At 66.0% G+C, this 54,443-nt stretch carries 55 protein-coding genes and 1 pseudogene; 25 read left to right on the forward strand and 31 right to left on the reverse strand.

Translation table 11 applies throughout. The features are described from left to right. A pseudogene (locus B1A78_RS22510) lies at window positions 1-514 on the forward strand (hypothetical protein); the annotation flags it as partial. A gap of 101 nt (window positions 515-615) precedes the next feature. Here the strand turns inward: B1A78_RS22510 and rplL are convergent. The 3 genes from rplL to B1A78_RS02835 all read right to left on the reverse strand — a co-directional run bounded on the left by rplL (window position 616) and on the right by B1A78_RS02835 (window position 2,168). Beyond that, a complete protein-coding gene (rplL, locus tag B1A78_RS02825; protein ID WP_077145543.1) occupies window positions 616-987 on the reverse strand; it encodes a 50S ribosomal protein L7/L12 in 372 nt (123 codons plus the stop codon). Between the two features lie 58 nt (window positions 988-1,045). Further along, window positions 1,046-1,561 (reverse strand): 50S ribosomal protein L10, encoded by a 516-nt coding sequence (gene rplJ, locus B1A78_RS02830; RefSeq protein WP_077145499.1) that lies wholly within the window; start codon window positions 1,559-1,561, stop codon window positions 1,046-1,048. Between the two features lie 292 nt (window positions 1,562-1,853). Continuing rightward, a complete protein-coding gene (locus tag B1A78_RS02835; RefSeq protein WP_077145500.1) occupies window positions 1,854-2,168 on the reverse strand; it encodes a hypothetical protein in 315 nt (104 codons plus the stop codon). A gap of 135 nt (window positions 2,169-2,303) precedes the next feature. On the opposite strand from B1A78_RS02835, the gene B1A78_RS02840 reads away from it, so the two are divergent. The 5 genes from B1A78_RS02840 to B1A78_RS02860 all read left to right on the forward strand — a co-directional run bounded on the left by B1A78_RS02840 (window position 2,304) and on the right by B1A78_RS02860 (window position 4,529). Further along, window positions 2,304-2,894 (forward strand): PadR family transcriptional regulator, encoded by a 591-nt coding sequence (locus B1A78_RS02840; RefSeq protein WP_372236862.1) that lies wholly within the window; start codon window positions 2,304-2,306, stop codon window positions 2,892-2,894. 14 nt (window positions 2,895-2,908) lie between these two features. Beyond that, complete coding sequence (locus tag B1A78_RS02845; protein WP_077145501.1) at window positions 2,909-3,229, forward strand: DUF2218 domain-containing protein; 321 nt, start codon at window positions 2,909-2,911, stop codon at window positions 3,227-3,229. A gap of 92 nt (window positions 3,230-3,321) precedes the next feature. Further along, window positions 3,322-3,846: a DUF2975 domain-containing protein gene (locus tag B1A78_RS02850; RefSeq protein ID WP_077145502.1), complete on the forward strand. Its 525-nt coding sequence runs from the start codon at window positions 3,322-3,324 to the stop codon at window positions 3,844-3,846. Next, window positions 3,846-4,052, forward strand: a complete 207-nt coding sequence (locus B1A78_RS02855) for a helix-turn-helix transcriptional regulator (RefSeq protein ID WP_077145503.1) — start codon at window positions 3,846-3,848, stop codon at window positions 4,050-4,052. Before B1A78_RS02850 ends, B1A78_RS02855 begins: the two co-directional genes overlap by 1 nt. Before the next feature lie 138 nt (window positions 4,053-4,190). After that, entirely contained in the window at window positions 4,191-4,529 is a 339-nt protein-coding gene (locus B1A78_RS02860) for a zf-TFIIB domain-containing protein (protein ID WP_077145504.1), read from the forward strand. Between the two features lie 3 nt (window positions 4,530-4,532). Here the strand turns inward: B1A78_RS02860 and B1A78_RS02865 are convergent, their stop codons facing one another. The 3 genes from B1A78_RS02865 to B1A78_RS02875 form a co-directional block, all read right to left on the reverse strand. After that, window positions 4,533-5,930, reverse strand: a complete 1,398-nt coding sequence (locus B1A78_RS02865) for an amino acid permease (protein WP_077145505.1) — start codon at window positions 5,928-5,930, stop codon at window positions 4,533-4,535. 61 nt (window positions 5,931-5,991) lie between these two features. Next, window positions 5,992-6,630: a YoaK family protein gene (locus B1A78_RS02870; RefSeq protein ID WP_077145506.1), complete on the reverse strand. Its 639-nt coding sequence runs from the start codon at window positions 6,628-6,630 to the stop codon at window positions 5,992-5,994. Window positions 6,631-6,634: 4 nt separating this feature from the next. Then, window positions 6,635-6,922: a 4a-hydroxytetrahydrobiopterin dehydratase gene (locus B1A78_RS02875; RefSeq protein WP_077145507.1), complete on the reverse strand. Its 288-nt coding sequence runs from the start codon at window positions 6,920-6,922 to the stop codon at window positions 6,635-6,637. A gap of 53 nt (window positions 6,923-6,975) precedes the next feature. Between B1A78_RS02875 and B1A78_RS02880 the strand changes: the two genes are divergently transcribed. The 6 genes from B1A78_RS02880 (at window position 6,976) to B1A78_RS02900 (ending at window position 9,583) form a co-directional block, all read left to right on the forward strand. Beyond that, entirely contained in the window at window positions 6,976-7,404 is a 429-nt protein-coding gene (locus B1A78_RS02880) for a metallopeptidase family protein (RefSeq protein ID WP_077145508.1), read from the forward strand. Beyond that, window positions 7,401-7,985 (forward strand): heme ABC exporter ATP-binding protein CcmA, encoded by a 585-nt coding sequence (gene ccmA / locus B1A78_RS02885; RefSeq protein ID WP_077145509.1) that lies wholly within the window; start codon window positions 7,401-7,403, stop codon window positions 7,983-7,985. Before B1A78_RS02880 ends, ccmA begins: the two co-directional genes overlap by 4 nt. After that, window positions 7,982-8,629 (forward strand): heme exporter protein CcmB, encoded by a 648-nt coding sequence (locus B1A78_RS02890; protein WP_077145510.1) that lies wholly within the window; start codon window positions 7,982-7,984, stop codon window positions 8,627-8,629. The genes ccmA and B1A78_RS02890 overlap by 4 nt, the downstream gene beginning before the upstream one ends. After that, a complete protein-coding gene (locus tag B1A78_RS02895) occupies window positions 8,626-9,036 on the forward strand; it encodes a VOC family protein (RefSeq protein ID WP_077145511.1) in 411 nt (136 codons plus the stop codon). The genes B1A78_RS02890 and B1A78_RS02895 overlap by 4 nt, the downstream gene beginning before the upstream one ends. Window positions 9,037-9,124: 88 nt before the next feature. Next, the gene (locus B1A78_RS22515) at window positions 9,125-9,283 is read left to right on the forward strand and encodes a hypothetical protein (RefSeq protein ID WP_179101959.1); all 159 of its coding nucleotides are present in this window, start codon (window positions 9,125-9,127) and stop codon (window positions 9,281-9,283) included. 9 nt (window positions 9,284-9,292) lie between these two features. Next, window positions 9,293-9,583: a hypothetical protein gene (locus B1A78_RS02900; protein WP_077145512.1), complete on the forward strand. Its 291-nt coding sequence runs from the start codon at window positions 9,293-9,295 to the stop codon at window positions 9,581-9,583. Between the two features lie 71 nt (window positions 9,584-9,654). On the opposite strand, the gene rplA is transcribed toward B1A78_RS02900, so the two are convergent. From rplA to B1A78_RS02930, 6 genes are all read right to left on the reverse strand, one after another. Further along, window positions 9,655-10,353, reverse strand: coding sequence for a 50S ribosomal protein L1 (gene rplA, locus B1A78_RS02905; protein ID WP_077145513.1), 699 nt, complete (start codon window positions 10,351-10,353; stop codon window positions 9,655-9,657). 4 nt (window positions 10,354-10,357) lie between these two features. Continuing rightward, window positions 10,358-10,789, reverse strand: coding sequence for a 50S ribosomal protein L11 (gene rplK, locus B1A78_RS02910; protein ID WP_058808269.1), 432 nt, complete (start codon window positions 10,787-10,789; stop codon window positions 10,358-10,360). Window positions 10,790-10,944: 155 nt separating this feature from the next. Continuing rightward, a complete protein-coding gene (locus tag B1A78_RS02915; RefSeq protein ID WP_083733768.1) occupies window positions 10,945-11,871 on the reverse strand; it encodes an acyl-CoA thioesterase II in 927 nt (308 codons plus the stop codon). A 40-nt stretch (window positions 11,872-11,911) separates the two neighbouring features. Continuing rightward, window positions 11,912-12,448 carry a transcription termination/antitermination protein NusG gene (nusG, locus tag B1A78_RS02920; RefSeq protein WP_077028837.1) on the reverse strand — a complete coding sequence of 179 codons (537 nt, stop codon included), beginning with the start codon at window positions 12,446-12,448 and terminating at the stop codon, window positions 11,912-11,914. Between the two features lie 30 nt (window positions 12,449-12,478). After that, complete coding sequence (gene secE / locus B1A78_RS02925) at window positions 12,479-12,676, reverse strand: preprotein translocase subunit SecE (RefSeq protein WP_077145514.1); 198 nt, start codon at window positions 12,674-12,676, stop codon at window positions 12,479-12,481. Window positions 12,677-12,858: 182 nt separating this feature from the next. Then, window positions 12,859-14,196 carry an MFS transporter gene (locus B1A78_RS02930; protein ID WP_077145515.1) on the reverse strand — a complete coding sequence of 446 codons (1,338 nt, stop codon included), beginning with the start codon at window positions 14,194-14,196 and terminating at the stop codon, window positions 12,859-12,861. Window positions 14,197-14,368: 172 nt separating this feature from the next. Between B1A78_RS02930 and B1A78_RS02935 the strand changes: the two genes are divergently transcribed. The 3 genes from B1A78_RS02935 to B1A78_RS02945 all read left to right on the forward strand — a co-directional run bounded on the left by B1A78_RS02935 (window position 14,369) and on the right by B1A78_RS02945 (window position 16,257). Continuing rightward, complete coding sequence (locus tag B1A78_RS02935; protein WP_077145516.1) at window positions 14,369-14,962, forward strand: hypothetical protein; 594 nt, start codon at window positions 14,369-14,371, stop codon at window positions 14,960-14,962. 137 nt (window positions 14,963-15,099) lie between these two features. Further along, a complete protein-coding gene (locus B1A78_RS02940; RefSeq protein WP_077145517.1) occupies window positions 15,100-15,714 on the forward strand; it encodes a hypothetical protein in 615 nt (204 codons plus the stop codon). 42 nt (window positions 15,715-15,756) lie between these two features. After that, entirely contained in the window at window positions 15,757-16,257 is a 501-nt protein-coding gene (locus tag B1A78_RS02945) for a hypothetical protein (protein WP_077145518.1), read from the forward strand. 16 nt (window positions 16,258-16,273) lie between these two features. Here B1A78_RS02945 and B1A78_RS02950 read toward each other — a convergent pair whose 3' ends face one another. The 8 genes from B1A78_RS02950 to B1A78_RS02985 form a co-directional block, all read right to left on the reverse strand. Further along, the gene (locus B1A78_RS02950; protein WP_077145519.1) at window positions 16,274-16,594 is read right to left on the reverse strand and encodes a multidrug efflux SMR transporter; all 321 of its coding nucleotides are present in this window, start codon (window positions 16,592-16,594) and stop codon (window positions 16,274-16,276) included. Between the two features lie 114 nt (window positions 16,595-16,708). After that, entirely contained in the window at window positions 16,709-18,133 is a 1,425-nt protein-coding gene (locus B1A78_RS02955; protein WP_077145520.1) for an aldehyde dehydrogenase family protein, read from the reverse strand. A gap of 105 nt (window positions 18,134-18,238) precedes the next feature. Beyond that, window positions 18,239-19,351: an NAD(P)-dependent alcohol dehydrogenase gene (locus tag B1A78_RS02960; RefSeq protein ID WP_077145521.1), complete on the reverse strand. Its 1,113-nt coding sequence runs from the start codon at window positions 19,349-19,351 to the stop codon at window positions 18,239-18,241. Between the two features lie 12 nt (window positions 19,352-19,363). After that, window positions 19,364-20,248, reverse strand: coding sequence for a helix-turn-helix domain-containing protein (locus B1A78_RS02965; RefSeq protein ID WP_077145522.1), 885 nt, complete (start codon window positions 20,246-20,248; stop codon window positions 19,364-19,366). Further along, window positions 20,245-21,456 carry a cytochrome P450 gene (locus B1A78_RS02970; protein ID WP_077145523.1) on the reverse strand — a complete coding sequence of 404 codons (1,212 nt, stop codon included), beginning with the start codon at window positions 21,454-21,456 and terminating at the stop codon, window positions 20,245-20,247. The genes B1A78_RS02965 and B1A78_RS02970 overlap by 4 nt, the downstream gene beginning before the upstream one ends. Window positions 21,457-21,458: 2 nt before the next feature. Next, on the reverse strand, window positions 21,459-23,681 hold the full coding sequence (locus B1A78_RS02975) for a TonB-dependent receptor (RefSeq protein WP_179101960.1): 2,223 nt from the start codon (window positions 23,679-23,681) through the stop codon (window positions 21,459-21,461). A 155-nt stretch (window positions 23,682-23,836) separates the two neighbouring features. Beyond that, complete coding sequence (locus B1A78_RS02980) at window positions 23,837-25,177, reverse strand: amidohydrolase family protein (RefSeq protein WP_083733770.1); 1,341 nt, start codon at window positions 25,175-25,177, stop codon at window positions 23,837-23,839. Window positions 25,178-25,256: 79 nt separating this feature from the next. Then, entirely contained in the window at window positions 25,257-25,721 is a 465-nt protein-coding gene (locus B1A78_RS02985; RefSeq protein WP_077145525.1) for a hypothetical protein, read from the reverse strand. A gap of 226 nt (window positions 25,722-25,947) precedes the next feature. Between B1A78_RS02985 and B1A78_RS22180 the strand changes: the two genes are divergently transcribed. Beyond that, window positions 25,948-26,430 carry a cupin domain-containing protein gene (locus B1A78_RS22180; protein WP_077145526.1) on the forward strand — a complete coding sequence of 161 codons (483 nt, stop codon included), beginning with the start codon at window positions 25,948-25,950 and terminating at the stop codon, window positions 26,428-26,430. On the opposite strand, the gene B1A78_RS02995 is transcribed toward B1A78_RS22180, so the two are convergent. The 6 genes from B1A78_RS02995 to B1A78_RS03020 form a co-directional block, all read right to left on the reverse strand. Then, window positions 26,427-28,625: a M20/M25/M40 family metallo-hydrolase gene (locus B1A78_RS02995; RefSeq protein WP_077145527.1), complete on the reverse strand. Its 2,199-nt coding sequence runs from the start codon at window positions 28,623-28,625 to the stop codon at window positions 26,427-26,429. The two genes, B1A78_RS22180 and B1A78_RS02995, sit on opposite strands and share 4 nt — an antisense overlap. 33 nt (window positions 28,626-28,658) lie before the next feature. Beyond that, window positions 28,659-29,972, reverse strand: a complete 1,314-nt coding sequence (locus B1A78_RS03000) for an MFS transporter (RefSeq protein ID WP_077145528.1) — start codon at window positions 29,970-29,972, stop codon at window positions 28,659-28,661. 67 nt (window positions 29,973-30,039) lie between these two features. Continuing rightward, window positions 30,040-30,765, reverse strand: coding sequence for an IclR family transcriptional regulator (locus B1A78_RS03005; RefSeq protein ID WP_077145529.1), 726 nt, complete (start codon window positions 30,763-30,765; stop codon window positions 30,040-30,042). Window positions 30,766-30,858: 93 nt separating this feature from the next. Beyond that, complete coding sequence (locus B1A78_RS03010) at window positions 30,859-31,623, reverse strand: SDR family NAD(P)-dependent oxidoreductase (RefSeq protein ID WP_077145530.1); 765 nt, start codon at window positions 31,621-31,623, stop codon at window positions 30,859-30,861. Window positions 31,624-31,635: 12 nt separating this feature from the next. After that, window positions 31,636-33,114: an aldehyde dehydrogenase gene (locus B1A78_RS03015; protein ID WP_077145531.1), complete on the reverse strand. Its 1,479-nt coding sequence runs from the start codon at window positions 33,112-33,114 to the stop codon at window positions 31,636-31,638. Window positions 33,115-33,241: 127 nt separating this feature from the next. Further along, window positions 33,242-35,923, reverse strand: coding sequence for a LuxR C-terminal-related transcriptional regulator (locus tag B1A78_RS03020; protein WP_077145532.1), 2,682 nt, complete (start codon window positions 35,921-35,923; stop codon window positions 33,242-33,244). 203 nt (window positions 35,924-36,126) lie between these two features. On the opposite strand from B1A78_RS03020, the gene B1A78_RS03025 reads away from it, so the two are divergent. The 4 genes from B1A78_RS03025 to B1A78_RS03040 are packed head-to-tail and all read left to right on the forward strand — an operon-like array spanning window position 36,127 to window position 40,952. Next, window positions 36,127-37,725, forward strand: coding sequence for a hydantoinase/oxoprolinase N-terminal domain-containing protein (locus B1A78_RS03025; RefSeq protein WP_077145533.1), 1,599 nt, complete (start codon window positions 36,127-36,129; stop codon window positions 37,723-37,725). After that, on the forward strand, window positions 37,715-38,821 hold the full coding sequence (locus B1A78_RS03030) for a DUF917 domain-containing protein (RefSeq protein WP_077145534.1): 1,107 nt from the start codon (window positions 37,715-37,717) through the stop codon (window positions 38,819-38,821). The genes B1A78_RS03025 and B1A78_RS03030 overlap by 11 nt, the downstream gene beginning before the upstream one ends. Then, on the forward strand, window positions 38,818-40,086 hold the full coding sequence (locus B1A78_RS03035) for a cytosine permease (RefSeq protein WP_077145535.1): 1,269 nt from the start codon (window positions 38,818-38,820) through the stop codon (window positions 40,084-40,086). The genes B1A78_RS03030 and B1A78_RS03035 overlap by 4 nt, the downstream gene beginning before the upstream one ends. Further along, window positions 40,083-40,952, forward strand: coding sequence for an alpha/beta hydrolase (locus tag B1A78_RS03040; RefSeq protein WP_083733773.1), 870 nt, complete (start codon window positions 40,083-40,085; stop codon window positions 40,950-40,952). Before B1A78_RS03035 ends, B1A78_RS03040 begins: the two co-directional genes overlap by 4 nt. Here the strand turns inward: B1A78_RS03040 and B1A78_RS03045 are convergent, their stop codons facing one another. Continuing rightward, entirely contained in the window at window positions 40,953-42,677 is a 1,725-nt protein-coding gene (locus tag B1A78_RS03045) for an amidohydrolase (protein ID WP_179101961.1), read from the reverse strand. A 253-nt stretch (window positions 42,678-42,930) separates the two neighbouring features. Here B1A78_RS03045 and B1A78_RS03050 point away from each other — a divergent pair, with 253 nt between their 5' ends. From B1A78_RS03050 to B1A78_RS03065, 4 genes are all read left to right on the forward strand, one after another. Further along, window positions 42,931-43,347 carry a GntR family transcriptional regulator gene (locus B1A78_RS03050; protein WP_077145536.1) on the forward strand — a complete coding sequence of 139 codons (417 nt, stop codon included), beginning with the start codon at window positions 42,931-42,933 and terminating at the stop codon, window positions 43,345-43,347. Then, window positions 43,344-44,438, forward strand: a complete 1,095-nt coding sequence (locus B1A78_RS03055; protein WP_077145537.1) for a PepSY domain-containing protein — start codon at window positions 43,344-43,346, stop codon at window positions 44,436-44,438. Before B1A78_RS03050 ends, B1A78_RS03055 begins: the two co-directional genes overlap by 4 nt. 127 nt (window positions 44,439-44,565) lie before the next feature. Further along, complete coding sequence (locus tag B1A78_RS03060) at window positions 44,566-45,192, forward strand: hypothetical protein (protein WP_144037657.1); 627 nt, start codon at window positions 44,566-44,568, stop codon at window positions 45,190-45,192. 9 nt (window positions 45,193-45,201) lie between these two features. Next, window positions 45,202-45,873 carry a Fe2+-dependent dioxygenase gene (locus B1A78_RS03065; RefSeq protein WP_077145539.1) on the forward strand — a complete coding sequence of 224 codons (672 nt, stop codon included), beginning with the start codon at window positions 45,202-45,204 and terminating at the stop codon, window positions 45,871-45,873. 6 nt (window positions 45,874-45,879) lie between these two features. Here B1A78_RS03065 and B1A78_RS03070 read toward each other — a convergent pair whose 3' ends face one another. Beyond that, window positions 45,880-47,817 carry an NAD(P)-binding protein gene (locus tag B1A78_RS03070; RefSeq protein WP_144037658.1) on the reverse strand — a complete coding sequence of 646 codons (1,938 nt, stop codon included), beginning with the start codon at window positions 47,815-47,817 and terminating at the stop codon, window positions 45,880-45,882. 84 nt (window positions 47,818-47,901) lie between these two features. Beyond that, window positions 47,902-49,980: a TonB-dependent siderophore receptor gene (locus B1A78_RS03075; RefSeq protein ID WP_179101962.1), complete on the reverse strand. Its 2,079-nt coding sequence runs from the start codon at window positions 49,978-49,980 to the stop codon at window positions 47,902-47,904. A gap of 294 nt (window positions 49,981-50,274) precedes the next feature. Here B1A78_RS03075 and B1A78_RS03080 point away from each other — a divergent pair, with 294 nt between their 5' ends. Then, complete coding sequence (locus tag B1A78_RS03080; protein WP_077145541.1) at window positions 50,275-51,465, forward strand: CaiB/BaiF CoA-transferase family protein; 1,191 nt, start codon at window positions 50,275-50,277, stop codon at window positions 51,463-51,465. On the opposite strand, the gene B1A78_RS03085 is transcribed toward B1A78_RS03080, so the two are convergent. Further along, the gene (locus B1A78_RS03085; RefSeq protein WP_077145542.1) at window positions 51,462-52,424 is read right to left on the reverse strand and encodes an alpha/beta hydrolase; all 963 of its coding nucleotides are present in this window, start codon (window positions 52,422-52,424) and stop codon (window positions 51,462-51,464) included. The two genes, B1A78_RS03080 and B1A78_RS03085, sit on opposite strands and share 4 nt — an antisense overlap. Next, window positions 52,406-54,443, reverse strand: a 2,038-nt coding sequence (locus B1A78_RS03090; RefSeq protein WP_144037659.1) for an amidohydrolase family protein, incomplete at its 5' end; no start/stop codon positions are given. The genes B1A78_RS03085 and B1A78_RS03090, both read right to left, overlap by 19 nt.

Consider the following 54,443-nt stretch of genomic DNA (forward strand, 5'->3'; position numbering starts at 1 on the left):
CGTTGGCGGCGCGGCGCTGGCCTTTACCCGCCGTCGCAAGGCTCGCGACGAATGGGCCGAAACGACGGTCGAATATAACGATGTTCCGGTCGCCGCGCCCGTCGCTCCGCACATCGTTCGCGAACCGCAGCCTGCCCCTGCCCAGCCCGCTTACGCACTCAGCGAAGAGCAGGTCATCGCAACGCCCGCGCCCGCGCAGCGCTCGACCCCGGCCTTTGCCGCCGCGCCGAGCGGCAGCATGGGCCGCCATGAGGCGATGGCGCTCGTCGGTCCGACCGCGGACAATCCCTTCCTGACGCTCAAGAAGCGGCTCAAGCGCGCACGTTTCTATGACCGCAAGGAGCGCCACGAATATGAGGGCCTGCTCGACCAGCCGCAGGTCGCTCGCCAGCCGGTCAGCGCATGGGAGATCGCGAACCGTCCCGAACCCGCGCCCGCCAAGCAGACGACGCGCCGCCCCGACCAGGCGCCGCTCTTTCCCGGCCGGCTTCGTCCCGGATATGCCGGCAGCTGATCAGCCGCCAGCGATATCCGGAAACAGAAAAGGGCGGCGCCTCGCGGCACCGCCCTTTTCCTATTGCCTTGCCCCGGCCCGCAATCGGACCGGGAAAAACATTACTTGAGTTCGACGGTCGCGCCGGCAGCTTCGAGCTTCTTCTTCAGCTCTTCGGCTTCCGCCTTGCTCACGCCTTCCTTGATCGCCTTGGGAGCGCTTTCGACGAGCGCCTTGGCTTCGCCGAGGCCCAGGCCGGTGATCGCACGGACTTCCTTGATCGCGTTGATCTTGTTGCCGCCGTCACCGGTCAGGATGACGTCGAATTCGGTCTGCTCTTCAGCAGCCGGGCCAGCAGCGGCAGCGGCCGGAGCGGCAGCAACGGCAGCGGCAGCCGAAACGCCCCACTTTTCTTCGAGCATCTTCGACAGGTCAGCCGCTTCGAGGACGGTCAGGGTCGACAGTTCTTCAACGATCTTTGCAAGATCAGCCATGTTCATTCTCCATCAGAACCGGGAAATCCCGGTGGTAGTTTCAAGGGTTAATTCAAAATCACGCTGCGTCTTTGGCGGCATATGCGCCAAAAACCCGCGCCAACTGGCCGGCCGGGGCTGCGGCAATCTGCGCAACCTTGGTGGCCGGAGCCTGCACCAGACCGATGATCTTGGCACGCAGCTCGTCGAGCGAGGGAAGCGAAGCCAGCGCGGTAACGCCAGCCACGTCGAGCACCACGTCACCCATGCCACCACCAACGATTTCCAGCTTGGGGTTGGTCTTGGCAAATTCCACCGCGATCTTCGCAGCCGCGACCGCATCGGTCGAGGTTGCCAGCGCGGTGGGGCCGGTCAGCAGTTCGCCGATGCCGGTGTAGGACGTGCCGTCGAGCGCGATTTTGGCAAGACGGTTCTTCGTGACGCGAAAGTCGGCCCCGGCATCACGCATCTGCTGACGCAGCACCGTCGACTGAGCGACGGTCAGACCCAGGTTGCGGACGACCACAACCGAGGCAGCTGACGACAGGGTAGCGTTCAGCGAGGATACGGCTTCGGCCTTTTCCGTACGATCCATGCCTATACTCCACTCTGTGCCCGGTATCGCACGCGCAAGCGCACGCTGCCGGGCGGCTAAACCACGCAAAGGCCGGACCAGCCGAGGCTCGCCTGTCCTTTGCGCAACGATGTCCGATGGGGTCGGTCAAGCCGCGTCACCTGTTGCACAGGCGGGCGACCGATAAAGACTGTTCCCCGTCTCGGCTGGAAATTAAGAAGGGCATATTCCCTTCACCAACTGTCTCGGACGGAATCGCCGCTGCCGGAGCAGCGACAATGTGCGGTGGCCAATAGCGTCGCGGCGAACGAAGTCAAGGCGCGATGGCGCGACCGAGCGACGCGACTGTCCTGCAATTGACCCAAAAGGCCGCCAACTGAGCCATGACAGGGGCCCCGAAATCTGATAAGCCATTGAAACTTGATGCACCCCCCTTGCGCATCTCCGGCTTCGACAGGAGGGACCATTGGGTATTCTGGACATGTTTGGCGGTCGCCGCGCTGCCCGCAGGTTGGCGGACGATCTCGACGCGCTGCAGCAGATGCGTTTGAAGCATGGGGACAATACCCGCGCCGAACTCCAACGGCGCGCCGCCGATCGCGGGCTCAACGGCCGAGATCGCCGGCATTGGCAGCGCCTACTCGCCCTCGCCCTCGAAGACAATATCTGACCAAAATCTGAGGATTTTTGCACGAAGCCCCTTGCACGACCAATTATAAGATATATCTTAGAGCTATCTAGAAACACTCTAAGGACAATGATGATGATATATTTCGTAAAAGCGGGCGGGCGTGGCTGCGGCAAGCGCCACGGCATGCCTCGCGGCGGCGGACGGGGTTATGGCCATGGACGCGGCTTTGGCGGACGCGATGGCGAGGATGGCGGCCGATCGCGGCGCCGGATGTTCGACAGCGGCGAATTGCCGCTTGTCCTGCTTCGCCTGATCGCCGACGAACCGCGTCATGGCTATGACCTGATCCGCCGGATCGAGGAGCTAACCGGCGGCGCCTATGCCCCCAGCCCGGGGGTCATCTACCCCACCCTCACCCTGCTCGACGACATGGGTCAGATCGCGGCGCAGCAAAGCGACGGCGCGAAGAAATTGTTCGCGATCACCCCCGAGGGGCAGGCCGAGCTCGATGCCAACGCGGATCTCGTCGCGGCGCTGATCGCCCGGCTCGCTGCTGTCGGCGAAGAGCGGCAGCGGACCGACGGCGGATCGGTGCGCCGGGCGATGGGCAATCTGCGCAACGTCCTGGTCAATCGGCTGGGCGACCGCGACATCGACGAAGCGACGCTCCACGAGGTCGTCGCGCTGATCGACGAGGCGGCGCAGAAGATCGAGCGGCTTTGAAAGGAACAACGACCATGACCATCTCGGCAACCGCCAGTGTGCCCACCGCGCATGCGAGCAAATATCTGCAGCAGCTGTGCAAGCATTGGCAGCATAATCTGGCGGTCGAGTTTACCGCCGACCATGGCACGGTGACCTTCCCCAAGGACGCACGCGGGGCCGACTGGCCCGGCGACGGGCTCGTCACCTTCGATGCCGGCGCCGACGCGCTGGCGGTCCGCATCGACGCCAGCGTCGACGGCCAGCTCGAGGGATTGAAGGGCGCGGTCGCCCGCCATCTCGACCGCTTCGCCTTTCGCGAGGCACCGCTGGCGTTCGACTGGCAAGCAGCCTGACTCGCGATATATCGTTTTTCGATAATATCGATTGACGATATCGAAGATAAGAAATATATCGTTCTTCGATAATTAATCTATCGGAGAACGATATGTCCAAAAATCATTCGACGCTGCTCGCAGTGACGCGTGGGCTGTTGTGGCTGATGCTGACGCTGATCGCTGCGGCCTTCCTGTTCGTGATCGTCTCGGGCGGCGCGCTCGCGGTCATGTGGCCCGAGATCGCGGTCGAGGCGAAGAACAGCCAGATCTTCCTCGACGCGGGGAATATCCGGCCGCAGCTCTTCGCCCTCCTCGCGATCCTCGCCGCAGTGCTCGCCGCCGCCGTCTATATCGTCCGCAAGTTGCAGGCGCTGATCGCCACGGCGGCGACCGATCCGTTCATTCCCGCCAATGCGGCGCGGCTTCGCCATATCGGCTGGGCGCTCGTCGCGGTACAGCTGCTCGCGTTGCCGCTTGGATCGGTCGCGCGGAGCATCGCGGTTTCGACGAGCCAGTTCGCCGACATGGGCGGCATCAACCTGCAGAGCATCCTCGCAATCCTGCTCGCCTTCGTCCTCGCCGCCGTGTTCGAACGCGGCACCGCGATGCGCGACGAGCTGGAAGGAACGGTGTGATGGCGATCGTCGTGAAACTGGACGACCTGCTCCACGCCAAGCGGATGACGCTGACCGACCTGTCGGACCGCATCGGCATCACGCTCGCCAATCTTTCGATCCTCAAGACCGGCAAGGCCAAGGCGATGCGCTTTTCGACGCTTGAGGCGATCTGCACCGAACTCGGCTGCCAACCGGGCGACCTGCTGGCCTTCGAGCCCGACTAGCGGGGCGCCGCACCCGCCGCATCCTTGCCCCACCCCGCCTCCCCGGTCGCGGCGGGGCCTGTTTATCGGGGGCTTGGCGGAACGCGAATCCGGCATACAACGTTCAAGCATCGGCGGTCGCTTCTGGCCGCCTTTTGCATGACCAGGAAAGGAAGTTTTGTGACCGATTCCCAAGGGCTGTTATGTCCGACCTGCCGCGTGAATCTGACGATGTCCGAACGGCAGGGGATCGAGATCGACTATTGCCCGCAATGCCGCGGCGTATGGCTCGATCGCGGCGAACTCGACAAGATCATCGAGCGCAGCGAAGCCGCCAATGCCCCGCAGCAGCAGGCCGCCCCGCCGCCGCCGCCCCAGCAGCCGCAATATCGCGAGCAGGAATATCGCGGCGGCGAGCGCGGCTATGACGACCGCTATTATGGCAAGCCCTACAAGAAAAATTACAAGAAGAGCTTCCTCAGCGAATTGTTCGACTGACGATCATCCTGCGACGGCATTGCGCCGGGCATAGAGGAAATAGACACCCAGCCCGACGACATTCCAGATCAGGAACCAAAGCTGCGTCTGCGCCGGGAGGTTGAAAAAAAGATAGGCGCAGCCGAAGACCGCCCCGAGGCCGACCACCCACGGCAGCGGCGCGCGGAAGGTGCGCGGCGCGTCGGGGGCGCGGCGGCGCATGATGAGCATGCATATCGCAACGGCGGTGAAGGCCGCGAGCGTCCCGGCGTTGGCGAGCGCGGCAAGTTCGTCGAGCGGGATGAAACCCGCGAGGATCGCCACGACGATCGCCGTGAAGATGGTGATACGCACCGGCGACCCGCGCGACGACAGCTTGGCGAGGCTCGCGGGCAAGAGCCCGTCGCGCGCCATGGTGAAGAAGATGCGGCTCTGCCCATAGAAAAAGGCGAGGATGACGGTCGGCAGGGCCACCGCCGCCGAGACCCCGAGATACCAGGCCGCGCCGGGCTGGCCGAGTTCGCGCAGGATCAGCGCCAGCGGTTCGGGGCTGTTGGCGAATTTGCTGTAAGCGATCGCACCGACCGCCGCGACCGCGACGACGACATAGATGGCGACGCAGGCGATCATCGACCCGATGATCCCGATCTTGAGGTCGCGGTCGGGATTCTTGGTTTCCTCGGCCGCGGTCGCGATCGCATCGAAGCCATAGAAAGCGAAAAAGATGATCGCCGCGGCGGCCATGACGCCGCGCTCGACCCCGTCGGGGCCGACATGCTTGGCAAAGCCGAAGGGATTGAAGGGCTCGAGATTGGCCGCGTCGAATGCGGGCAGCGCGACCGCGACGAACACCGCCAGCGCGATGATCTTCACGACGACCAGGATCGCATTGACCGTCGCGCTCTCGCGCGTGCCGAACAACAGCATGCCCGCGACGACCGCGATGATCGCGATGGCGGGCAAATTGACGATGCCGCCGAGTTCGGGGCCCTGCATCAGCGCCATCGGTACCCCGACCGATGCGTGAAGCAGCGGCGCGACATAGCCCGACCAACCGACCGCAACGGCGCTGACAACCAGCGAATATTCGAGAATCAGGCTCCAGCCGACGATCCAGGCGATGAGTTCGCCGATGACGACATAGCTGTAGGTATAGGCGCTGCCCGACGCCGGGATCATCGTCGCCATTTCGGCATAGGCGAGCGCGGCGAAGACGCAGATAAGCCCGGCGATAGCGAAGGACAGGATCACCGCCGGGCCCGCCTTGGCGGCGCCAACGCCGATCAGCGTCAGGATGCCGGTGCCGACGATCGCGCCGACGCCGAGAGCAATGAGGTGCGGCCAGCCGAGCGTGCGCGCCAGCCCCTGTCCTTCGTGCGTTTCCGGAACGATGGTTTTGCGGCGCAGCAGGCTGTTCGACATAGAGGCTCCCCTGATTTTCGTTGCTTGTGAAACGGGATTTGGGAGAAGGCAAGTCGCGCCGTCAGCCGGCGTGAGCGACCTTCCCCGCCCGCCAGGCCAGCGCGGCGGCGAAGGCCGCCGCCAGACCATAAGCCGCGGGCGCCGACCACAGAACCGTCCGCGCGCCGACGATGGCACCCGCAACCAGCGCACCCCATAGCAGCAGATGCCCAAGCCAGCGGCCGTCGTCGCCGCCGCGGAGCGCATTGGCGATCTTGTGCCCCAATTGCACCAGCGTGCCAGTCATGTAGGTAACGCCGACAATCGTACCATTGCGAGCCGGAAGCGCGGCATTGACGGCGCCCATGGCAAAGGCAAGGCATAGGACCGGCGGCCACCCGGGAAGCGCCAGCCGCAAACCGATCGCCGCGGCCAGAAGAACCGCAACCGACGCCAGGACGATGCGCGACTGCCGCGGCCCCGATCGCGCCGCGACCAGCGCTCCTGCGACCACGCCGGCCACGAACATGATGATGATTCCGCCGGCAATCGCCGCTGCACCCTGCCATTGCGCCAGTCCAACGGCCAGCCGGGTCGAATTCCCCGTCATGAACGAGACGAAGAAGCCCGCCGATTCCACAAAACCGATCGCATCGACGAAGCCCGCAAGGGTCGCGATGCCGACCGCCAGGTGCTGATGGCTGCGTTCGAAGCGGATCATCGCGCTAGAGCAGCGCCTCGATCGCCTCGGCGAGCTTTGCGTCGCGCTCCGACAGCCCATCGGCGTCGTGCGTCGTGAGCAATATGTCGACGCGGTTGTAGACGTTCGACCATTCGGGGTGATGATCCATCTTTTCGGCGATGATCGCGACACTTGCCATGAAGCCGAAGGCCTGCGCGAAATCGTCGAATTTGAAGCGGCGGGTGATCGCGTCGCGCTGCGGTTCGTGCGTCCAGTCGGGGAAGCGCGCGAGCAGGGCGTCGCGCGCGGCATCGTCGAGTTTCTGGACCATCGCTTCGTCTCCCTGCTGGTAATGGCGCGACGCTCCCCATAAGGAAGGGCGCGATGAGCGACAAGACCGCCCTTTCCTCGCTTCCCGCCGGCTGGACCGGAATGGCCCCCGACACCGACGCCCTCTTCGCGATGGCCGAGGCCGCGCTCGACAGCCTGCCCGCGGTGTTCGCGCCGCATATCCGCGACGTCGTGATCGCGATCGAGGAATTCGCCGACGACGAGGTTCTGAAGTCGGTCGATATCGAACATCCCTATGACCTCACCGGCCTTTATGAAGGCCGCCCGCTGACCGAGCGCAGCATCGATGCGAGCGGCGGCATGCCCGACCGCGTCACCCTCTATCGCATCCCGATCCTCGTCGAATGGATCGAGAGCGGCGAAAGGCTCGACTGGCTGGTCCGCCATGTGCTGATCCACGAGATCGGGCATCATTTCGGCTTCTCCGACGACGACATGCACGCGCTGGAAGATATGGCGTGACCGAGCTCCTGCGGCTGGACCGGGTGGCGTGCGTTCGCGGCGACCGGCTGCTGTTCGAAGGGCTGACGCTGGCGCTGAACCGCGGCGAGGCGCTGTGGCTGCGCGGCCCGAACGGCGCCGGCAAGTCGAGCCTGATCCGCGTCGCAGCGGGGCTGCTGCGCGCCTCGGCCGGCACGGTCGAGCGCTTCGGCCGCGTCGCGCTGATCGACGAGGCGGCGGCGCTCGATGCCGAATTGCCACTGCGCCGCGCGCTCGATTTCTGGGCGCGCGTCGACACCGTCGATGGCCACACCGTCGACCGCGCGATGGAGGCGATGGCGCTGCACCCGCTCGCCGAGGTGCCGGTATCGATGCTGTCGACCGGGCAGCGCAAGCGCGCCGCGATGGTGCGGGTGATCGCCAGCAGCGCGCCGATCTGGCTGCTCGACGAGCCCGCGAACGGCATGGACGATGCGGCGCAGGCGCGACTGGTTGCGGCGGTGGCGACGCACCGGGCGAACGGCGGCGCGGTGTTGCTGGCGTCGCATTTCGCGCTGGGCATTCCCGATCTGGCGGAGCTCGACATGGGGGCGCTGGCGTGACGATGCTGATCGCCCTGTTCTGGCGCGACCTCCGGCGCGCGTGGGGCAGCGGCGCGCTGTGGCTGCCGGTGCTGTTCTTCCTGCTCGTCGCGACCGCCTTTCCCTTCGCGGTCGGCCCTGATGCGCCGCTGTTGCAGCGGGCGGGCGGCGGCATGGTGTGGGTCGCCGCGCTGCTCGCGGCGCTGCTGCCGATCGACCGGCTGGTGCGCCCCGACCGCGATGCCGGGGTGCTCGACCAGCTTGCGGTGCGCGGGGTCGCCGACGAGGTGATCGCGGCGGTGAAGATCCTGGCGCACGCGATCGGATTTGGCCTGCCGCTGTTGATCGCGCTGTTCCCGGCCTCGGCGCTGCTGGCGCAGGATGCGGGCCGGGTCGAGACGCTGGCGACGGGGATCGCGATCGCCATCCCTGCCCTCGCCTCGCTCGCGGTGCTCAGCGCCTCGCTGACCGCGGGGCTCAAGGGCGGCAATGCGATCGGCGGGCTGCTCGTGCTGCCGCTCGCGGTGCCGCTGCTGATCTTTGGTGCCGGCATGCTCGACCCGTCGGGACGCGGCGCGATCAAGCTGCTCGCCGCGGTGAGCCTTCTCCTGACGGTGATCGGACCGTTCGCGGCGGGCGCGGCGCTCCGCGGACTGCGCGAATGACGCCGCAATCGCTCGCGCATGTCGCGCTGGTGGTGCGCGACTATGACGAAGCGATCGATTTCTATGTCGGGACGCTGAGCTTCACGCTGGTCGCCGACGAATATCAGCCGGCACAGGACAAGCGCTGGGTGCTCGTCGCGCCGCCGGGGAACCCCGAGGGTGGTACGACGATCCTGCTGGCGCGCGCGGCGAACGCGGAGCAGGCGGAGTTTATCGGCAACCAGTCGGGCGGGCGCGTCTTCCTGTTTTTGCAAACCGACGACTTCGCCCGCGACTATCAGCGCCTTCTCGACAAGGACGTGCGGATCGAGCGCGAGCCGATCGAGGCCGATTACGGCACCGTCGCGGTGTTCCTCGACCTCTATGGCAATAAATGGGATTTGATCGAGTTTCGCCGGCCGGCGTGACGATCGATGGATGGTTTCCCACCTTAACGAGACAAAAGATACGCATGGGCGCGTCCGGAATGTCTCCTTTGTCGCGTTAAGGCCTGGAATGGCGAAGGACATCGTCGCGACGCTGTTCGAGGCAAGCGAGTTGATCATCCACGAGGGTAGATCATGGCGCGATTTATTAGGAAAGAGTTTTATCGAGATGTCCGCTAGCGACCGGTTGCGGGCGTTCACCCTTGCTCTCAGGATTATGTTCGAATAGCGGCGTAGCATGGTAGACACTGGCTTATCCGTGACCCTCAATGCAGATCAGGCTCTGGTTCTTTTCGATCTTTTAGCTCGTTGGGAAGGTGACAAGGATGCGCCTAGACCGTCTGACGAATGTTTTGAAAGCGCGGCGGAAGTAAGAGTTCTTATCGACTTGTTTCAGAAGCTGGATGAAGAGCTTGTGCCTATGTTGTCCGCCTGTGAGCAATATGAAGACGCGGTTCGCCAAGCGCGTTTACGCGTTGCGAGCGGCGACGGCGTCGCGCTGCTCGGCCCGTTCCGCAACGGCAGCTAGCCACCCCAAAGCAGACATAAGAAAAGGGCCGGAGTTTCCCCCGGCCCTTCGCTAAATCGCAGTGCCTGAAATCAGGCGCCGGTGACGTCGGCGGTGTCGACCTTGACGCCCGGGCCCATCGACGACGACAGCGCGATCTTGCGGACATATTTGCCCTTCGCGCCGGCCGGCTTGGCCTTGACGATCGCATCGACGAAGGCGTCGAAGTTCTGGCGGAGCTTTTCCTCGCCGAACGACAGCTTGCCGAGGCCGGCGTGGATGATGCCGACCTTTTCGACGCGGAATTCGATCTGACCGCCCTTGGCGGCCTTCACGGCTTCGGCGACGTTCGGGGTCACGGTGCCCAGCTTCGGGTTCGGCATCAGGCCCTTCGGACCCAGCGTCTTGCCGAGGCGGCCGACGATGCCCATCATGTCCGGCGTCGCGATGACGCGGCCATAGTCGAGGTTGCCCGCGAGCATGTCTTCCATCAGGTCTTCGGCACCGACCTTGTCGGCGCCGGCGGCCAGCGCCTTTTCGGCATTGTCGCCGCGCGCGAACACGGCGACCTTGACGTCCTTGCCGGTACCGGCGGGAAGCGTCACGACGCCGCGGACCATCTGGTCGGCGTGGCGCGGATCGACGCCGAGGTTCATCGCGATTTCGAGCGTTTCGTCGAACTTGGCCGAGGCCAGCTCGCGAACGGTCTTGATCGCTTCGTCGACAGCATGAAGCTTCAGCGTGTCAACCTTGCCCTCAAGGGCCTTCTGCTTCTTGGTCAGCTTTGCCATCGGATCAGCCCTCCGTCACTTCGAGGCCCATCGAGCGCGCGCTGCCCTCGATGATCTTCGTCGCCTGTTCGATATCGTTCGCGTTGAGATCCTTCATCTTGATCTCGGCGATTTCGGCGAGCTTCGAGCGCGCGATCTTGCCACCGCTGATCTTGCCGGGTTCCTTCGAGCCCGACTTCAAGTTCGCGGCCTTCTTGATGAGGTAGGTCGCCGGGGGCGTCTTGGTGACGAACGAGAAGCTCTTGTCGGCAAAGACGGTGATGATGGTCGGGGTCGGGGTGCCCTTTTCCATGGAATCGGTCGCGGCGTTGAACGCCTTGCAGAATTCCATGATGTTGACGCCGCGCTGACCGAGTGCCGGCCCGAGCGGCGGCGACGGGTTGGCGGTGCCGGCGGGCACCTGCAGCTTGATGTAGCCGCTGATCTTCTTAGCCATGATGGCCTCCTGTCTTTCTGTCGCCCCGGATGGATCCGGGGCTCAAAATTAGCGGTCAAGCAGAAGGGCATCACCCCTTCCTCCCGCGCGGAATCACGCCCGTATCTGACGCGAAGCGGCGCCGTTAGCGGCAAACCGGCCACGAAGCAAGGCTTTTAGCCCTGCGGCACCATCCGGATCAGCCCTTCCTGAACCGCCGAAGCGATCAAAGTGCCGTCCTGACGATAGACCAGCCCGCGGTTGATCCCGCGGCCGCCGCCCGACCAGTCGCTGTCCATGACATAAACGAACCAATCGTCGACGCGGATGTCGTCATGGAACCACATCGCATGGTCGAGGCTGGTCGAAAACAGCCCCGGCTGAGTCCAGGTCAGCCCGTGCGGAACCATGGCGGACGACAGCAGCCCCATGTCCGAGGCATAGGCGAGCAGCGCGCGGTGGGTCAGCGGATCGTCGCCGACCGGCGCGGCGATGCGGAACCATTCATAATGCATCGTCGAGGCGGCGCCCGGCGCCGGGCGGAAGCTGCGCACCTCGAACGGGTGGTTGGTCGCCATCTGCTCGAGCCGCGCATCGTCGATCAGCGGATCGGCGGCGATGACGTCGCCGAAATCGCGGCATGCCTCGGGCGGCAAGAGGTCGGGCATCGGCGCTTGGTGCGCAAGGCCCTGCTCGGGCGCCTGGAACGAGGCGGTGAGGTTGAAGATCACCTTGCCGTCCTGGCGCACGACGACGCGGCGGTTGGCAAAGCTGCGCCCGTCGAAGTCGCGGTGGACGCGAAAGTGCAACGGCTTGGTCTCGTCACCGCCGCGCAGGAAATAGGCGTGGAGCGAATGGACGACCTTGCCCGGATCGACCGTGCGCGCCGCGGCGACCATCGCCTGCGCGATCACCTGCCCGCCGAAGATGCGCTCGCGCGTCGGCTTCTTGAAGGCGGGATAGGTGAATTCGTCGGGTTCGTCGGCGGCTTCGAGATCGAACAGCTTGACGACGCGGCGGACGACGCGTTCGCGGTCGATCGACGCGTGAATGTCGCGGGCGCGATCCGCCCGGGCCTGAATCTCGGCGGGAGTCAGGCTCATATCATCATCCAATCCATTCGGGGAGCGATGGCCAAGGCCATCACTTCATGCGTTCGACCTGTTCGAAGTCGAGTTCGACCGGGGTCGCACGACCGAAGATCGAGACGCTGACCTTGACGCGCGCCTTTTCGAAATCGAGCTCCTCGACCAGCCCGTTGAAGCTGGCGAAGGGACCGTCGAGCACCTTGACCTGGTCGCCGATTTCGTAATCGACGCGAATTTCCTGCTTCGGACGGGCTGCGGCCTCTTCCTTGCTGTTCAGGATGCGCGCGGCTTCGGCTTCGCTGATCGCCTGCGGCTTGCCCATCGAACCGAGGAAACCGGTGACCTTCGGCGTGTTCTTGACGAGGTGATAGACGTCGTCGGTCATCGTCAGCTTGGCGAGGACATAACCGGGGAAGAATTTCCGCTCGGCCTGAACCTTCTTGCCGCGCTTCACCTCGGTGACCGTCTCGACCGGCACCTCGACCGATTCGACGAGCTGCGACAGACCCATGCGTTCGGCTTCGGCGATCACCGAGTCGCGGACCTTGTTCTCGAAACCCGAATAGGCGTGAATGATGTACCAGCGCGCCATGTCTATATTATCCCTGTAAGCCTGCGCGGATCAGCGCGCGAGCGACGTCAGCCAGGTGACGATCGCGTGGAAAACCGTGTCGACGCCGAGGAAGAAGAAGGAAAGGATCGTGGTCATGATCAGCACCAGGATCGTCGTCTGCACCGTCTCGCGGCTGGTGGGCCAAACGATCTTGCGCGCTTCGTCCTTCACCTGATTGATGAATTGGCCGGGGCTGGTCTTCGCCATGATCCTGCTGTCCTCGTAAGCGTCCGAATATCCGCCAGATGGGTTGCCCTGCCCCAAGCGTCAACTCTGCTTTGGGCAATAGTCCGCCCACCCTCCCCGAGCATGTCGGCGAAAGGCGGAAGGAAAACGGCGCATCTGTCCGAATGGTGCGGCCTTTACTTGCGCGCGGGAGCGATTGCAAGTCAAAGGCTGGCGGCGCGATGCGGCATGTGCGGGCGCATCGCGAGCAGCAGGAAAATCATGATCGTCCAGCTCGTGACCGGCTGGAGCACGAAGAGCAGGTGCAGCGCACCGGCCGACGCCTTGCCGTCCTGCGGATCGAAGCCGACGAGGCCGAGCAGCGCGTAGCTGACCGCGATCGCGGCGGCGACGCCGAATTTCTGCATCAGGTTCAGGAGCGCGAAGAGGAAGGCCGAGCGGCTGCGACCGCAGCGCGCGGCATCGCGCGGGACGAGGTCGGCAAGCATCGAATAGATGAAGAGCAGCCCGACGAAGCCGGTGCCGAGCAGCAGCGAAAAGCCCGCCGCCTGGACGAGCCCCTGCGGCTCCTGCGCCAAGGTGCCGAGCAGGAGGGTCGAGACGAGCAGCGCCATCGCGACCATCGTCGCGGGCTTGCCGAAACGCCGCGCGAGGATCGTCCAGACCGGCGAGGCGATGGCGCCGCCGATGAAGCTGGCGAACAGCAGCACCGCGCTCTGCGCGTCGAGATCGAGCACCGCGGCGGCAAAGAAGATGAAGAGCGAGGTCAAAGAACCGAAGGCGAAGCTGTTGAGGAAGGTCACCCCGAACAGGAGCATCAGCGGTGCGAAGCCGAGCGAGGCGCGGATCTCGCTGCGCCAGCCGATGCCGGGTTCGGCGACGACCGACCGGAGCGGCACCTGGCGGATCGCGAACAAGGCGATCGGCACCATGACGAGGAACAGGCTGGCATAAGCCAGGATGCGCCCCTGCAGGCTGATGCCGGGCATCAGCATCTGCGCCGCCGCGGGTGCGGCGAAGGCGGCGATCAGCGCGAGCTTCGCGAACCAGTCGCGCATGCCATAGAGTAGCGCGCTGTCCGCCGGGCTGCGCACCAGCGCCGCGCCCCACGACAATTGCGCGACCTCATAGAGGCTGTAGCTCGAATAGAAGAGCACCATCAGCAGGAAGAGCGCCGCGAAGGGCAAGGCGTTGCCGATGGTGACGATGGTGAGGAGGAGCAGCGCGAGCGGCACGAGCGCGAGCAGCATCCAGCGCCGATGCGCGCCGAGTCCGGTGCGGACGCGGTCGATCATCGTCCCGATCAGCGGATCGACGACGCCGTCCCAGATCGTGGTGAGCGAAAAGAGCAGCCCGACCAGCCCGACCGCGATCACGCCCCCTTCGGCGATATAGGGCGGCAGATAGACGCTGAACGGCAGGCTGAGGATCGCGGTCGGCCCCGCGGTCGCGGCAAAGGCGGCGACGGTGCGCGGGCGCAGCGACGCGTCGGGCGATTCGCGCGGGTCCGCCGGGGGTGCTGCCGTCGAAATATTCCCCACCCTGCCGCTCTCCGATCCGCCCCGACGCTTTCAGTAATTGACACTGATGTCAACATAGGTGCGCCATGATGGCAGGCCGGACCCTAAAAACTATTGGCGTTGCCTTCGCCGGGCGGGGCCAATAGCCCGACGATGGGGTTCAAGGGGGCATGGCGTTGAAAGTTCACCATTCATGCGCTGCGGCGCGGCGCCCGACCGGCGTGCGGCGATGCCGCTGAAACGCGTGCTCCCGGCATCGGCGGCTGCCGGCTTGCTGCTGGCCGCTTCGCTGGCCTTTGCGCAGGATATCATCATCGGTATCCCGCGCGATTCCTCGACGCCGCGACCGCCCGCCGAACGCAGCGCCGCACAGCGCGAGCGCGACCGGGCTATCGAGGCCGAAGTGTCGCGACTGGGCGAACATCGGCGCCAGGAGGCCGAGCGGCTGGTCGATATGCGACTGAAGGCCGAAGCCGCGCGGAAAAAGTCCGTCCCCGCCGCTGCCTTGCCGCAACCGCCGCCATATCCGGCCTATGTGCCACCCCCGGCATTAGCCCAGACGCAACCGCCCAAGGGATATGTCGATCTCAGCGACTCCAGGCCCATCAGCGCCGCCAATCCGAATGAGGCGCGCATAGCCTTTGAAAAGCTCCAGCGCTGCGATCACGGTCCCATCCAATATCCCGTCAGCCCCGCCTGCTATCCCGACGGGTCGGGAAAATATAATTGCCAAGCGCGGATACGCTGCCCGCTCCGCCTCGGCCCGGGCGGAGCGAAGCAGGAATGACCGCCGGGATGCTGGCCCGGGTTCTCGCCACGCGCGTCATCTTTGCGACGACCTTCCCGAAAGCCCGCTGCAATCCTGCGACGATCTCGGCTCCCGGCGCGAGGATGCGTCGGCGCCAACCCCGACGGAGTTCCACGATGAAATCGATTGTCCGCCCGAGCCTGCTCCTCGCCATCGCCGCCGGGATGTGGACCGCCGCTCCGGCCACCGCGCAAACCGGTCAGCAAACGCCGGAAAATGCGCATCGTTTCCTTTCAACGCTGGCGAACGAAAACCGCATCGGCTTCGAGACCCCGAGCTATTTCTACGAGGTGAAATTCTATAGTTCGACCGGCTATAATGGCGAGTATCGGATAACCAGCCGGCTCGATCGTTTCCCGGCGCCGGGTGGACGGCTGACCATGCGCTTCCTGGGGAGCGGCGGTTGCAAATCGACGATCGAGCCCTTCCCAATCGCCTTTCAGGCCTATCAGCGTGAAGCCGACACGCCGCGGCGAAATATAACGATCCCCGGCCGCGAGAGCTGGCACGATTACATTCCGCACCTCGAATATATCAACGCCAACGGGATCGACTGGTCGCGGCTGAGTTCGGTCGCCCCCGACGGCGCGAAACTGACCCTGAACGGCGGCGCGTTCAGCGGCGGGGCGATCTATCTCTATTTCGAGTCGCCCGAAATGGCGACACGCGCCGCCTATGCGATCGAGGTGATCCGCCAGTCCTGCGACCCGGTCGCCAGCACCGGATTCTGAGACCGCCTTGGCGACATCCCTTTCCGCGATGGAGTTTCCCCGATGAAATCGAACATGCGCTCGATCCTGTGCCTGTCGCTTGCCGCAGCGGCATCGACCGCCACGCCGGCAGCGGCCCAGACCGGGCAACAGACGCCCGAAAACGCCAAGAAATTCATCGAATTGACGATGCTCGGTGCCGAGATCAGCCCGCGCGATTATTATCCCTATCAGATATATATCAGGCTGGTTCCGACCGGGCAGGGTCCCTATTCCAATGGCCTCTGCTATATCAGCTTCAGGGTGACGAAGACCGTAAAATTGCGCGGCGAGCCGGAACAGTCCTACACCGACGGGACGATCGGACTGGATTTCCAGTCGATGTCCGATGTCCGCAGCGAAGGATCGGTCGTGTTCATGGCGCAGCCCGCCCCCATGGATTACAGCCTCAAGACAGGGCTGTCGGCGGTCCATCTTCCTTCCGAGGATCTCGCGACGCGCCTCGCCTTCGCGATGACGTTTCTGAAGGCGCACTGCAACCCGGCGGACAATCTGGGCTTTTGATGCCGGCGCGCCACAATCAGGCGGGCGACGAGAGTTTCATCAACACAAGCCCAGCGACGATGAGCAGCGCCGCGACGATGCGCGTCGCGCTCGCCTGTTCGCCGAGGATGGCGATGCCGACAACGAAGGCACCGACCGCGCCGATGCCGGTCCAGATCGTATAGGCGGTGCCGAGCGGCAGCGATTTCATCGACAGCGACAGCAGCGCGAAGCTCGCGATCATCGCGGCGATGGTCACCGCCGACGCGGCGGGGCGGGTGAAGCCTTCGGACTGTTTCATCGAAAAGGCCCAGACGATTTCGAGCAGACCGGCGATTGTGAGATAGATCCAGGCCATGGGCGGCGGCCTCCCTTAAAGAGCCGCCGGGCCGTCCCGGACTTGATAACCCGCATCATGCAGGCGAGGACGTGGCCCCTGTCGGCGCCCAGATAGGACCGACAGGGTGCGCGTTCAAGCCGCAGATTTTCGCCGCACGATCGTCTGCGCATTGGTATATTCGAGCAGGCCTTCGAGCCCGCCCTCGACCCCGACGCCCGACTGTTTCATGCCGCCGAATGCCGCGGTCGGCGACAGATGCTGGGTTTCGTTGACCCACACCGTCCCGCTCGCGATGCGCTGCGCGATGTCGAACGCCTTATCCTCGTCGCGGCCCCATACCGAGCCGCCGAGGCCATAGTCGGTCGCATTGGCGCGCGCGACGACATCGTCGAGATCGTCGAACTTGAGCAGCGGCAGCACGGGGCCGAACTGCTCCTCCTGCACGATACGGCTGTCCTCGGGCGGGTTGTCGAGGATGGTGATCGGGATGAAATAGCCGGGCACGTCGGCGGCCTCGCCGCCGACAAGAAATGTATAACCCTTGTCCTTGGCATCCTCGATCAGTTCGAGCACGCGGCGGTACTGCGCCGCATTGTTGATCGGACCGATCTGCGTCCCCTGTTCGGAGCCATCGCCGACCTTGACCGTCTTCGCATAGGCAACGAGCGCGTCGCGGAGCGGCTCGTAGATGTCCTTGTGGACATACATGCGCTTGGTCGCGATGCAGATCTGGCCGTTGTTGCGGAACGCGGCCCAGAACAGCTCCTCGGCGACCTTTTCGACATCGACGTCGGGCATCACGATCGCAGCGTCGTTGCCGCCGAGTTCGAGCGTCACCCGCTTCAAGGTCGGCGCCGCCGATTCCATTACGCGGCGCCCCGTCGCGGTCGATCCGGTGAAGCTGATCTTGTCGAAGCCGGGGTGCGAGGTCATCCACGGCCCCAGCGCGTCGCCGCCGGTGACGATGTTGAGCACCCCCGGCGGCAGCATGTCCTTGACCAGCTCGCCGAATTTCAGCGTCGCGAGCGGGGTGAAGGGTGAGGGTTTCAGCACCATCGTATTGCCCGCGAGCAGCGCCGGGCCGACCTTGAACATCGCGAGGATCATCGGGAAATTCCACGGCGCGATCGCCCCGACGACACCGAGCGGGACATGGCGCGTCTCGCTATAGCGTTCGGCGCTGTCCTCGTTGACCGTGACCGGCAGGTCGAGGCTCGATGCGCCCATCAGCCAATAGCCGGCGCCCATGATCTCGCCTTCGGCCTCGCTATGCGGTTTGCCCTGTTCGGCGGTGAGCAGCCGTTTGAAGGCGTCGGCGTTGGCCATGACGGCCTGTCCCATCGCCATCAGCGCGGCCTTGCGGTCGGCGATCGGGGTCGCCGCCCAGCCGGGGAAGGCCGCGCGTGCTGCCGCGATCGCGCGGTCGAGGTCGTCGCGCGTCGCGTCGGGGACGCTCGCGATCGCCTGCTCGGTTGCGGGGTTCAGCACGTCGAAGCGAGCACTGCCGTCGTCGAGCTTGCCGCCGATCAGCATCTTGTAGTCACGGTCGAAATCCATCGTCTCTCTCCTTTGGCTCGCCCCGGGACGGCGTCAGCTTGTTGACCTGTTCACGCGCAATTGTCGGCGCGTCCTGTTTTCACAACTCCCAAAAGCGCGGAGTTGCTATGGTATCAGCACGACCTTGATGCACTCGCCGCGCGCCTGTGCCGCCAGCGCTTCGTTTATCTCGGCGAGCGGGAAGGTCCGGATCAGCCGATCGAACGGAAAGCGCCCCGCGGCATGATGCGCGATCAGTTCGGGGATGAAGGCCTGCGGGTCGCTGTCGCCCTCGATGATCCCGATGATGCGGTGCCCGGGGGTCATCAGCGCCGCGATATTGACGCTGATCGCGGCGTCCGCCTTCGACGGCACCCCGACCAGCCCGATCGCGCCATGGCTGCCGAGCGACGCCAGTCCGGCCTCGATGACGGGAACGATACCGCTGGTGTCGAAGGCGAAGTCGAGCCCGGCGGGGACGATTTCGCGCAGGGCGTCGGCTAGATTTTCGGCCGCCGCAGGGTCGATGACATGCGTCGCGCCCAAATCCCGCGCGATATCGCGCCGCGCTGCGATCGGTTCGACGAGGATGATCGTCGCACAGCCCTGGATGACCGCGCCCATCACCGCAGCAAGCCCGACGGGGCCGCCGCCGAAGATGGCGATGCTCGATCCGGCCGGGCACGCGAGCGAGTTCATCACGCCGCCCGCGCCGGTCTGGAAACCGCAGCCCAGGGGTCCGAGCAGTTCGAGCGCGACGTTCGATGTATCGACCTTCACGACGTTGCGCGCGCGCGTGACGGTGAGCGCCGAGAAGGAGGACTGGCCGAAGAAATGCGAGGTGACGCGCTCGCCGCCCTTGGCATAAGCGGTCGAGCCGTCGTCGAGCCGCATCCCGGCATAGTTCAGCGGCACGAAGTTCTGGCAATAGCTCGGCAGATGCTCGTCGCAGCGCGGGCAGGCGCCGCAGCTCGAAAAGCCGACGACGACCTGGTCGCCGACCGCGAGCCCCTCGACGCCCTCGCCGACCGCCTCGATCACCCCCGCGCCTTCGTGGCCGAGCACGCCCGGAAGCGCGAAGGGCGCGAACTGGTCGCGGAAGATCAGGTCGGTGTGGCACAGGCCGACGCCGGCGATCGCCACGCGCACTTCGCCCGCGCGCGGCGCTTCGACCTCGATCGTCTCGATCGTGAAATCGCCGCCGGGCTGCCGCACCACCGCGGCCATCGCTTCGCTCATATCCTTCTCCGTTCAGTGAAGTCCGCGCCGTTCCTGCTGGCGATAGTCGCTCGGTGCGATCCCGAACCAGGCGCGGAAGGCGCGGCTGAAATGGCTCTGGCTGGTAAAGCCCGTCGCCTCCGAGAGCGCGGCGAGGCTGAGGTCGGTCTGGACGAGCATCTGCTGCGCCCGGTCGAGCCGCGCCTTCATCACATATTGATGCGGTGAAATGCCCGTCGCCTTCTTGAACAGGCGGCAGAAATGCGACGGCGTCACCCCGGCGACCGCCGCCATCGCGTCGAGGCTATGTTCCTCGGCGGGGTTGGCGAGCACCGCATTCATGATCTTGTGGAGCCGATAGGCCGAAAAATCGGACACGGGGATTTCGGTCGGATTGCCATGCGCGGGCGGGCCGGAGAGGATATGCGCCTTCAGCGCACCCACCATCGCCGCCACATAAGCAGTGCGCTCCTCGGCCGGCGGCGCATAGAGTTCGGCAAGGATCTGGCGCGTCAGCGCGACGCCGAGCGGATCGGCGAAAGCGAAACGCATCTTGTTGAACTGGTCGGCATAGGGCTGGCCCGCGAGCACATCCGATGACATCGACAAGGTAACGACGTCGAGCTCGCCGTCGACGAGCCAGCCCGTCGGCTGCCCTGCAGGCACGATCGTCGCGCAGCCGGGGATCGAACTGGTCTCGGTCCAGCCGTCGCGGTCCCAGGTCTTGACCTGCGGCTTTCCCGCGACATGGACGGTGAAGATCGGCTGCGGCAGCGCGGGCAGCGTATAGGTGCCGACGAACTGGCGCCAGCGGCACAGCGACCAGCCGTCGCCGAACGATCCCATCTCGACGTCGGGCGCACGGCCGAGAACGTCGCAGATGATCGCCTTATTGTCCCAGACGCTTTCCTGCTTCACGCCACCAGCCTGACGTCGAGCCGCTTGAAGCCGTTGATGAAGTTCGACCGCACGCGGCTCGGCTCTCCCATGATTTCTATCCGCCGAACATGGCGCGCCATTTCGGCAAAGGCCAGCCGCAATTGCATCTCGGCGAGGCGCGATCCGACGCACACATGGACGCCGGCGCCAAAGGCGAGATGCTGGCGGATCGGCCGCGCGATGTCGAAGGCGTCGGGATCGGCAAAGACCGACGGGTCGCGATTGCCGGCGGGATAGAAGACGACGACCTTGTCGCCCTTGCGGATCGCCTTGCCCCCGAGTTCGGTGTCGCGCGTCGCGGTGCGGCGCATGTGGATCACCGGGCTGGCATGGCGGACCATTTCCTTGACGGCGTTCGGCAGCAGGCCGGGATCGACGCGGACGGCATCCCATTGATCGGGGTTGTTCGCAAAGGCGATCAGGCTGTGGTTGATCGAATTGCGCGTCGTCTCATTGCCGCCCACCAGCGCGAGGATGAGGTTGCCGATAAAATCGCCGAGCGGGACGGGTTCTCCATGGATCTCGGTGTTCGCGAGCAGCGAGGCGATGTCGGGTCCCGGATTGGCGCGGCGCTCGTCGAACAGCGCCGAGGCGAAGGAGATGAATTCGCCCATCACCGCCGCCATGGCCTCTGGCGACTGGCGGAAATCGGGGTCGTCCTCGCCGACGAAGGCGTCGGTCCAGCGATGGAGATCGTGCCACATCTCGGCGGGCACGCCGAGCAGTTCGGCGAGCGTCAGCAGCGGCAACGGCACCGTGAGCAGCGAGAGGATGTCGACCGTCTCGTTCAGCGGCACATCGGCGAAGAGCCGCTCGACACGCTCGGCAATCCGCGCCTCGATTCCTTCGAGCCGGCCGGGCGACAGCGCGGGCATCACGAACTTGCGATATTGGGTGTGCGTCGGCGGATCGCGCGAGATGAAGGGGATGCCGATCGCCGACTCCCCCGCGCCCGTCAGCCCGACCTCATTCTCGTTGAAGATGCGGTGCCCGCCATTCTCGTGCGCCGAGGAGAAAAGATCGGCCTGCCGCGACACCAAATTGATCTCGTCGAACCCCAGCACTGCCCAGAAGCCGGCACCGTCGGCTTCTGGGTTCCAGTGGACCGGGCCCGTAGCGCGCAGCGCTGCAAGCTCGGCATAGGGCATGCCGCCGACATAGAGGTCGGGGTCCTTCAGGTCGGTCATCGTCAGAAGCTGTAACGCAGGCTAACACCATAGGTGCGCGGCGCCGACGGCACGAGGAAGTTGTAGGGGAACCCCGCCCCCCGCAGGTCGAGGCCATAGCCATAGGTCTTGCGCTCGAAGATATTGTTCGCGAACGCGCGCACCGTCAGCGCGTCGTTCGACCAGCTGAGCGACGCATTGACCTTGGCATTGGCGCCCTGTTGCAGTTCGCTGTTCATCTGCGGCGTGCCCGGCGCATTTATGTCGTTGAACGGCGAGAAATATTGGCGGCTCGAATAGGCCATGTTGGGCGCGAAGGTGATCGTACCGCCACCGACCTCGACCATATCCCATTCGAACCCGAGCTGCGCGGTGAGCTTGGGCGCAAAGGGCAGTTCGTTGCCCGACAGGTCGGCGCCCTGCAGCGTCAGTTCCTTGTACTTGGAGTGCAGCCAGCCGAGCGATGCGTTGACGCGCAGGCCGTCGGTCGGCCGCAGCGTCGTCTCGACCTCCAGCCCATAAACCTCCGATGAGGGCGCGTTGACGAGGAAGGAAACCGGCCCGGCGCGCGTGTCCTGCAGCTGCTGGTTCGAATAATCGTAATAAAAGGCCGAGGCGGCATAGGTCAGCAACCGGTCGGCGGTACGCCCCTTGATCCCGATCTCATAGGCGTTGACGCGCTCGGGCTCGATATAGCCGATCCCCGCCGACGAGGTGTAACCGCCGCCGTTGACCGCGCCCGCGCGATAGCCGCGGTTGTAGCTCGCATAAACCAGCGGGCCGTCGTCGAAGGTGTAGCTGAGCGCGATGCGCCCGGTCAGCGCATTGTTGGTGTCGGCGAGCGCGAAACGCGCGTCGGGATCATAGGCGCAGGTCCCCGCGACGCCCGGACAGGGCACGGTGGTCGCGATCGGCGTCTGCGAATCGTCGACCCCGCCGATGAACAGATAGGCGAAGGCGTCGTCGTAGCGCGACTTGTCCTTGGTGTAGCGCGCGCCGAGCGTCAGCACGAGCCGGTCGGCGAGGTCGATATCGGCCTGCCCGAACACCGCGTAGCTTTTGCGAACCTGCCGGTAATGCTGGAAGAAGCCCCCGGCCGGCGGCAGCGGCAGGTTGAAGGTATTGTCGGTGATATTGCGGTCCCAGCCGTAGAAGAGCCCGCCGACGAAATTGATCCCGTCGCCCTCATAGTTAGCACGCAACTCCTGGCTGAATTGGCGGTAACGCGATTGCCAGTTGATATCGAGGATATCGAGCGGCGATCCGTCGGCTGCCTGCTGGAGATCCTGCTTGCCGCCGTCATAGCTGGTGATCGAGGTCAGACTGAGCGTATCGCTGAGTTCCAGCGCGATATTGGCCGAGAATCCCCAGACATCGGTGCGGTTCTCGCCGATGCGATTCTCATTGGTCTCGAAAAAGCCGAGCCCGGCGCGAAAGGGTTCGAGGCCGTGCACCGCGGCCTGCGTCCCGCGATCGCGCCCGGCATAGGCGCGGAGCACGATGTCGAGCGTCTCGACCGGCTTGACGCGGAGCGAGGCGCGCCCCTGCAGCGTATCGACCGACGCGGCGTCGCGTCCGCCAGGAAAGACATTCCGGATCTGGCCATCACCCTTGGCATAATTGACCGCAAGGCGGAGCCCGGCGACATCCTCGGCAAGCGTCGCCTCGGCGGCGCCCTGCGCGGTAAAGGTATCGAAATTGGCGTAGCCGACCTGAAGATAGCCGTTGCTGCCCGACAGATCCGGCTTCTTGGTGATGAAGTTGATCGCGCCGCCGGTCGTGTTGCGGCCGAACAGCGTCCCTTGCGGCCCGCGCAGCACCTCGATCCGGTCGAGGTCGAACAGGCCCATGCCGTGGCTGGTGCGTGGGGCGAGATAGACGTCGTCGAGATAGACGCCGACGGGCGAGGCCTGATTGCTGTTATATTCGTTCGCGACCCCGATGCCGCGCAGCGAGAAGTTCGGCTGGGTATCGCCATAGGGGCTGTTGATCTGGAGATTGGGCACCGCGTCGCCGAGCTGCGACGAATTGGTGATGCCCCGCTCGGCCAGCGTGTCGCCGCCGAGCGCGGTGACCGCGAGCGGCACGTCGAGCAGCGACTGTTCGCGGCGCTGCGCGGTGACGACGATGTCGCCGTCGGTCGCAACGCTGTCGTCGGCGGGCGGCGCGTCCTGCGCGAACGCCAGTGTCGATGTCGAAACAGTCAGCGCCGCGATGACGACGCGCGCAAATGACAATGCTGCCACAATCCTTCTCCCTCAAAGCCAGGCCTCTGCGAGCCTCCGTTGGGAGAAAATCTAGGGCATTGCGGCAGGCGTGGCTTTAGCCGCGCTTGCAATCAGTTTTGACATTTCTTGCGCGGCCCGTCCGCGAACATAGCGTGGAACGACATCCTCGCCGGTCAGGCGGGCATCAGATTCTTGTGGATGACGCCGTCCTTTACGATCAGCAGCAGGTTTTGGGCATAATCCTCGAGCAGGTGCAGGTCGTCGAGCGGATTGCCGCGCACCAGCAGCATATCGGCCCAGCCGCCCTCGCGGATCACCCCAAGCGCGGCCTGCCGATATGGGTTGCGGCGACCGCTGCGCCCGAACAGCTCGCAATTGCCGGAGGTGGCGATGCGCAGCACCTCGGCATTCGTATAAATGGCGCCGAAGCGCGGCAGCATCGCATTTTCGGTGCGCGACGTCGGACTTCGCCAGAAGAGGTCGGTGCCGAAGGCGACCTTGACGCCATGCTTCTTCGCGAGCCGAACGGCCGACTGCCACCCTTCGCCGCCGAGCGATTCCTTCGCCTTCACCTGCTGTTCGGCGGTCAATATATTGTCGCCATCCTCGAACGGCTGGATCGACAGCCAGGCGCCTTTTTCGGCGATCAGCGCGGCGGTGCGGTCGTCGATCGCATGGCCATGCTCGATCGACAGCACCCCGGCTTCGAGGCAGCGGCGTACGCCGGCGGGGGTATAGGCATGGGCGCAGGCATAGGTGTCCCAGTCGGTCACGGCGCCGACGATCGCGCGCATTTCGTCGAGCGTATATTGCACCGTGTCGATCGGGTCATGATCCGACGTCACCCCGCCGCCCGCCATGATCTTGATCTGCGACGCGCCGCGCTTGAGCTGTTCGCGCGTCGCGGCGAGCACTTCGGGCACGCCGTTGGCGACTGCGGTCATGCCCTTTTGCTGGCGGATCGTCGGGCGACCGCCAAGCGCGGTCGGCAGTTCGCCGACCGGTTCGGGATCGCCATGGCCCGAGGTCTGCGAGATCGCCGCGCCGCTGGGGTAGCAACGCGGTCCGGGCATGATGCCCTGGTCGATCGCATTCTTGATCCCGAAGATCGCGCCCGCCGTGTCGCGCACCGTCGTGAAGCCGCGCATCAGCTGATATTCGGCGTCCTTGAAGATCATCGCGATATGCGTCGCGTCGTCGGAGCCCATCCACGGCACGCCGCGCACCGCCGCCATATGCCAGTGCGCGTCGGTCAGGCCCGGCATCAGCGTCTGCCCCGCACCATCGATCACGGTCGCGCCCGCCGGGACCGGGATGTCGCCCGCCGACACCGCGTCGATGCGCTTGCCGGTGACGCGCACATTGCGCGGTTGGCGCGTGCTGCCGGTGCCGTCGAACAGCATCACATTGCGAATCAGGATCGTCGCGGGCGGCGCATCGGCCGCCGACGCCGCCGCCAGCGGGGCAAGGCCGATGCCCGCCAGAACGGCGCGGCGTGTCGGTTGAAAGCTCATATCGTCTCCGTCATGGCGCCAGCGTGCGGCCGGGACGCGGCCGCGACAACGGCCAGCTTCGCCGGCCGGAAGGGACCAGCTATTGACCGCGCATCTTGGCCGCGCGCTCGCTCTCGATCTGCGCCACCCATTTTTCGGCGGTCAGCGGGCCGGTGCCTTCGAAATGGACATGGTCGGCCATCTTCTCGCGTATATCGACGAAATAGAGCAGCCCGGACGGCAGCCCCATTTCCTTGGCCTTGGCCGCCATCGCCGCTTCCTGCGCGGGCGTCGGTTTCGGGCGCGCAGGCTTGTAGAGCAGCACGTCCCAGCCCTCGCCGCCGGCATGCAGGAACAATTGCGTCGGCGGCTGGCCACCGGCGGCGCTGACCTTGTCCCATTTCTCCATGTCGCGGATGAATTCCTCGGTCTTGCCGGGAACGAGCCGGAACATTTCGAAGACCGGCGTCGTCATTTCGACGGCAGCGGGATCGGCCGCTTCCTTGGCCGCGGCAGGTGCGGTCAGGCCGAGAGCCAACAGGGCGAAAGTCAGGCTGCGCAGCATCGGATAGTCCCCTCGTGATAGAGAAGGCAGCGTGCATCGCGGCCGCTTGGGCGACAAGCGGCGATGCGGGTAACCGATCGGGAGATGGGTAAGATGCGTTCGTCCCGACACGCCAGATTACCCATCGATGGCCCGCTTACCCCATGGTCCCGCTTCCTTGGCCGGCCGCGCGCGATTAGTCTTGGCTGGCAATTTCTGCGCTCATGCTTTCAGCAAGGCTCTTCCGATGGACGATATCAGCCGCCGCAACCTCCTCGCCGCCGCCGCGGTCGGATCGATGGCCGGCCCCGTCGCGATGGCCGCTCCCGCCACCGCGTCCAAGGCCCGTCCGTCGCGCTTCATGGTCGAGCGCGCGACCGAGGGGTTCAACAAGTTCAAGGCGGTCCACGAAGGCCTCGGCGAACTCGGCGTCCGGCTGTTCGATTTCGATGGCGCCGCCGCGCCCGCCAATTTCATGATCTATGACATCCCGCCCGGCGCGAGCGAGGGCGTGCACCTCCACAATCTCAGCGACCCGGCGCTCGGCCCCTATGAGGAATATTATTATATCGTCGAAGGCAGCGGCGTGATGACGATCGATAAGGAAAGATTTCCGGTCACCGCCGGCGACCATGTCTTTGCGCCGCTCGACAGCTGGCGGGGCATCGCCAACGACCATCCCGCCGACAATCTGAAAATCTTCCTGACCTATATCGACCGCTCGGTTTAGCCTGCGGGCGCCGCCGGCAGGCGCAGCGGCCGGATCCACACCTGCCGGTCGCCGGTATGCACCGGCTGCGCGGTCGCCGGGCGCTTCGCGACCAGCTTCGCACCGGCCTCCCCCGCCCCATAGCGCGTGCGCCGCCAGCTGATTTCGGGCAGCTCGCCCTTCACCGCGAGGTCGAACTCGACCTCGAGGCGGCGGCAGGTGCGCCCGGTGCAGCCGATATAGACGGGCTCTCCCCTGATCGCCGGACGCGTGCCGTTGACGCGGATGTTCCGCATCGCCTTGCCATCCTCGATCAGCAGCTCCTGCCGGTCGGACGACGGGGCCACCAGTGCCAGGCGGATGGTGCGGCGAATGCCCGTGACCGTGTCGGACAGGATTTCGACGCTGCCGTCATCGGCCAGCTTGGGTGCCGGCGCGCGCCAATAGCCCTTGTCGTCGGGCTGGTCGGCGAATTTCGCCTGTGCGGCGATGGCGGGCGGCACCGGGCCATTGTCGTCGATCAGGAACGCCGCCTTTCCGGCATCATCCTCATGGACGATGGTCAGGTGGCGCGGCGCACCGGGGCCATAGGCGGGAACCATCAGCGCGGCGACGAAGGCACCGAGCATGACCACCGCAAAAACCGCCGGGGTCGCGCGCGTCGCGCGTCCGGCGCCGGGCAGGAAGAAGAGATACATCAGCACGAGCAGGAAGGTCGCGAGCGCCGCCTGTTCGATGAACAGCCCCTCCTCGAGTCCGCCGCCGAGCGGCAGCGCGACGAGCAGGTAGACGACCGCCGCGGCGACGAGCAGCCATGGCACCGCGCGCCGCCCGGCCGGAACGAGCGCGGCGACCGCGGCCGCGATGACGAAGGGCATCGACCAGGCCGCGAGGATCGTCAGCCCCGGCACGAAGGCGAAAGCGGCAAGGATGAGGATCGCGAGCCAGCCCCAGGCCGCCGCGGTCCCGCGCGCCGCATTGTCCTCGCGCGACAAGGCGAGAATCGCCGATGCGCCGGTGAGCGCCGCGGCGGCATAGAGCACACGAAAAACGACGGGCCAGGCGGTGCCGAAATCCGCCTCGGGCCGCAGCGCCCCGACGAGCATTGCGGCGCCGATCGCGAGGCCGGTGCCGACCACGATCGCGAGCAGCGGGATGAAGGCGCTGCGGATGCGGCGCGCGGTGCCGCCGCGCCAATAGAGGAGGCCTGCCGCGGCCAGCCCCAGCCCGACGACGACCGCGGCCGCGATCTGGGGCAGTTCGAGCAGAAATTGCCGCCCCACGTCGGTGTAGACGCGCTGCCCTTCGGCGCCTGCCTTCTTTTGCGCCGCGAAGCGCTCGACCGCCGACAAGGTCGTCGCGCCCATATGGCGCACCGAATTGCGATCGAGATGCGCCAGATTGTCGAGCGGCGTGTGATAGCGCTTGCCGCTGCCGATGATCGAATAATTGCCCGCGTCGACCTTCAACGGCAGCAGCATCGTCAGATCGGTGTCGTTGGGCAGCAGTTCGTAGAAATCGGTCGAGAGCGAATTGGCCGACGGCAGCGGCCGGCCGATCGCGGCGGCGTCGCGCGCATTGGGGGTGCTCGTCTGGAACATGTTGGCGCCGCCGGTGGTGCCGCGCGCCTCCATGTTGATCACCGCGCCAACGCGCTTCGCGAGCGGATCATGCGCAGCGAAGGCGGCAGCGCCGATCAGGCCCGCTTCCTCGGCATCGGTGATGACGACGAGCACCGGGCGCGCCAGCGTCCTGCCCTTGAGCTGGGCCGCGATTTCAAGCGCCACCGCCATGCCGAGGCCGTCGTCCGCCGCGCCCGGCCCCGCCGCCACCGAATCATGGTGCGACAGGATCATCAGCGCATCGTCCCCTGGCGGGGTGACCCAGAAGGCGATGTTGCGCGGCCGCGAGCAGATGGCGGCGCCTTCGCGAAGGTCGTTGCAGTGGAAGCGTTCGTCGACCTGCGGCGTGAAGCCGGCCTTGCGGATCTCGGCGAGCAGCCGTGCTTCGACCGCGTCGTTCGCGTCGCTGTCGGTCGGGTGCGGGCGCTCGTCGCCGAGGATCGTCGCGAGCCGCGCCACCGCGCGGTCGGTGTCGAAGGGGGTTTCGACCGACGAAGGCGCCTCGACGCCGATCGGGCGCAGCGTCCAAAGCGCGAGCAGGACCAGCCCGATGACGATACCGCGCCCCGCGCCGCTTTTGATCCAATCAGCCATATACCCCCCAAATTGACCCTTGGCCCCTTGCCCTTAACCGTTGTTCGCCGAAGTCTCGCGCGGCAGCAACAGGATCATCGCCGCGGCGAGCAGGCCGCCGAGCCCCATCACCAGCGAGACGAGGAGCAGGCTGCCGCCGCTCGCGAACAGCGCGCCCGCGACCACCGGACCCAGCGCCGAGCCGCCGCGCCCGATGCCGATGACGAAGCCCGTGCCGCTCGCGCGGAGCGCAGCGGGATAGGCCTGCGCCAGCAGCGGATACATGCCGACAACCCCGGCGTTGATGAAGAAGGCAGCGATCGCGACCGTGATCGACAGCCGCGTGAGGTCGGCCCCCGCGACGCCGAACAGCGCGATCGCGACGAACCCCGCAAGCATCGCTCCCGCCACCAGGGGACGGAGGTTGAAGCGCTGGCTCGCGAGCCCGATGAGCACCGCGCCCGCGAGATTGCCGACATTGGCGGCGACGAGCACCCGGCCCGCCTGCGCCGCGTCGAAACCCATGTCGACGACGATCTTGGGCACCCATTTCTGGATATAATAGAAGAAGAGGATCTGCGCGAAATAGGCGATCGTCAGCAGGATCGTGATGCGCGCGAAGCCGGGGCCGAAGAGCGAGGTGATCGACGGTTTCAGCACCTCGGCGGGGACCGGCGGCAGCGCCTCGGCCGGTGCGTGGCCAATGCGCGCCAGCGTGTGGTTCACCCGCTCCAGCGCGCCCGCCGGACGCCGTGCGATCAGCGACTCGATCGATTCGGGCAGGAAGAAAAAGGCGAGCGGGATCATCGCCGCCGACGCGATCGCGCCGAGCATGAACACCGATCGCCAGTCGCCCGTTTCGGCGAGCAGACGCGACGCCAGCAACCCGCCGAGGATCGCCCCGGTCGAATAGCCCGCGATGTTGAGCGCGACGTTCAGCCCGCGCCTCTTGTCGTTGGAAAATTCGGCGACCATCGCGCTCGTCGACGACAGCATGCCCCCGATGCCGATGCCGGTCAGGAAGCGCACCACCGACAGGCTGGTCACCCCCTCGGCATGCATCGCCGCATACATGCCGATCGCCATCACGATCAGGCAGGCGAGGATCGTCGGGCGGCGGCCGACGCGGTCGGCGACATTGCCGATCAGTACCGACCCCGCCGCCATGCCGAGCAATTCCATCGACAGCACGATGCCCAGCGTCGCCTTGTCGACACCCCATTCCTCGGCGATGCCGGGCGCGGCGAAGCTGATCGCGAGTACGTCGAAACCGTCGAGCGCGTTGAGCGCGATACACAAGGCGACGACGACGATCTGGAGCGTGCGCATCGGCGCGGCGGCGATCACCGCCCTTGGGTCCTGGCTCATGATGTGACTCTCCCGCCGGCGGCGTCCCCTGTGGGCGCTCCGGTCCATTCTCGTTCCGGATGATGCGTTATTTCAGCTTGGCGAGATGCTTGGCGGCGATCGCCGCCATTTCGGGTCGCCGCTCGAGGCAGCGCGACACCGGGCCGACCACCACCACCGACAGCAGCCGGTCGTTGCCGGGAAGTGGCAGCGCCACACCCGCCAGATCGGGGGTATATTCGGTGTTGCTCTGGTGCCAGCCCAGTTCCTCGGCTTCGTCCAGCCGCGCCTCGACCGCCTTGGCATTGGTGGGCGTCGTCCGCGAATAGCGGACGAAATCGATCTTTTTGTACAGCCGCTCGCGCTCGACCTTGGGCATCTGCACGAGCAGCGCGCGCCCCGCCGAGGTCGCATGGATCGGCACCCGGTCGCCGACGGTCGCAAAATAGCGCACCGGCTGCAGCGATTCGACGACGTCGACAAAGGTCGCGTGGATGCCGGCGGGCGCCGCGATCGCCACCGTCTCGCCCGTCGCCGCCATAAGGTCGCGCGCGAGGCGATGATATTTGTCGGGCAAGGGCTCGGCCTGCGCCACCGCCTCGGCGAGCACCAGCCAGCGCGGGCTGGGGTAATAGCCGCCGCGCCCGCGCGGTTCGTAGAGATAGCCCTTCGACGCCAGCGTCGCGACGATCTTGAAGGTGCTCGACCGCGGCCAGCCGAGGTCCTCGGCGATTTCGGCGGCGGTGGCCGGACGCAGCCGCTTGGCGAAATATTCTAGGATTTCGAGGACGTTCGCGGCCTGCCGCACGATCATGGTCTGGTTCGCCTGCTATGCTTCGTGACATCCCATATGGCCGAAGCGGCGCGTCCGGAAAAGCCGTCAGCATTTCCGGGTGCGCGCTCACCGTCAGCGCGCCGTAAAGCCGCCATCGACGGGCAGCGCCACGCCGGTGACGAAGGCCGCCTCGTCCGACACCAGCCACAGCGCGGCGTCGGCGACCTCTCCCGCCTGAACGAGCCGTCCCATCGGGACATTCGCCATCAGCTTCGCCTCGTTCGCCGCGGCTTCGGCGGGGTCGCCGCTGCGTCCGGTGAAGCCGATTTTCATCGGCGTGTCGGCAAGGCCGGGACATACGACATTGACGCGGATCTTGTCCGCCGCGAGCGCGAGCGCGAGGCTCTTGGTCAGCCCGACGACGCCCCATTTCGCGGCCGAATAGATCGGGCTCATCATCGATCCGACGAGCCCCGAGACCGATGCCGTGAACAGGATCGACCCGCCGCCGCGTTGCCGCATATGCGGCGCGGCCTTGCCCGCCCCCAAGGCGGCCGACGTGACATTGAGCGCGATCGCCTTGTCATAGGCGGCAAGGTCGAGATCCTCGACCGAGGCGGGACCGGGCATGCCGGCATGCGCCCAGAGGATGTCGAGCCCGCCGAGCGCTGCAGCCGCCTGATCGATGCTGTCCTTTGCGCCGTCGGGATCGAGCAGATCGGCGACGATCGGAACAACCTTGTCGGCACCGAAATCGGCGACCAGCGCGTCGAGCGCCCCGGCACTGATGTCGATCGCGGCGACGCGCGCGCCTTCGCGCACGAAGCGTTCGACGCCCGCGCGGCCCATGCCCGATGCGGCGGCGGTGACGGCGGCAAGCTTGCCTTGCAGACGCATGTTATCTTCTCCTCAGGATGCGAAGGGGTCGGGGAACCGCCCCGTCGTCGATACGATGGTGGTTTTGGTTTCGAGGAAGGGGTCGAGCCCTTCGATGCCGTTCTCGCGGCCCCAGCCGCTGGCCTTGACCCCGCCATAGGGGGTCGACCAGCGGATGTAGCGATAGGTGTTCACCCACACCATGCCCGCCTCGATCCGCGCCGCGACGCGGTGCGCACGCCCGGTGTCGCCCGACCACAGCCCGGCAGCGAGCCCGTAAGGCGTCGAATTGGCGATTCCGATCGCCTCCTCTTCGTCGTCGAAGGGGATCAGCGCGGCGACCGGGCCGAAGATTTCTTCCTGCGCGATGCGCATGCCGCCCGACACGCCGGCGAACACGGTGGGTTCGACGAAATAGCCGCCCGCCATTCCTTCGCGCTCGATGCGGCGGCCACCGGTGACGAGTTCGGCGCCCTCGCCCTGCCCGATCGCGACATAGGAGAGCGTCTTGTCGAGCTGCTGCTGGTGCGCCTGCGGCCCCATATGCGTCGCGGGGTCGAGCGGCATGCCGACGCGCACCCGCCCGGCGCGTTCGCGAAACGCATCGACGACCCGGTCGTAGATCGAGCGCTCGACGAGCACGCGGCTGCCGAGCGCGCAGCTCTGCCCGCACAGCGCCCAGGCCGATCCGGTCGCGGCGTTGAGCGCATTCTCGATATCGGCATCGGCGAAGATGATGTGCGGCGCCTTGCCGCCGAGTTCGAAGGTGCAGCGCGTCAGCGTGTCGGCCCCCGCCTTCAGGATCGTCTTGGCGGTCGCGCCCTCGCCGGTGAAGCTGATCTTGGCCAAGTCGGGATGTTCGACGAGCGCCGCCCCCGCAACCGGCCCGTCGCCGGGCACGACATTGACCACCCCCGGCGGAAAGCCTGCTTCCTCGAACAGATGCGCGAGCGCCAGCGACGACGCCGGGGTCTGCTCGGCAGGCTTCAGCACCACGGTGCAACCCGCCGCGAGCGCCGGGCCGAGTTTCCACGCCGCCGCCATCATCGGCACATTCCACGGCGTGATCGCGCCGACGACCCCAACCGGGTGGCGCGTGGTGAAGGCATGGACACTGTCGTCCATCGGGATCGTCCGCCCGCCGAGCTTGTCGGCGAGCGAGGCGAACCAGTGATAATATTGTGCGTGCAGCCCGATATCGCCGCGCGATTCGCGCACCGCGCGGCCATTGTCGCGCGTCTCGACTTCGGCCAGCGCATCCACGTAAGTAGCGTAAAGATCGGCGAATTTGCGCAGCAGCGCAGCGCGTTCCCACGGCGGCATCTTGCGCCAGGGGCCCTCGAACGCGGCCTTCGCCGCTGCGACCGCCCGGTCGATGTCGGCACGGCCGCCATAAGCGACGTCTCCCCAAGGCTCGCCCGTCGAGGGATCGATGCTGGGACGCACCCCGCCATCGATCGGCTGGACCCACTCGCCACCGATGAACAAGCGATCGAACCGGAACTCACCCATCACTCTCACCTACATAGTTTCTGATATTGGACATAAATGTCCCCATATAGAAATATAAGTCAAGCGGGCGAACGGGTAACCGCCCGCCCGACATGGGCGACCATGGTCATCGCGATGCGGGGTGTGGCTATGGCATCCCGGCGGGGATCAGGCCTCTTTCGGCGGAAATGCGCACTGCGTCGCGGCGCTTGCTGACCCCGATCTTGCGGAACACCGACTTCAGCCGATATTTCACGGTGTCGGGCGACATGCCGATCAGCCGAGCGATTTCCTTGTTCGAATGGCCTTGGCTCAGATAGAGCAGCACCTCGGCCTCGGCCTCGCTGAACATGCCGAGCACCGTGACATTGTTGCGATAGACGGCGAGCGATTTCACGAGCGATTTCATGAACTGGGCGCGGAACCGGTCGACCTGCGTATCGGCGTCGAGCGCGTCGTCGAGGCACGCCTGCACGAAATGCCGCGCCTCAACGAAGGGACGCACGATGTTCTGGAACATCGCGATGCCGACTGCTTCGTCGAAGCAGGCGCGCGACGCGGCGGTATCGCCGCGCATCCGCAGGCCCGCGGCGGCGAGGATATTGACGTCGATCAGCAGCCGGCCCGCGCCATGCTGTTCGGCCCAGTCGCGCAGCTTCTGCAACTCTTCGAGGGCCAGTTCATACTCGCCGATCAACAGCCGCAGCCGCGTCCGGCACAGGCTCGCGGCGACCGCGACCGGGCGATAGGCGGGCGACTCCTCGTGCATCATGTCGGCCATCGGATCGAGCCCGACCACCGCCGCGGCCGCGAGCACCGCATGCGTCGGCGCGCCCTGCGAAATCTGAAGCTCGATGCTGCAAATATCGGCGAGCATTTCGAGCTGGCGCAGCCGCCGCCGCGCCGCGACCCGGCGCGCGCGCGCGATCACGTCGCACGCTTCCTCGAACGCCCCTTCGCCCGCGAGCGCGCGTGCTTCGGTGAAATAAGCCGCGGCATAGACATCGACCCAGCCATCAGACTGTTCCATATGCGGCAGCGCCCAGGCAAGAAGCTCGCGCGCCTCGGCCACCATATCCTGTTCGAACAACAGCTCGGCGCGGAACGCAGCACAATTGGCCGCAAGGTCGGATCGATCGCCATAGGTGTCGGTGATATTGGCGCAGGCGGCGTGCAGGATCGCCTCGGCATCCTTCGACCGCCCCTGCGCGCGCTTGATCCGCGCTTCGAGGAAGCGGGTAAACAGGTCGCTGTAGAGCGAGCCGATCGCGAGATAATGATCGCGCGAGGCCAGCGTCGGCTGCAACGCGCGTTCGAGCCAGCCGCCCTCCAGATATTTGGCGCCCAAAGTCTCGCTGATGTTGGCGAGGACCAGATGGTCGTTCGCGGGCAGCTTGCGGAGCAGCGCCTCGCGCGCCAGCAGATCGTCGAAGGTCACCGGCTGGTTCTCATAATCGGTCAGCGTGTCGCCGACGACGCGCACCTCGGTCTTGAGATCGACCGACAGGTCGGCGCCCTCGACCTCTGAAAGAAAGAGGTCATATTCGGCGCGCGCCGATCCGAGTTCGCCGAGCTTGATCTGCAGATAGACCTGCGCCAGCGCGAGCCGCGGTCGTCCGCGGATCAGCGCGATCGGCAGCTTGGCGAGGCCGCGCTCGACCACGCCCTGCAGGCCTTGCGGGATCAGGCGCCAGCCACCCGCCTCCTCAAGGATCGACGCGACGAGCAGGTCGTCCCCCGACAATATCGCATGATCGAGCGCCTCGGCGGTCTGCCCGCGTTCGGCGAGCCAGCTCGCGATGCGGCGCTGGAGCGCGGCGAACTGGACGCGGTCGGAGCGTTCGAAGCGGTCGCGCAGATATTCGGCGAACAGCTGGTGATAGCGATATTCGCGGCGTTCCCAGCTGACGGGGGTGAGGAACACGCCCTGCTGTTCGAGCCGTTCCAGCACCATCCAGCCGTCCTGCCGGTCGCAGAGCAGGTCGACCATCTCGCCGGTCAGCCGGTCGACGAGCGCGGTACGCGCGACGATGTCGCGCGTCTCCTGCGGCAGCGTCATCAGCACCTGTTCGGACAGATAGCGTGCAAGGTCGCTGCTGGTGCCGCAATATTCGTCGATGACGCGCTCGGCCTCCATGCCGCGCTTGATCGACAGCGAGGCAAGCTGGACCGCAATCGGCCAGCCCTCGGTGCGGTCGAGCAGCGTGTCGATATCGAGCGTTTCGAGCGGCCGGTCGGTACGCGTCAGCAGGCATTCGGTTTCCTGCGCCGAAAAACGCAACTCCGCCGGGCCGATTTCGAGCAATTGTTCCTCGGCGGCGAGGATCGACTGGCCGACCCATGGATAATCGCGCGACGCGAACAGAAAATGGCAATTGGGCGGTGCGAGCCGTACCAGCGTTTCGAGGAACTGGCCGACCGCCTCGCTGAAGGCATGGTGCAGGTCGTCGAGGATCAGCACCACCGGCGCCTGGCTTTCGCCGATCTCGTTGATCATCGCCGACAGCGCCGCGCGCGGCGGCAGGTCGCTCGTCGCCTTCGCTTCGCCATCCGCCTGGTCGCGGCGCAGCGCCAGCAGCAGATAATTGACGAAGCGCTTGAGATCGCGATCATCGCGCTCGAGCGTCAGCCAAGCGACGCGCGCCGTCTCGGCGCCCAGCGTATCGCGCCACTGCGCGAGCAGGCTGGTCTTGCCATAGCCTGCGGGCGCATGGACGAGTGTCAGGCGGTGGCTGAGCACACCCTGTAGCTGGCCGAGCAGCACCTCCCGGCGGATCTGGTCGCCCATCCACAGGGGCGGATCGAACTTGGCGGCAATCAGGTCCTGCATGGCTCAACCTCTTACGCGTGGCAGTCGGTTTCCGGTCAGGGAGGTTACGGATCGATGACAGCCCTGACAACCGCCTGAAAAGCCTTACCCGTCTTCTTCAAAGCCATTACCCGTTCACGGTCCCCGGCACCCGTTTTACGCGTTGCGCCTGCCCCATCCCCCCAGTGTAATCGGCAGGCAAGAGGCTGCGGGAGGATGATTGAGTGCGCATCGGTGTCGACGTCGGAGGAACCAACACCGATGCGGTGCTGATTGCCGGGGGCCGCGTGGTCGCCTCGACCAAGCAGCCGACCAGCGCCGACGTCAGTTCGGGCGTCACCGCCGCGATCGGGGCGATCCTGTCGCAGGCTGGCGTATCCGCCACCAATGTCTCTGCCGTCATGATCGGCACCACGCATTTCACCAACGCGCTCGTCGAGCGCGACCGGCTCGACCGCGTTGGCATCATCCGGCTCGCGAGTCCCTCGGGCGAAGCCCTGCCCCCGATGACCGGTTGGCCCCCGGCGCTCGTCGACCGGATCGCGGGCGCGACCTTCCTGCTGCCCGGCGGCTATGAAGTCGACGGGCGCGAGATTTCGGCGCTCGACGAAGCCGCGGTGCGCGCAGCAGCGCGCGACTGCCGCGAACAGGGCATCACCAGCATCGCGGTCAGCTGCGCCTTTGCCCCGATCAACGCCGCGATGGAGGAATGGGCGGCGGCGATCATCGCCGACGCGCATCCCGATGCGCAGGCCAGCCTTTCGCACAATGTCGGCCGGCTCGGGCTGATCGAGCGCGAGAATGGCACCATCCTGAACGCCGCGCTCGCGACCTTGGCGCAACATGTCATGGCCTCGCTCGAACGCGCGCTTTCCACGCTCGGCATCGCCGCCCCGCTCTATATCTCGCAGAATGACGGGACGCTGATCTCGGCGGCCGAGGCGGCGCGCTATCCGGTGCTGACGATCGGGTCGGGGCCGACGAACAGCATGCGCGGCGCCGCCTTCCTGACCGGGGTCGACAACGGCATCGTCATGGATGTCGGCGGCACGACCTGCGACATCGGCGTGCTCGCCGGCGGTTATCCGCGTGAATCGTCGATCGCGGTCGACATCGGCGGGGTGCGGACCAATTTGCGCATGCCCGACATTCTCGCGATCGGCCTCGGCGGCGGCACGCGCATCCATCTGGGCGACAGCGACGACGGCGTGACCATCGGACCCGACTCGGTGGGCTTCCGCCTGACCGAGGATGCCTGCCTGTTCGGCGGATCGACGCTGACGACCAGCGACGTCGCGGTCGCGGCGGGCAAGGCCAGCTTTGGCGATCCCGCACTGATCCCGGCACTCGCACCGTCGCTCAGCGCCGCGATCCTTACCCGCATGGCCGACATGCTCGCCGACGGCATCGACCGCATGAAGACGCAGTCGGGCGATGTCACGATCATCGCGGTCGGCGGCGGCCATTTCCTGATCGACGACGATGTGAAGGGGGCGGCGCATGTCGTGCGGCCCGACCATGCCGCGGTCGCCAACGCCGTCGGCGCCGCGATCGCCCAGGTCGGGGCGCAGGCCGACCGCATCATCGATTATGACGCCGAACCCCGCGCCGCCGCGCTCGAGGAAATGCGCGAAACGCTCCTCGCGCGGGTCGTCGCGGCGGGAGCCACGCGCGAAACAGCAGAGATTGTCGACATGGACGAAGTGTTTCTTTCCTACCTGCCCGGCCGGTCGGCGCAATTGCGCATGAAGGCGGTCGGCAGCCTCGCCGATGCCGACAGCGCGACCGCCGCCCCGCGGACGGAGGCGCGCCATGTTCATTGACGATGCCGCCGTGCTGGCGGACCTGGCGAGCGGCGCGGCCTTTCTGGGGTCGGGCGGCGGCGGCGATCCTTATTACAGCCTGCTGCTGGCCGAGGCGGCGCTCGCGCGCTGCGGACGGTTCGAGCTGGTCTCGCTCGCCGATGTGGCCGACGATGCGCTGCTCGCCCCTTGCGGCTGGATCGGCGCGCCGACGGTGTCGGTCGAAAAATTGCCCAACGGCAAGGAGGCGGTGTCGGGGCTCCGGCGGCTCGAGGAGATCATGGGCAAGCCGATCGACGCGGTGCTGCCGATCGAGATCGGCGGCGGCAACGGCCTTGCGCCCTTCATCGCCGCGGCCGAGCTGGGCATCCCCGTGATCGACTGCGACGGCATGGGCCGCGCCTTTCCCGAATCGCAGATGGCGATCTTCAACATTCGCGGCATTTCGGCCTGCCCGTCGGTGCTCACCGCCGCCGACGGATCGCTGAGCGTCATCGAGACCGGGGATAATCTCACGCACGAACGCATCGCACGCGCGCTGGCGGTCTCGCTCGGCGGCATCGCGCATATGGTCGAATATCCGCTGACCGGCGCTGAGGCGAAGGCGCATGCCGTGCCGGGCAGCGTCAGCGCGGCGATCGCCGTGGGCCGCGCGGTGCGCGAAGCTCGCGCCGGCGGCGCCGACCCGTTCGCGGCGCTGGGCAAGGCGCTCGAAGCGACCGGCCTCTATCCGCATTGCCTGACCCTGTTCGACGGCAAGATCGTCGATCTCGAACGCGAAACGCGCGGCGGCTTTTCGGTCGGCACGGTGACGATCGACGGTTTCGCGGACAGCGGCCGGATGGAGATCGAGTTCCAGAACGAGAATCTCGTCGCGACGCGCGACGGCAAGGTCCTCGCGATGGTCCCCGATATCATCACCGTGATGGACCGCGACACCGCCGACACGATCACGACAGAAAAACTGAAATATGGCCAGCGGGTCAAGGTGATCGCGGCCGCCGCGCCCGACATTTTGCGCGACGACCATGCGCTGTCCTTTGTCGGGCCGCGTGCTTTCGGTATGGGCTATGACTTCGCCCCGGTGGAAGCGTTGAACGAGACGGAGACGGCATGAGCGCAGAGGCGGGCGGGAATTATGCGAGCGGGCGCCTGCCCGAAGAGCTGACCATCCCCGGCTGGCGCGTTGCGCTGATCATCGCGAGTTTCACCTTCTCGCTCCCCGGCTTTCTCAACAACGCACAGGCGGGGCTCGCGCTCGGCATGAACCAGGCGGTGCTCGCGGCGCTCGGCGCCGGGCTGATCCTCTGCGCGGGGGCCTGCCTGACCGCGATCGTCAGCGTGCGCACCCGGCTCACCACCTATATGCTCGTCCAGCGCTCCTTCGGCCTGTGGGGCGCGGCGCTGGTCAACATCGTCATTGCGATCGTCCATTTCTGCTGGTTCGGGGTCAATGTCTCCTTCTTCGGCGACGCGATGGTCGCCGCCGCGCAGGACGGCTACGGCATCCCCGGGAACTTCAACCTCTTCGTCATCCTCGGCAGCGTCATCATCACCCTGTCGACGATCTGGGGTTTTCGTACCCTCGACCGGCTGGCGATGGTCGCGGTTCCCTTCGTCGGGGTGATCCTGATCGCGGTGTGCGTCGTCGCGCTCGGCGACAATCCCGCCCCCGACCTGGGTCCGGTCGCCGCGCCGCCGGTGCCGATGAGCTTTGGCATCGCGCTGTCGTCGCTCGTCGGCGGCAATCTCCTCACGGTCGCGGCGATGCCCGACCTGTCGCGCTTCATTCGCACCGAGCGCGGCGCGGTGTCGGCGATGCTGCTCTCCTTCCCCTTTTGCGCGCCACTGATCATGCTGGTTTCGGCGCTGATCGCGCTGACCACCGGCCAGACCGACATCATGAAGCTCGTCGTCGCGCTGGGCTTCGGCCTGCCCGCGCTCGCAATGCTGATCCTTTCGGTGTGGACGATCAACGCGCTCAACCTCTATTCGGCGGGTCTGTCGCTGGCGGCGACCTTCCCGCGCCTGAAACAGGGCTGGATCATCGTCATCGGCGGCGCGATCGGCTGCCTGTTCGCGCTGCTCGGCATCATCAACAGCTTCATCCCCTTCCTGATCGCGCTCGGCCTGATCATCCCCCCGATCGCCGCGATTTACGTGATCGACGGCTTCATGACCTTCCGCGATCGCGACGAAGTGGCGACCGTAGCGGTGCGCTGGGAGGCCATAGGCGTATGGATCGGCAGCCTCGCGATCACCCTGCCCGCGATGCAGATGGGCTGGACGCTGACGACGGTACCCGCGCTCGACGCGACGATCCTCGCCGCCGGTGCCTATCTCACCGTGCTGCGCCTGCGCCGCCAGGAGGCATTGGCTTGAAGCTTCTCGCCGCAAGCTTCGTGCTGGCCCTGACCGCGCCCATGGCCACGCTCGCCGCCGAACCCACAGCGCCAGCGCCCTATGCGATGCCCGAGACCGAGGCGTGGGACATGACATCGGCCACGGGCCGGACCTATCGCATCTTCGTGTCGCGCCCCGCAGGCGAGGCACCCGAGGGCGGCTATCCGATTCTGTATGTCCTCGACGGCAATGCGATGTTCGCGGGCTTCGCCGAGGCGCGGCGTATTCAGGGCTTCGGCGGGCGCGACCTCGACAAGATGATCGTCGTTGGCATCGGCCATCCCGGCGAGCAGGTCTATGACGCGCGCCGGATGGAAGATTTCACCGGGCCGCTGGTCACCCCGGCGCTCAAACAGCTTTACGCCAAATATCTCTCGGGCGGCCGCGACGCCTTTCGCGCCTTCCTGCTCGATGAACTCAAGCCCGCGATCGCCAAACGCTACAAGCTGCATCCACAGCGGCAGGCGCTCTACGGTCATTCGCTCGGCGGACTTTTCGCGCTCCACCTCTTCTACTCGCATCCCGGCGCCTTCGACACGATCGTCGCCGCGAGCCCCTCGATCTGGTGGGACGATCAGGCGATCCTCGCCGAAGAAGCCGCTTGGCGCACCCGCGCCGGGAAGGACGCCAAGCTGGCGCGCCGCACGCGTCTGCTGCTGATCGCGGGCGAACTGGAGAGCGACGGATCGATCGCGCAGGACAGCGCCGCGCTAGCCGGGCGCCTCGCGCCGCTGTCGGCAGCGGGGCTGCGCAGCGACTTCCTGCTGCTCGACGGCGAGACGCACGTCACCGTGCCGCACCGCTCGATCACCGCGACGATGCGCGCGGTGATGCGCTGGCCCTGATTATTTGGTCGCGGCGTCCCAGTCGCCGAACACCGGCTTGCCCTCGAACAGGGTGACCAGCACCTTGGTCTTGGAAATCTCATAGACCGGCAGCTTGAAGATATCCTTGTCGAGGATGACGAGGTCGGCGCTCTTGCCCGCCTTGATCGACCCCGTGACATCGTCGAAGCCGTTGACATAGGCGACGTTGATCGTGTGGCTCGCGATCGCGTCCTTCAGGCTGACGCCTTCGTCGGGCAGCAACGGTTTCGCGTTCGGATCGCCCGCGGTACGCCGCGTCATCGCGACCTCGATACCCTCCAGCGGATTCGCGCCGCCCACCGGCCAGTCGGCGCCATAGGCAAGCTTGCCACCCGCGCGGACGATGCTGCCCGCCGGGTAGATATAGGTGGCGCGCTTCGGGCCGATCGCGGCGACGGTCAGGTCCATATAGTCGTACCACGACGCCCAGGTCGGCTGGAACTGCGCAAAGGTCGCGAGCTTGCCGAAGCGCGGCTGGTCGCCGGGGTCGACGACATTCATATGGGTGATCATATGATGCGTCGGTTTGGCGCCATTCGCGGTGCGCGCCGCCTCGATCGCGTCGAGCGAGATATGCACCCCGCCATCGCCGATCGCGTGGAGGAAGGCGTGCATGCCCTTGCCATCGACAGCGGTGACCGCCTGTTTCAGCACCTCGGGCGCGATCTGCGGCGTGCCGCGCTCGTCGCCGCTATTCTCATAGGGCGCGAGCATGAAGGCGGTCTTTTGCGGGATCACCCCGTCGACATAGAATTTGACCGTGTGCGTCGAAATACCCAGCGCATTGGCGCGCTCGGCGGCCTTCAGCAGTCCGGGGAGTTGCTCCATGCCCTCCTCGTTCTTCCACTTCAGCGACACCGCGACATGGCTCGTCAGCTTGCCCGCATCGAGCACCGCCTTATACGCATCGACCATCGCGCTGCCGCCGTCGGCGCCATATTCGACCCCGGCGTCGTTCCAGCTGGTGATGCCGAGGCTGTTGAAATGATCGGCGACGTAGAGGATCGAATTCTGCACCTCGGTCGCCGAGGGCGGCGGGATCATATGCTTGACCAGGTCCATCGCGGCTTCCTGCAGGCTGCCGACCGGCTCGCCCGTCGCGGGGTCGCGGTCGATCGTGCCGTTGGCAGGGTCGCTGGTGTCGCGCGTGATCTTCGCGACCTCGAGCGCCTTCGAATTGAGCCAATAGGTGTGCCCGCCGGTCGATTCGAAGATCAAAGGCCGCGTCGTCGACACCGCATCGAGCAATTCCTTGCGCGGGATGCCGCTCGGCGGGAACAGCGCGTCGCTCCACCCGATGCCATAGACTGCCCCGTCGCCGGGTGCCGCCGCGACGCATTTGGCGATCAACGCCTGATAATCGGCGATCGTCTTGCCGTCCTGCAGCGGGCAGCGCGTGCGGCTCAAGGCCCCGAACAGCGGATGGACATGCGCGTCGCCGAAAGCCGGAAGCACCAGCTTGCCGCCGACATCGACCGTCCGCGTCGCCGCCCCGCGCAGCTTGCTGACGCTCGCCGCCGTTCCGACCGCAACGATCTTGCCGTCCAGAATCGCAACCGCCTCGGCCCAGGGCTGCTTCTCCTCGACCGTATAGACGCGCGCGTTGGTCAGGATCAGGTCGGCCTCGACCCGGTCCTTCGCATGCGCGGCCCCCGACAGGCTCAGCAGGGCGACGAGGGTGGCAGAGGCAACGGCTTTCGACATGGTGGCTCCCGGCGGCTGATGCGAACCTTGTTGCAGGTCCGGCGATCGATGGACATCCCGTCTGTCATTGAACATCAAGCGCCCCGGGTATCGAAGTCGTGGCGCAGGGTAACTCCCGGTGAAGACGGGTAAGCCTTGTCGCCGGTCGCCGGACGCTTCCCCAATATTCGCCCGGCTTACCCGTCCCGTCCCTTTCGCCCGATCCTCGGCGACGGAATAAAAGGCCGGTCAGCCGGATCGAGCGAGGGGAGCAATGCTGTACAACTGGCATATCGGCCTGCGCGACCGCATCGATCGCAGCCGCCGCGACCCACTCCATTTCCAGATCGCCCATGCGATCGTCCATGATATTGAGCATGGGCGGCTTGCCCCGGGCGCGTGGCTGCCGAGCAGCCGCTATCTGGCGGAAACGCTCGGCTTCAACCGAAAGGCCGTTGTACGAGCCTATGAACGGCTGATCGCGCAAGGCTGGCTGACCAGCCTCGGAACGCGCGGGACCGCGGTTGCAGCGGCGCTGCCATGCCTTTCGGCGACGTCGCGATTGCCCGATGCGGGTCCCTGCGGGGTCGGCTATCGCTTCCGCAAACCTCGACGCGACCGCGCGACGCGGGGCCTTGCATCGGTGGCACCCGGCGCATCTTCGGACATCCAACGGAAAGACCAGCAATGACCGATACCCCGCGGGGCAACAGCAAGGCGCGCAAGACCCTGGTGAAAATCCACCGCTGGCTCGGGCTCGGCGCTGCAGCGATCTGGCTGCTCCAGGCAGTGACCGGCGTCATCCTGACCTTTCATTTCGAGGCCGAGGACGCGCTGCTGACAACGCGGAGCCAGCCAACCGACCTCGCCGCGATCGAGCGACGGATCGATGCGCTCGCGACGGCGGGGGGCAAGGCAGAGATCAGCTGGATCTGGACGACCGCGGGCCTTGCCGACCGCTATATCATCCTGCACGATGATCCCGCCGGGGTGAGCCGCAAGGCCTATATCGACGGCGCGGGTGCGATCCTGCGCGACAATCCGGCCGACCGGTACAGCGTCCTGGGCTTCATCCGCGAAATCCATCTGACGCTCGTCGCCGGCCAGACCGGACACTGGATTCTCGCGGGCAGCGGCGTTTTGCTGTTCACCAACCTGATCTTCGGCCTCGTCGTCGCCTGGCCGCGGCGCGGCCAGTGGCGCCATGCGCTGCGTCCCCGCGGCCGGCGCGGATCGACCGCCGGCTATTACGGCTGGCACAAGGCACTAGGCCTGTGGGCGGGCATCCCCGCGCTGGTCATCGTCGGCACCGGCAGCCTGTTCATGTTCGAACATGAAATTCGCGAACTCGCGGGGATCGAGGAAATCACCTTGCCCGCCAATCCGCCGACCAGCCGCCCGATCGGCTTCGCCGCCGCTGCGCGCGCATCGGTCGCGGCGATCCCCGGCAGCCGCTTCGTCGGCACCACCTTCCCCTCGGCGCAGGATGCCAGCTATTATGCATGGGTCCGCGCGCCGGGCGAACTCTACCGCGGCGGCTATGGCGGCAGTCTGGTGATCGTCGATGCCAATGACGGCAGCGTCCGCGGTGCCTGGCCCGCGACCGAGGCCGGGTTCGGCGCGGCGGTCATCGGATCCTTCTACCCGCTACACACCGGCGAAGGCCTCGGCCTCGCCGGGCGCATCCTCGCGCTGGCGATCGGGGTCTGGCTGACCGTCATGATCGTCGTCGGCCTGCTGCTCTGGTGGCGGAGGCGGCCGCGCGCCAAGGCGAACGGCTGAATTACCCTTCGCACCCGCCGCTTACCCAAAGACCCTGCTGACCGTCCCCGCCCATTGTGCTGAGTTCGCTCCGGGCGGATTCGGCGCAACGGGCGCCGGCTGGGTCGTCAATAGGGAGGTCTTGGACATGCAGAAATTTACCATGAAGATGTGGACGGTAGCCGCGGGCGTCGCGGCGGCCACGACGATGGCGCCACCCGCCACCGCCGCCGATCCCAACGCCCCGCAGGCGCCGCAGCCGAGCGAGCTCGTCTACCCCACCGGTTTCGACAAGGCGCTGTCGCTGATGCTCGCGGGCGAAGGCGGCGAGAATGGCATCGGCTCGCACCGCGTGTGGCCGACCCTGTCCTTCCCCGCGCTGACCACCGAACAGATCGGCAAGGCGCTGACCGGCAACACCCTCGCCATCTCCTATCATTATGCGCACCAGTACGGCGCCGACGGCAAGGTCGGCGGCTACAACATCCGCTACGACCCCATCGACGTGAAGAAATGCCCCAAGAAGGAAATCCCGGGCGACGGCCTGCTGCTCTACGAAGGCGTTTGCAGCGCGCAGGTCAACGAGCCGGTGACGGGCAGTTGGAAGGCTGAGGACAACAAGCTGTGCGTCGACATCGCATGGGCCGGCAAGTCTCAGATCACGGGTTGCTATACGATGTTCTTCGTGATGGATAGCGTCGCGATGGTGAAGCCCGACGGGACCGTTTCGGGCAAGGCGCATGCGCTCAAAAAGGGTGCCGCGCCCGACATGTAGGACCAGCAATTGCTGATTTGCATCCCTGATATCCTGAGTGGCGACCAGCTTGAAAAGCTGGTCGCCATGATGGACCGACAGCAGTTCATCGACGGCCGCGAAACCGCCGGCTGGGCCGCTGCGGGGGTGAAGGAGAACAAGCAGGTCGCCGGCAACTCCAAGGACTATGGCGCCATGCAGGCGATGGTCACCGAGGCGCTGGCGGCCAATCGCTTCTTCGCAATGGCGGCGATGCCGCGCACGATGCGGCCCATATTGTTCAGCCGCTATACCGAGGGCATGGGCTATGGCCCGCATGTCGACAACGCGCTGATGGGCGACCACCCGCAGACGCGCATCGACCTTGCCTACACGCTCTTCCTCTCCGACCCCGAGACTTATGAAGGCGGCGAACTCGAGATCGACGAGCCCGCCGGCACGCGCGCGTTCAAGCTGCCCGCCGGCGCCGCGATCCTCTATCCGGCCAATTCGGTGCATCAGGTCGCCAAGGTGACGTCGGGCCGGCGCGATGTCGCGGTGGGCTGGATCCAGAGCCTGGTACGCGAAGCCGACAAGCGCCGCATCCTGTTCGAGCTCGAGAATCTGCGCGCCACCATGTTCGCCGAGAGCGGCAAGAGCGCGGCCTTCGACACGCTGACGCGCAACACCAGCGACCTGTGGCGGATGTGGGCCGAGACCTGAGGCCGCCTAGAGCATATCCATGACCTGCCCGGCGGCGCGGTACGCCTCGTGCATCGCGTGCGCCATCGCCATTTCGCCGAGCAGTTCGGAATGGGCAAAGATGATGCGGCCGTGCGGTTTGCGGATCACATCCGACGGTGGCGGCGCGCCGTCGCGGCCGAAATAGAAACCCGGCTGCGGCGCGACATAGGCATGCCCCCAGCGGTTGAGGATGATCCCCGCGATATCGCGCTTCGCATCGAAACCCGCCGCCGCGAAACCTGCAGTCAATTGCTCGCGCAGCTGGCGCTCGAAATCGGCATAGCTCGTTGCGAACAGCTGCGCACGCCCCGCAGGCCCCTGTTGCGGACCCGGCAAATCGGGGTGCAGAAAGGGGATGTAGAAGGTCAGCACCGTCGGGCTGTCGGGGGTGAAGACCGGCGCGCCGCCCATATCGACATTACGCCGGATCGATGTCTGCCAGCCGAGCGCGTCGAACCAGCGCGTGTTGGTAAAACCCAGCTTGTCGAAGGCGCGCCAGTTACGAAGCGCCACATTCGCGATCATCACCGGCCCGTGGTGGAATTCGCCATAGGCCTTGCGATGCCCCTCGGGCATGTCGGACACGATGCGGCGGTTCACCCAGCCGCCCGATGCCATCACGACCGCTTTCGCCCGCACGCGGCGAACCTTGCCGTCCCGTGCATAACTGACGATCGCATGGTCGGCCGTCGCCGCGTCGCCGGGATGCCGCACGTCGATCGCGGTCGAGCCCGAACGGATGCGGACCTTGTTGCCCGCTTGGTCGAGCTTCGCGGGGTCGATCGCACCGCCGATGGGCGCGAGGCTGCCCTCCCCCTGAGTCCGGATCGCCCCGGGGATCATCCGCGCCAGCATGATGCGCATGAAGGCGGTGTTGCCGCCGGGAAAGGAGACGAGCCCGATGTCCGACGACGAAATCACCTTGTCCTTGATCGTCGTGCCGGGCAGCCGCAGCCGATGCGCGGCAAAGGCCGAGATACCGCTGCCGCACACGCCATAATTGCCGACCGCGATGCCGGGATCGATATAATCGCGCACCTCGGTCCCATAGCCGAGCTTGTCGAGCAGCTGGTAATAGGTGAGCGTATCGAGCCACTTTTCCGGGTCCGCCACCCCGGCCAGCCCGTCGCGCCGGTCGGCGACAAAATCATCGAGCTGCTTCTTTGCCAAAGCCGACCAAGGCGTCTTGGCAAAGCCGTCCTTTGTCGGGTTCGCGACCCAGCCCGTGCCGGGGAAATGATAGCCGGTGGCATAGGCCTTTTCCCATGCGGGGGCCATCGGGCCGAAATGATAGTCGGTCAGCTCATATTTCTCGGCCCCGCCGCCGAGCGGTTCGAGGTCATATTGGGTCGGCAGCCCGAACTCGCGATAATAGTCGGTGAAGATGTCGTAGGTGCCTTCGCCGAAGCTGCCGCGGATATAGCCGGGACGCGGGACGATCGCGCCGTTCGAACCCTGCGGCGCGATCAGGCGACGGCCGTCGATGTCGAACTCGTTCTGCTTCGCCTCGCCGCCGACCACCGGATGATTGTCGAGCAGCAGGCAGGTCTTTCCCGCGCCCGCGCGTTTCGAAAATTCATAGGCCGCGGTCATCCCCGAAAACCCGCCGCCGACGATCACCAGATCGAAATCCTCGTCGACCGCTTTGGTCGAAGGATCGGCATAAAGGCCATCGCGGATGCCATGGGCGGCGTTGACGACGGCCTGGGTATTGCCGTTCGACCAGGCATAATCGCCGACCCCGCCATAGCCGGTCCACGACGATCCCGACGGCGCCCAGGGACCGTCGGCGTTCTCACCGGCGCCGCCGCAACCCGCGACCAGCGCCGCGCCGCTCGCGACCATCGCGCCGTTGAAGAAATCGCGCCGCGTGATGCGACTGCCCATGCCGAGCAGGTCGTCCGACCGTTGTCCGCCCATCATCTGCCTCTCGCACATATTCCAAGAAAAACGGCGGCCGGGGATGCCCCGGCCGCCGCCCCATGAAGACCTTGTCAACTGCCCCGTTCAGAACTTGTAGGTCAGCGTCCCCTGAACGGTTCGCGGCTCGCCGTTCGCACACGACCCGAACGCCGAGCAGCCCGGATAATAGACCTCGTCGAACAGGTTGATCGCGTTGAACTGGAGCGTCCACGCCTTGTAGTCGAGCGCCACCATTGCATCGGCCAGCGTGTAGCTGGGCGTTTCCACCACAAAGGCACCGCCGAACGGATCCGAGTTAAGTTTCCCCGTATAGCGGACGCCGCCGCCGATGCGCATGCTGAGATCGTTGCCGAGTTCGACGGTCTTGGTGCCGAAGATGCTGGCAAGATATTTCGGCGTATCATCGCGCTGGCGGTCCTGACCCGACAGCCGGACCGTGCCATAGGCGAAAGCAGCGACGAGCGAGAAATCGTCGGCGACATTATAGTTCGCCTGGAACTCGACGCCCTTCGCCTTGACCGATCCGGTCTGAATCGAATTCAGCGGATTGCTCGGGTCGGTGCGGAGCGCATTATCTTCCTTGAGATCGTACAGCGACACGCGCAGCATCGTCGCGCGGGTCGGCTGCCATTTGACGCCGACTTCGACCTGCTTGCCGAACAGCGGCTGATAGGCGCTGCCGAACTGGTTGAGCCCCGAGATCGGCAGGAAGGATTCCGAATAGCTGATATAGGGCGCCAGCGTCGACGTGGCGTTGATGGTCAGGCCAGCGCGCTTGGTGGTCTTCTTGGTCTTCTCGACCGGCGCACCGACATCCACCTTCGAGACGCTGTCGTGGCGGATGCCGAGGACCAGCGACGCCACCTGGCCGAAGTCGATCTGGTCCTGCAGATAAAAGCCGGTCTGCTTCAGAATCTGCGTGTTGAAGAAGTTGAACACCGGGGCGGGGGCGGTGCCATAGACCGGGTTATAGACATCGATCGCCCCGGCATTTTCGACGAACGCCTGCCCCGACACCTGCTTGAAATAGGAATAGTCGACGCCCGCGAGCAGCTGGTGCGAGGCCGGGCCGGTCTCGAACTTGAACGCGACGCCATTGTCGGTGTTGAACGTCCGATATTTGATGTTGATCGCGAACAGGTTGCGCGGAACCGCCGTGGTGCCGGGCAGGAACGGATCGAGCGGACCGCCCGGGCTCAGATAGGTCGCGAGATAATATTCGGCCTGCTTGGTATTGGCCCAGGTGTAGCGGGTCGAACTGCGGAGGCTGAACGCGTCCGAAAATTCATGCGTCGCGAGCAGGCTGACCGCCGTATATTCCTTGTCGCCGCGATTGATGTCCGGCTCGCCGAAGAAGCTCGAGTTGCGGATACGCTGGCCCGGCAACGCCAGGAGCGATCCGACGAGCGGCATGACGTTATAGTTCGGCGGGTTATGATCTTCCTGATAGATGCCGATCAGGTCGATATTGGTCTGCTCGCCTGGCCTCCAGGTCAGCCCCCCCTGCGCCACGACGCGATCGTTGCGCGTGAAATCCATGCGCGAGTCCGAATCGCGTACCACGCCGACGAACCGCGCCGCGAGCGTGTCGCTGAGCGGACCGGTGACGTCGACGGTCGCTTCCTTGCGGTCGAAGGTGCCATAGCTGACGCTCGCACTGCCGCCGAAGTCGAATTGCGGGCGCTTGGTCTGCATGTTGGTGATGCCGCCCGAACTGCCGGCCCCGTACAGCACGGAGGCCGGGCCGACGAGCACTTCGACGCGCTCGAGCGTCGCGATTTCGGGACGCGGCATATAGACGAAGCCATAGTTGCGCTTCAGCCCATCCACATAGAGTACCGATTCGAAGCCGCGTATGTTGTTGAAATCGCCGCGCGAATCGTCGCCGCCGTTATAGACGCCCGCCGTATATTTCAGCGCTTCGCGGATGTTCAGCGCGCCGCGGTCCTGCATTTCCTCCACCGTGACGACTTCGATCGCCTGCGGAATGCGCAAGATGGGGGTGTCGGTCTTGGTCGCGGAGGTCGCGGACGTACCGGTCACCACGATATCGGACTCGTCGGTCGTTTCGGACTGGGCGAAGGCCGGCTGCGCGCAGGCCAGCGCCAGCAGCGACACCCCGAGCGATCCCCGCACCACCGCACGATCTAAACAAACGCGCATCATAACGCCCCCTTCTCTTTCTGTTGGTCTAGGTCCTGATTCCCTGGTCGTCTTCAATCTGTCATGCGACTGTAGATCGCTTGAAAATCTGTGGTTGGCCCAAATCGGGTAAAAGCCGTTTATGATGGGTGGATTTTGGCCTCTCCGGCGCGCTTACCCACGGCTAACTGCGACAAAACCAGCCATCTCTGCGGCCTTGGCCGCTTACCCATGTGCGCCCGGGCGTCGCAATACATCTCTATTTTTGGACATTTTAGTCTCTATATCGAAATAGATATCGAGGGAGAGAATGCGATGCTACCGCTGCTCAAGGGAATCCGGATCGTCGAGGTCGGCGCCGTCGTGCTCGGTCCTTATGCGGGCCAGATTCTCGCCGACCTCGGCGCCGAGGTGATCAAGGTCGAAGCGCTCGACGGTGACATCGCCCGGAACGCGCATCCGGCGGGGCCCGACGGCGGCGCTTTGTTCCTCAACAACAACCGCAACAAACGCATGCTCGCGATCGACCTCAAGCGGCCCGAGGGGCGCGCCGCACTCGCCAAATTGCTCGAAACCGCCGACGTGCTCTTCCACAATATGCGCGTCGATGCCGCCGAACGGCTGGGCCTCGGCTTCGAAGCGGTCGCCGCGATCAAGCCCGACATCATCCATTGCGCCGCGATCGGCTTCGGCCAGCGCGGTCCCTATCGCGATCGTCCGGCCTTCGACGACATCATCCAGGCGGCGAGCGGCCTCGCCGGGATCGAAACGGCCACGGGCGCCGATCCGCGCTTCGTACCGACCGTGCTCGCCGACAAGGTCGCCGCGCTGCACGCGGTCTATGCCATCCTCGCGGCGCTGGTCGCGCGCGCGAACGGCCGCACCGGCGCGATCAAGGTCGAAGTGCCGATGTTCGAAGCGCTCGCCGCCTTCCTCCTCAACGAGCATCTGGCGGGAGCGACCTTCGCGCCCGACGGCGCGCTCGGCTATCCGCGCATCCTGTCGTCCAACCGCCGTCCGTTCCGCACCGCCGACGGCTGGATCGCGGTGCTGCCCTATACCGACCGGCAATGGCACGCCTTCCTGACCGAGGTGGGCCGCGGCGATATCATCGAACAGCCCTGGTTCGCCGACCCACGCGAGCGTCCCGCGCATATCGACCGCCTCTATGCGATCGTCGCCGAGAGCCTGCCCGCGCGCCCGACCGCCGCGTGGATGGAGGCGCTTTCGGCGTGCGACGTCCCCTGCTCGACGGTCCCCGACCTCCCCGGCCTGCTCGACGATCCGCATCTCGCCGAGATCGGTTTTTTTGACGTGCCCCAGGGATATCCCGACGGCATCAAGCGCGCGCTGCCCCAGCCGGTGCTGTTCGACGGCGTCGCTCCGGCGCCCGACATCGCCCCGCGCGCGCTTGGCAGCGACAGTCGCGCCATCCTGCGCGAAGCGGGGCTCGACGATTGGGAAATCGAGACGCTCGTCAGCGCCGGCGTCGTTGCCACGGCCTAGCCGAGGCGGGCCTTCACAAAGTCGGCGCCGTCGTCAATCGCCCGCCGCGCGACCTCGGCAACCGACATCGCCTCGAGAAAGCTGTGCGTCGCCCCCGCATAGACCTGCGCGGCGGTTTCGACCCCGGCGCCCTCCAACCGCGCCTGCATTGCCAGCGACTGCTCGGTCAGCAGATCGCATTCGGGGATCGCGAGCATCACCGGAGGCAGGCCGCCCAGATCGGCCAGGATCGGGCAAGCAAGCGGATCACTCGTGCCCGCGTCCCAATCATCCAGATAATTGACGTAATAGCTCTGCGCCTCGGCGCGGTCCATGATCGACCCCGACCCGCCAAAGCGCGCCTCGGCCTCGTCGGAGACCTCGGGGGTGAAATAGCCATAGTTGGACAGGATCGCGCGGATCAGGCCGCCCTCACCGCGCGCGCGCAGCCGCAGCGCGGTCGCGAAGCTCAGATTGCCGCCCGCCGAATCGCCGCCGATCGCAAGCCGCGTCGGATCGACGCCCAGCGTCGCGCCATGCGCCTTGAGCCACAGCATCAGCGCCTCGATCCGGTCGAGTGCCACCGGATATTTGTGCTCGGGCGACAGCGGATAATCGACCCCAATCACCGTAAAGCCGCCCGCCGCGGCATATTCGCGCATCAGCCGGTCGTGCGTGTCGATCGAGAAGAGCGTGAAACCGCCGCCGTGCAGATAGACGAGCGCGGGCGCTGGAACCACCGCACCCTCGGGCCGATAGACGCGGATGCGCAGTTCGCCTGCCCCGGCATCGAAGCGACGTTCGAAGGTCTCGGCCATCATCGGGCCACCCGCCGTCCAATGCGCCCGCACCGCTTCCGACACCGCGCGCTGACGGGGAAAGTCGAGCGTGTCGAACGGCGGGTGCTCGGCCCAGCGTTGTTTCATCACCGTCAGGAATTCGGCGATCTCGGGATCGATCGTCATTTTACCGGCAGCCATTGCGCGTCCTTCTCGGCATCGATGTAGGGCGACGCGGGCATCTTGCGCGGCGTCGGCCACAGTTCGTCGAGCGTCGCGGCGTCGAACAATTGCCCGCCGCGCATCACCAGCCTGATCGACATCGTCTTGCGGATGTCGGTCAGCGGGTCTTCGTCGAACACGACCAGATCGGCATATTTGCCGGGTTCGAGCGTGCCCATGTCGGCAAGCCGTCCGATCGTTTCCGCCGCCCCGGCGGTCGCCGCATGCAGCACCGCCATCGGCTTCATCCCGCCGAGCGCATGACCCTCCATCTCGTAGTGAAAGCCGATCCCCGGCTCGTCGCCGTGCGAACCCATGCCGACCAGCGCGCCGCTTTCGGCAAGCTTCGCGGCGTCGGCAGCTAGTGCGGGCATGCGCGACGCCGCGAGCGAGCCCCAGGGCCGGAAACCCAGCTTGTGCGCGACGGCCGACGGCGACCAGAAATGCCGCACCTTGGGGTCGAGCGCGGGGTCGTGCAGCGACACATAATAGTGCCGCCCCGACGGGCCGCTGGTGTTGATAAGCAGCGTCGCGACATAGCTGGTGCGCATCTGACGATAGAGGCCGACAACATCCTCGCCAAAGGGCGTGATCGGCAGCGCATGTTCGTTGCCGGCATAGCCGTCGATGATCTGCGTCAGCATCAGCTTGGGATTGTGGCTGCCCTCGGTCGTCGGGACGATGCCCTGCTCGCGCGCGGCCATCGCGATCCACTGGCGGATGATCCGGCTTTCACCGCGATATTGCTTGATGTTGCGCAGGCCCCAGGCATCACGATAGCGACGCAGCACGTCGCGCACCTGATCGAGCGAGGTGAAGCGTTCCTTTGAAAAGAGCGCCGGTCCGGTCGAGCGCAACCGCGGCCCGATCACCAGCCCCGCGTCGATCAGGTCCTGATAGGCGATCTGGTCGATGCCGAGCGTCGAGGGATCGAAGGAGGTGGTGACCCCGAAGGCGAGCCGCGCGGGCAAATCCCATTCGTCGTAACCGATGACGTTGCGGCGCACCCCGCCGATATGGTCGTGATCGTCGATGAAACCGGGCGCGACGGTCTTGCCGCCCAGTTCGCGTTCGGGCGTGCCGGCAGGAACCGACAGCGTGCCGCGCGGGCCGATCGCCGCGATCCGGTCGCCGCTGATCAATATGTCGGCATCGTCGATGATCTTGTCGCCGCCCGCCATCGTCAGCGCCCGCGCGCCGCGCAGCAACAGGCTGCCCGCCGGCCGCGCGCGCGGCATTTCGGCGATCAGCTCGACATGCTTCGCGGGCGGGGTCGCTTTCGCATCGGGCAATATCTGCAGATAATTGCCGACGGTCCAGAGCAGGCTGCCGTCGGCGCGCCAGTCGAAGAAATCGGCCCCCATGCGCGTGACCTTGCGCCCCGTCGTCCCGGTGGCGGTCAGGTCGATCGCGACCTTGGGGTCGGCGGGCACGGGCAGGACATAGAGCTGTTCGCTCGTCTGCGCCGCGATCCATTGGCCGTCGGGACTGATCCGCAGGTCGTCGGCGTCGGCGAGCCGTTCGGTGAAATAATAATCCTGCGCCTTCACCGACGCGACAACGCGCTGGGTGCCGCCGGCAAGGTCGACCGCGACCAGCCCGTCGCGGCCGAGCAGATAGGCGGTGCCGGGCTCGCCACGCACGAAATGCGGCCGCTGCCCGAGCGCGCCGCTGGTGACGACCCGCGCCGGCCCGCCCGCTGCGGGCAGCGCGACGAGATCGGCGGGGCGCACCGTGCCGAATTCGAAACTGGTTTGCTGCCGCGCGGCGGCGGGCGAGCGGACCGCGAGGATCGACGCACCATCGGGCGTGAAGGCGGGATGGGTGTAAAAGGCCGACACATCGCTGACCTTCACCGGTGCGCCGGAGCCGTCGGCGGCGATGCTCCACACCGCGCCGCCCGCGCGCTCGCTCCAGGTGACGTAGGCGATGCGCGACCCGTCGGGGCTCCAGCCCGGGAGCGAGGCGGGTTCGCCGCTGATCGGCAGGCGCAGCGCC

The sequence above is a fragment of the Sphingopyxis sp. KK2 genome (assembly GCF_001990265.1).
In the GTDB taxonomy this organism is placed as follows: domain Bacteria; phylum Pseudomonadota; class Alphaproteobacteria; order Sphingomonadales; family Sphingomonadaceae; genus Sphingopyxis.

Excerpts from the sequence above, each read along its gene's own strand:
- B1A78_RS02915 (WP_083733768.1), bottom strand. The coding sequence starts at position 11,871 with ATGAGCCTGACTCCCGCCGAGATTCAGGCCCGGGCGGATCGCGCCCGC.
- B1A78_RS02950 (WP_077145519.1), bottom strand. The coding sequence starts at position 16,594 with ATGGCCTGGATCTATCTCACAATCGCCGGTCTGCTCGAAATCGTCTGG.
- B1A78_RS02840 (WP_372236862.1), top strand. The coding sequence starts at position 2,304 with ATGATATATTTCGTAAAAGCGGGCGGGCGTGGCTGCGGCAAGCGCCAC.
- B1A78_RS02835 (WP_077145500.1), bottom strand. The coding sequence starts at position 2,168 with ATGCCGGCGATCTCGGCCGTTGAGCCCGCGATCGGCGGCGCGCCGTTG.
- B1A78_RS22515 (WP_179101959.1), top strand. The coding sequence starts at position 9,125 with ATGGCGAAGGACATCGTCGCGACGCTGTTCGAGGCAAGCGAGTTGATC.
- rplK (WP_058808269.1), bottom strand. The coding sequence starts at position 10,789 with ATGGCTAAGAAGATCAGCGGCTACATCAAGCTGCAGGTGCCCGCCGGC.
- B1A78_RS03010 (WP_077145530.1), bottom strand. The coding sequence starts at position 31,623 with ATGCGTCTGCAAGGCAAGCTTGCCGCCGTCACCGCCGCCGCATCGGGC.
- B1A78_RS02865 (WP_077145505.1), bottom strand. The coding sequence starts at position 5,930 with ATGTCGAACAGCCTGCTGCGCCGCAAAACCATCGTTCCGGAAACGCAC.
- B1A78_RS03050 (WP_077145536.1), top strand. The coding sequence starts at position 42,931 with ATGCTGTACAACTGGCATATCGGCCTGCGCGACCGCATCGATCGCAGC.
- B1A78_RS03080 (WP_077145541.1), top strand. The coding sequence starts at position 50,275 with ATGCTACCGCTGCTCAAGGGAATCCGGATCGTCGAGGTCGGCGCCGTC.
- B1A78_RS02955 (WP_077145520.1), bottom strand. The coding sequence starts at position 18,133 with ATGGATTTCGACCGTGACTACAAGATGCTGATCGGCGGCAAGCTCGAC.
- B1A78_RS03070 (WP_144037658.1), bottom strand. The coding sequence starts at position 47,817 with ATGATGGGCGGACAACGGTCGGACGACCTGCTCGGCATGGGCAGTCGC.
- B1A78_RS02845 (WP_077145501.1), top strand. The coding sequence starts at position 2,909 with ATGACCATCTCGGCAACCGCCAGTGTGCCCACCGCGCATGCGAGCAAA.
- B1A78_RS02935 (WP_077145516.1), top strand. The coding sequence starts at position 14,369 with ATGCGCTGCGGCGCGGCGCCCGACCGGCGTGCGGCGATGCCGCTGAAA.
- B1A78_RS02960 (WP_077145521.1), bottom strand. The coding sequence starts at position 19,351 with ATGAGCGAAGCGATGGCCGCGGTGGTGCGGCAGCCCGGCGGCGATTTC.
- B1A78_RS03045 (WP_179101961.1), bottom strand. The coding sequence starts at position 42,677 with ATGTCGAAAGCCGTTGCCTCTGCCACCCTCGTCGCCCTGCTGAGCCTG.
- B1A78_RS03085 (WP_077145542.1), bottom strand. The coding sequence starts at position 52,424 with ATGGCTGCCGGTAAAATGACGATCGATCCCGAGATCGCCGAATTCCTG.
- nusG (WP_077028837.1), bottom strand. The coding sequence starts at position 12,448 with ATGGCGCGCTGGTACATCATTCACGCCTATTCGGGTTTCGAGAACAAG.
- B1A78_RS03060 (WP_144037657.1), top strand. The coding sequence starts at position 44,566 with ATGCAGAAATTTACCATGAAGATGTGGACGGTAGCCGCGGGCGTCGCG.
- B1A78_RS02970 (WP_077145523.1), bottom strand. The coding sequence starts at position 21,456 with ATGACCGACCTGAAGGACCCCGACCTCTATGTCGGCGGCATGCCCTAT.
- B1A78_RS03030 (WP_077145534.1), top strand. The coding sequence starts at position 37,715 with ATGTTCATTGACGATGCCGCCGTGCTGGCGGACCTGGCGAGCGGCGCG.
- rplA (WP_077145513.1), bottom strand. The coding sequence starts at position 10,353 with ATGGCAAAGCTGACCAAGAAGCAGAAGGCCCTTGAGGGCAAGGTTGAC.
- B1A78_RS03005 (WP_077145529.1), bottom strand. The coding sequence starts at position 30,765 with ATGATCGTGCGGCAGGCCGCGAACGTCCTCGAAATCCTAGAATATTTC.
- B1A78_RS02980 (WP_083733770.1), bottom strand. The coding sequence starts at position 25,177 with ATGAGCTTTCAACCGACACGCCGCGCCGTTCTGGCGGGCATCGGCCTT.
- B1A78_RS02875 (WP_077145507.1), bottom strand. The coding sequence starts at position 6,922 with ATGGTCCAGAAACTCGACGATGCCGCGCGCGACGCCCTGCTCGCGCGC.
- B1A78_RS02940 (WP_077145517.1), top strand. The coding sequence starts at position 15,100 with ATGAAATCGATTGTCCGCCCGAGCCTGCTCCTCGCCATCGCCGCCGGG.
- B1A78_RS02855 (WP_077145503.1), top strand. The coding sequence starts at position 3,846 with ATGGCGATCGTCGTGAAACTGGACGACCTGCTCCACGCCAAGCGGATG.
- B1A78_RS03020 (WP_077145532.1), bottom strand. The coding sequence starts at position 35,923 with ATGCAGGACCTGATTGCCGCCAAGTTCGATCCGCCCCTGTGGATGGGC.
- B1A78_RS02850 (WP_077145502.1), top strand. The coding sequence starts at position 3,322 with ATGTCCAAAAATCATTCGACGCTGCTCGCAGTGACGCGTGGGCTGTTG.
- B1A78_RS02860 (WP_077145504.1), top strand. The coding sequence starts at position 4,191 with ATGACCAGGAAAGGAAGTTTTGTGACCGATTCCCAAGGGCTGTTATGT.
- B1A78_RS02895 (WP_077145511.1), top strand. The coding sequence starts at position 8,626 with ATGACGCCGCAATCGCTCGCGCATGTCGCGCTGGTGGTGCGCGACTAT.
- B1A78_RS03015 (WP_077145531.1), bottom strand. The coding sequence starts at position 33,114 with ATGGGTGAGTTCCGGTTCGATCGCTTGTTCATCGGTGGCGAGTGGGTC.
- B1A78_RS02985 (WP_077145525.1), bottom strand. The coding sequence starts at position 25,721 with ATGCTGCGCAGCCTGACTTTCGCCCTGTTGGCTCTCGGCCTGACCGCA.
- B1A78_RS02945 (WP_077145518.1), top strand. The coding sequence starts at position 15,757 with ATGAAATCGAACATGCGCTCGATCCTGTGCCTGTCGCTTGCCGCAGCG.
- B1A78_RS03000 (WP_077145528.1), bottom strand. The coding sequence starts at position 29,972 with ATGAGCCAGGACCCAAGGGCGGTGATCGCCGCCGCGCCGATGCGCACG.
- B1A78_RS03035 (WP_077145535.1), top strand. The coding sequence starts at position 38,818 with ATGAGCGCAGAGGCGGGCGGGAATTATGCGAGCGGGCGCCTGCCCGAA.
- B1A78_RS03075 (WP_179101962.1), bottom strand. The coding sequence starts at position 49,980 with ATGCGCGTTTGTTTAGATCGTGCGGTGGTGCGGGGATCGCTCGGGGTG.
- rplJ (WP_077145499.1), bottom strand. The coding sequence starts at position 1,561 with ATGGATCGTACGGAAAAGGCCGAAGCCGTATCCTCGCTGAACGCTACC.
- B1A78_RS02880 (WP_077145508.1), top strand. The coding sequence starts at position 6,976 with ATGAGCGACAAGACCGCCCTTTCCTCGCTTCCCGCCGGCTGGACCGGA.
- B1A78_RS02995 (WP_077145527.1), bottom strand. The coding sequence starts at position 28,625 with ATGGCTGATTGGATCAAAAGCGGCGCGGGGCGCGGTATCGTCATCGGG.
- B1A78_RS03055 (WP_077145537.1), top strand. The coding sequence starts at position 43,344 with ATGACCGATACCCCGCGGGGCAACAGCAAGGCGCGCAAGACCCTGGTG.
- B1A78_RS22180 (WP_077145526.1), top strand. The coding sequence starts at position 25,948 with ATGGACGATATCAGCCGCCGCAACCTCCTCGCCGCCGCCGCGGTCGGA.
- rplL (WP_077145543.1), bottom strand. The coding sequence starts at position 987 with ATGGCTGATCTTGCAAAGATCGTTGAAGAACTGTCGACCCTGACCGTC.
- B1A78_RS02870 (WP_077145506.1), bottom strand. The coding sequence starts at position 6,630 with ATGATCCGCTTCGAACGCAGCCATCAGCACCTGGCGGTCGGCATCGCG.
- B1A78_RS02900 (WP_077145512.1), top strand. The coding sequence starts at position 9,293 with ATGGTAGACACTGGCTTATCCGTGACCCTCAATGCAGATCAGGCTCTG.
- secE (WP_077145514.1), bottom strand. The coding sequence starts at position 12,676 with ATGGCGAAGACCAGCCCCGGCCAATTCATCAATCAGGTGAAGGACGAA.